This is a genomic window from Alloacidobacterium dinghuense (genome assembly GCF_014274465.1).
Classification (GTDB): domain Bacteria; phylum Acidobacteriota; class Terriglobia; order Terriglobales; family Acidobacteriaceae; genus Alloacidobacterium; species Alloacidobacterium dinghuense.
The window spans coordinates 5,358,442-5,416,112 of the sequence record NZ_CP060394.1 but is presented as its reverse complement, the minus strand read 5'-3'; the positions used below and the strand labels follow the sequence as shown (position 1 = coordinate 5,416,112).

Below are 57,671 nucleotides of genomic sequence, written 5' to 3'. Positions count from 1 at the left end.
CCGGCATGACTGAAGAAACGCTAAACGCCGCTGGAGGCCATCAGCGCCTGCAATTTGCATCAGAGAGAGATGGCGAGCCGTTCCGTCCCTTCGCCAATGGGCCCTTTAAAACACCCAGCGGCAAGATCGAATTCTTCTCTGAGGCCTTGGCCGCTCAGGGTGTCGATCCGATTCCCTCATTTGTACCTCCGACAGAGTCGCGTCACACAAAGAACACCGCCTACCCCCTCGAGTTCCTCCCACGCAAGGCCGACCACTATATGAACTCGACTTTTGCCAACCTTCACGGACACCAAATGATGGAAGCTGCCCACTCAAACCGCCTTGAAATGCGTTCCAGCGATGCAGCAGCGCGCGGTATCTGTGAAGGCGACACCGTTGAAATCTTCAATGACCGGGGATCACTTCGGATGAAAGCCCATGTTAACGGCCATCTTCCCGAGGGAGTAGTGGCGAGCCGTCTCAACTGGAACAAGCTCTCACCCGGCGGAAACAACGTAAACCTTCTCACCTCGCAACGACTAACGGACTTTGGCGGCGGACCCACCTTCTACTCTACTCTCGTCGAAGTGCGAAAAGTCACCGCCTGAGCAGCGAAAACTCCTTCATTCCGATAGACTAAGAGCGGACCAATCGATGCCGTTCGCTGCGGGTTTCCAATGCGCTGGCTGTGGAGAGTGGAATGAAATTGTTGTTGACGAGTCAGCCGGCGGAAAGCAGTCCTATGTCGAGGATTGTCAGGTTTGTTGCAAACCAAACCTTCTCAGAATCGTCTGGAATGGTGAAGGTTTCGATGTCCATGCAGAACTGGAAAGCTAGCGGGTGGACTGGCATCCCCCGATGACCGTAAAGAGACGCCAAGATCCTCCGGAGTTGGGAACTGCGCCTCCGGTCACTTATAATCGCCTTTTCCTCAAGTTTCATCTGATTTTTTGCAGTGAGGGTGTGCCTATTTTTCCCGTCATGCGAGAGGGCGTGAGCTCTCCAATCAAAACAAGTCAGAATGCGAGCCGCAAATTCCGCCGCACGCTCAAGCCGTTGGCCTTCGTACTTCTTTGCTTTACCGTTTTTTCGGCGTGGGCACAGCAGCAGACGATTACCCAGATTCGCGTCATCGGCAACCGCCGCATCCCAAAAGAGACGATTCTCGCCCGCATGTTCAGCCATGAGAACGAGGCCTTCGACCCAACAACCGTCGAGCGCGACTTCAATTCTTTATGGAACACCGGCTACTTCGAAGACGTCCGCATCGAGCGCGAGGAGAATCCCAAGGGGGGAATCATTCTTGACGTCTATGTCCGCGAAAAGGCCACGATCCGTGAAATCAACTACAAAGGCTTGAACTCGGTCACACAGTCTGACGTACTAGACCGCCTGAAAAAGGAAAAGGTCGGCTTCTCCGTTGAAAGTCAGTACGACCCAACCCGCATCGCCCGCGTCGAGACTGTCATCAAGGAGCTGCTTTCCGAGCATGGCCGGCAATTCGCCACCATCAAGGCCGACGTAAAGACGATTCCGCCCGCCTCGGTGCAGGTGAACTTTATCGTCAAGGAAGGCCCCAAGGTTAAAGTTGGGAACATCAGTTTCACTGGCAACCAGCACCTCAGTTCGCGCGAGCTGCGTCTGGCCATGAAGAACCTGCGCCCGATCGGAATCCCGCACTCCATCATCTTCGAGAACCTTTTCGCCAAGACTTACGACGCCAGCAAGCTTGAAGAAGACGGAGAGCGCGTGCGCCAAGCCTACCGCGACAAGGGCTACTTCCGCGCCTCCACAGGCGAGCCGCTCAAGCATCTTCGCAACGAAAGCGGCCTGTCATTCTTCACCTTCCGCCCCCGCAAGGGCAAGCGCATCGACATCCGCATTCCCGTCGACGAAGGCGCACGCTACCGCCTCGGCACCATCACCTTCAAAGGCAACAAGGCTGTTCCCGACGCGAACCTCAAGGCCCTGCGTGCCCAGTTCCCAATCAAAGACGGCGAGTGGTTCAACTTCACCGCCTTCGGCAAAGGTCTGCAGAACCTGCAAAAAGCCTACGGCCAGCTCGGCTACATCAACTTCTCGGCGTCGCCCGAGCCAGTCATCGATGACGACCACAAGACCGTTTCCTTCGTCGTCGATCTCGAAGAAGGCAAGCCCTTCTACGTTTCCCGGATCGAGTTCCAAGGCAACACCGTTACCCGCGACTTCGTCATCCGACGTGAATTGCTGCTCGAAGAAGGCCAGGTCTACAACAGCCACCTCTGGGAGCTGAGCCTGTTGCGCCTCAATCAGCTCGATTATTTCAACCCGTTGAAGGTCGATCAGGACTCCGAAACGCATCAGAATCCGGAAGCAGGCACGGTGGATTTGCTCTTGAAGGTTACGGAAAAGGGCAAGAACTCCATCGGCCTCAACGGCGGCGTCAGTGGCCTGTCCGGCACCTTCCTCGGCCTGAATTACCAGACCAATAACTTTCTTGGATTGGGCGAAACGCTGAGCGTACAGGCCAGCGCCGGCAACCTGTCGCGCAACCTGCTCTTCGGCTTCAATGAGCCGTACCTGCGGAACAAGCCTGTCAGCCTTGGCTTCCAGCTCTACTCCAGCAAGTACGACTACAACTCGGCCAAGGCCTATAACCTCTCGGGCGCGGATGCGAACACCACGGCAGCTGTGAACTCGCTCACCCAGAACTACAACCAGTCAGTGACTGGCTTTACCGTGTCTGGCGCATATCCCATCCGTCACACGTTCAAGCGCATCGGCGTCACCTATTCGCTTAATCGTTCGTCGGTTACAACTTTCAGCGCCGCATCGCAAAATCTCTTCCAGACGCTGGCGTTCCGCAGCGGAATCCAGAACGGAAACTCGCTTGAGGGCATCGTCAACAGCATGATCTCCCTCAGCTATTCCTGGAACAAGCTGGATTCCAGCTACATGCCGCGTACCGGATCCTCCTTCTCGAGTGCCTTTCAGCTCGCGGGACTCTGGGGCAACGTGCGCTATTTCCAGCCGGTAATTGAATACAAGCAGTTCCGACCGGTTAAATGGTTCCACTTCAATAACGAAGGCCGGAATATTGTCGGATATCGTGTCCAGGCAAACTACATTCACGGCATCAGCGGCGATGTGGCGCCTCCTTTCAATCGCTTCTACGCCGGCGGCGAAGCTGATCTCCGCGGATTTGATATTCGCACCGCAACGCCGTACGGATTCGTGCCCACACGCGTTCTCTTCAACCTCACCAATCCGGACGGCACCTGCGTACCACGTGATCCAACCAATCCGCAGACCAACCAGTGCGTTCAGGTTCCCATTCCGGTTTACGGTATCGGCCCCATCGGCGGCGATACGCAGATCACCGGCAACGTTGAGTACCGCATTCCGCTCGTTGGACGTACCGCAGCACTCGAGTTTTTCGATGACTTCGGTATGAATATGGCGACTAGTAGCGGTCAGCTCAAGCAGAGCCCGCAAGGCTTCGATACGCTGAATGCTCCGCTCTATGGCTGCCCGAATTACGTGAATGGCGCTTGCGTAGGAGGCCAGACGATTCAGTTTGACCGCTATATCCGTCCAATTCCCGGAACCAATTACGTTCCGCGCATGTCACTTGGCGCGCAGATTTCGGTGATGATGCCGATCATCAACGCGCCGTTCCGTATCTACTACGCCTATAACCCGCTGCGCTTGTACGACAACATCAACGGTCAGAACCTGATCACTCGTAGCATGTTCCCGGCTGGCGGCGCTGGCGACTATAGCTATGCTCAGGCAACGCAGCTCTACGGCTCACTGTACGAACTCCGCGAACCGAACAAAACCTTCCGCCTGACGGTCAGCACGACCTTCTAAGCCCAGCTCAGAAACCGCAAAAGGCCATCCTCAAAAGGATGGCCTTTTTCTTGGCGGTCCATTTTGACTTTCCATCTAGCCCGCGATCTTACCAAATATGGATAGGAGTTTGTCGTCTTTTGATTGTCACTTTCCGATCTCCTTGTTAGAGAAACAAGGAGACAAGTCCATTGAGTACGACACATATCCAAACAGCAATTGTAAATTTCAGACAGTTTGTGAAACGATTCCAGTATGCTGGCATCGCGTTCGCGCTCAGTCTATTCAGCGTTTATCCCTTGCATGTTCTGGCGCAGGATAGCCATTCGCACGCGACGACGCATCAACAGCCAACCCCAGCGGCCCAGAGCCAGGCGAGTGCCCTGATCAATATTGTCAGGCAATCGACCGAACGGTTTAAGGACGTCTCCGTAGCTGAGGCCGAGGGCTATTCTCTCCAATTCGGCTGCGTAAGCGGACCCGATTCAGGAGCAATGGGTCTCCACTTTGTGAACTCGCTTCTAGTAAACCGTGGCGAGCTCGATCCCACACGTCCCCAGATCGTGATCTACGAACCAACACCGAATGGAGGGCTGCAACTGATAGGCGCCGATTTTCTGGTCCTCGCCGATGCGTGGGATAAGAAGAATCCAGGTCCTCCAGAACTCATGGGCCAGCTCTTTCACTACTTCGAGAGTCCCAATCGTTTCGGCTTGCCGGCCTTCTATACACTGCATGTCTGGGCGTGGAAAGACAATCCCAATGGCGCGTTCGTGAACTGGCATCCCAACGTTTCTTGCGAGCAGTTCGGCGGTAAGAACCCTTAACTTAAATTGAGGCGTACCACGCGCGGTGAGAAGCCGGCCCTGCTCGCATAGCCTTGGCACGATCCCAAGGTGCGGTCGTTTGTCGGGGACGATTCGCTTCACAATCACATCGGTTGAGCAAGAAATTAAAAAGGCCCCAGTTCAACTGGGGCCTTGGATTGTTCGTATAGCATTTACTCGTCTGCGCTACAGGCTAAGGCTGGGGCAGAACTAAAACCTCAACACCTGATGCGGCGTTGCTATCGCGAAAGACAGTTTCTGTTGCCTTCTTGAAATCTTCTGGCTTGGCATGCGGGATGTCGGTGAAGGTTTGCGGGTTGCGATCGACCAGCGGAAACCACGAACTCTGCACCTGCACCATAATGCAATGCCCCTTGCGGAAAGTGTGATTGAGATCGGGCATGGAGAAGTCGACCTCGGCCATCTTCCCTGGGGTCATGGTCTCGGGCTTCTCCCAGCTATCACGAAACTTCGCCCGCATCGGCTCGCCGCGCAGGAGCTGTTGATAGCCGCCCATCCGTAACGGTGGTGTGTCGATCACACGCTTGCCTGTCGTGCCGCCCGTATCCGGATCGGGATAGTCGTTGGGGTACACATCGATCAGTTTTACAACGAAGTCGGAGTCCGTACCCGTGGTTGCTACTTTCAGCTTCGGAGAAATCGGTCCGGCAATTGTTACGTCCTCTGTTAGTGGATCGGTCTGGTAGACAAGCACGTCCGTGCGCGAGGATGCGAAGCGTTGATCGTCGACCATGTAGCGTTGGGGAATCGTATCTGTTGTGTAACCGACGAAGGGAACGGGATGAGATGGATCGCTGATGTAATCGTCTGAACCCTCCTTTTCGACAGGAGGATCAAGGGAGAGCTTGCCACCGGCATGGAAGTAGAGCATCTTTGGCTTTGCCTGTGCTGGCGGCCAAGCGTCATAGGTGCGCCACACGTTTGTTCCAGTTTCAAATACGTAGGCCTTCGGCATCGGCGAGCCTTTGCCCTTCAAGTAGTACTCGAAAAACGGGAACTGAATATTTCTGCGGAAGAACTCGGCAGTTTTCGCGTTGAACTGCGCGTCTCCCAAATGGTCTCCGTCATTGCGCGCCCACCCACCATGCACCCACGGCCCTTCAACCAGCGTCGTGGCGGTCTCTGGATTGAATTTGTTGATTGCGTAAAAGGTGTTGTATGGTCCGGATAAGTCCTCTGCGTCGAACCATCCGCCTACAACGAGCACGGCGCATTTCACATTTTTCATGTGCTGTGAGAGGTCGCGCTCCTTCCAGTACTCGTCGTAGGTTGTGTGGAAGAGCTGGTCGTTGAAGAGTGGGTTGGAGCCCTTCAGGTACTTCTTATCGAGGTTCTCCGTTGCGCCCGCCTGCAGATAGAACTCATAGCCATTCGGCGTTCCCATCTGGAAGGGCACTTCACGCTTCGGCAGGGAAGGTTCTTCGAACGGCTTGAAGGATGTATAGAAGCCGAAGTTTGCACCCAACATGAATGCCCCGCCATGATAGGCATCATCGCCTTTGAAGAGGTTCGTCATGGGCGCCTGCGGTGATGCTGCCTTCAGCGCAGGGTGCGAATCGATGATGCTGGCTGAGGTATAAAAGCCGGGGTAGGAGATCCCCCAAATGCCTGCCTTGCCATTGTTGTTTTGCACATGTTTCAGCAGATACTCCAGCGTGTCGTACATGTCAGAGCTGTCGTCGACGTCTTGCGGCGACTTCTTGTCGACAATGTGCGGGTGCATTTCGACGAACTTTCCCTCGGACAGGTAGCGCCCGCGCACATCCTGGTAAACGAAGATGTAGCCCGCCTTCTCGAATTCGTCGGACGGCCCGAGAGTCTTTTTGTATTGATCCTCGCCATACGGAGCAACACTGTAGGGAGTGCGATCAATCATGAATGGATAACTCTGCGAAGTGTCTTTGGGCACGTAGACAGAAGTGAATAGATGCACGCCATCGCGCATGGGAATGCGATATTCGTACTTGGTATAGTGCGCCTTTACGTAATCTTCTTCGGGAGTTGCCGGCTTTTCCTGAGCTCTGGCTTCTACTGGAAGCAGGCTGGCAAGAAGACACAACAGGATTAAGTAAATCGAACGGACCCTCTTCATGAAACCTCAGGCATAGTGGAGTGGAAAAGGACAGTCTAAACGCATCGCGGGCTTAGCGACTCATTTTTATGCTAGCCAGTCTGTGCAATGGAAGCTTTGCTGGAGATGGCAGGAACTGAAAAAGCCCCGCACGAGGCGGGGCTTTTCAGTTTAGCGTTGGGGCCAGTATTATTCGGCAGCCATTTCTTCGGCTTCGCCTTCCTGGCGCATCATTTCGAGTTCGCGCTCTGCTTCCTCGTAAGCAGTCTGCACTTCCTGTTGGACCTTGGCTGCCGCTTCTTCCAGTTCCGGTGAGAGCGAGATGTTGCGGTAGTATTCCATGCCGGTTCCAGCCGGGATGAGACGGCCGACGATGACGTTCTCCTTGAGGCCGCGCAGGTTGTCGACGGCACCGTTGATGGACGCCTCGGTCAGTACGCGCGTGGTCTCCTGGAAGCTGGCTGCCGAGATGAAGCTCTCGGTAGACAGCGACGCTTTGGTGATACCGAGCAGAAGCGGACGGCCAGTTGCCGGACGTCCACCATTCGAGATGGCGCGCTCGTTCTCGTTGCGGAAGCGGAACTTGTCAACCTGCTGTTCGAGCAGGAAGTTTGTGTCGCCGACTTCCTCGATCTTCACCCAGCGCAGCATCTGGCGGACGATGGTCTCGATGTGCTTGTCGGAGATGGCCACGCCCTGGAGACGGTAGACTTCCTGGATTTCGTTCACCAGGTAGGCCTGCAGCTCCTTCTCACCGAGCACGGCGAGAATGTCGTGCGGGTTGAGCGGTCCATCCATCAGCGGCTCGCCGGCGCGCAGGCGTTCACCCTCCTGCACGTTGACGTGGACGCCGCGAGGCACCGAGTACTCCTTCTCCTCGCCGTTGTCAGCGGTGACGTAGATCTTACGCTGACCCTTGCTGACTTCGCCGAACTTCACCACACCATCGATTTCGCTGATGATGGCGGTTTCGCGCGGCTTGCGGGCTTCGAAGAGTTCTACGACGCGAGGCAGACCGCCGGTGATGTCCTTGGTGCGCGTGGTTTCGCGCGGAATCTTGGCAAGGATATCGCCGGGGAAGACTTCGTCGCCGTCCTGGATCATTAGGTGAGCGCGCGAAGGCATCAGATAACGCTTGTTGCCCTTGCTGCCCTTGATGAGGATCGCTGGCTGGCGCTTCTCATCAGGTGCATCGCCGACGACGAGGCGCGAGAGGCCGGTAACCTCATCGACTTCCTCATGCAGGGTGATGCCTTCCTGCAGGTCCTTGAACTGGATGGTGCCGCCGATCTCAGTGAGGATCGCGAACGTGTAGGGATCCCACTCGACCATTGCCTGACCGAGCTCGACCTTCTGACCGTCTTCCACCTTCAGCTTTGCGCCGTACACAACCTGGTAGCGCTCCTTCTCACGGCCACGGTCGTCAACAACGGCGATCGAACCCGAACGGTTCATGGAAACCAGATCGCCACCCTTTGAACGAACGGTGACCATGTTGATGAAGCGGACGGTACCGTTGTTCTTCGCGTCGAGCTTCGACTGCTCCGAAACACGCGATGCCGTACCACCGATGTGGAAGGTACGCATCGTGAGCTGCGTTCCGGGCTCACCGATGGACTGCGCGGCGATGACGCCGACAGCTTCGCCGAGCTCAACCATCTTGCCGGAGCCGAGGTTGCGGCCATAGCAGAGGATGCAGACGCCACGCTTGGATTCGCAGGTGAGCACGGAGCGAATCTTGACGCGCTCAATGCCGGCTGCCTGAATCTGCGATGCGAGGTCTTCGGTGATCTCCTGGTTGATGTCGACGATGACGCTGCCTTCGTAGTCCTTGATCTTTTCGAGCGAGACGCGGCCGATGATGCGGTCACGCAGCGGCTCGATGATTTCGCCAGACTCGACGATAGGAGTTACGTAGATGCCTTCGACGGTTCCGCAGGTGTGCTCGCTGACGATGACATCCTGCGCCACATCAACCAATCGACGTGTCAGGTAGCCGGAGTCAGCAGTCTTCAGAGCGGTGTCAGCCAGACCCTTACGCGCGCCGTGCGTCGAAATGAAGTATTCGAGCACGGTGAGGCCTTCACGGAAGTTTGCCGTGATGGGGGTCTCGATGATTTCGCCCGACGGCTTCGCCATCAGTCCGCGCATGCCGGAGAGCTGACGAATCTGCTGCTTCGAACCACGAGCACCGGAATCGGCCATGATGTAGATCGGGTTCATGGCTCCTTCCTTGTCGGCGTTCTTCATGTTGTTGAACATCTCATCCGCAACCTTCTCGGTTACAGATGACCACAGCTGAATGACCTTGTTGTTGCGCTCACCGTTGGTGATCGCGCCGTCAAGGTACTGCTGCTGCACGGCAAAGCGCTGCTTTTCCGCTTCGCGCACGACACCGTACTTCGTCTCCGGGATGACCATGTCGTCCAGGCCGACGGAGAGGCCGGAGCGCGTCGCGTACTGGAAGCCCAGTTCCTTGATGCGGTCGAGCATCTTGACTGTAACTTCAAGGCCGAGGTTCAGGTAGCAGTAGTTGACCAGCTGGCCGATGCCCTTCTTCTTGAGCAGACCGTTGACGTACGGCATGCCATCCGCAAGAGCGTCGTTCAGGATGGCGCGGCCGACGGTCGTGGTGATGTACTGCTTGTCGTACTCGACCGGCTCGGTGTGCGTCAGATCCTGATCGTCGTATGCGGTGGTCATGTCGAGGACAGAACCGGTGTAGCGCAGACGAATCGGCGTGAGGGTTTCGATCTCCTTGGCTTCGAGGGCCATGAGTACTTCTTCGGTGTTCGCGAAGACGCGGCCTTCACCCTTGCCCCCCTTCTTGGCCTTGGTCAGATAGTAGAGACCGAGAACCATGTCCTGTGTAGGAACGGTGATCGGCTGACCGGACGCGGGCGACAGGATGTTGTGCGAAGCGAGCATCAGCACGCTGGCTTCCACCTGCGCTTCTGGCGACAGCGGAATGTGCACGGCCATCTGGTCACCGTCGAAGTCCGCGTTGAACGCGGTGCAAACGAGCGGGTGAATCTTAATGGCCTTGCCTTCAACAAGCACAGGCTCAAAGGCCTGGATGCCGAGGCGGTGCAGGGTTGGGGCACGGTTCAAGAGTACCGGATGGTCCTTGATGACTTCTTCAAGGATGTCCCACACGATCGGCTCCTGCAGCTCGACCATTTCCTTTGCCTGCTTGATGGTCGTGCAGTGGCCTGTCTGCTCAAGGCGGTGATAGATGAAGGGCTTGAAGAGTTCAAGCGCCATCTTCTTTGGCAGACCGCACTGATGCAGTTTCAGCTCAGGACCGACGACGATGACCGAACGGCCAGAGTAATCAACGCGCTTACCGAGCAGGTTCTGACGGAAGCGGCCCTGCTTGCCCTTGAGGGTGTCAGAGAGCGACTTCAGCGGACGGTTGTTCGCGCCGCGCAGAACGCGGCCACGACGGCCGTTGTCGAAGAGCGCATCGACAGCTTCCTGCAACATGCGCTTTTCGTTGCGCACGATCACCTCAGGCGCGTGGAGGTCCATGAGCTTCTTGAGGCGGTTGTTGCGGTTGATGACGCGGCGATACAGGTCGTTCAGATCAGACGTCGCGAAGCGGCCGCCGTCCAGAGGAACGAGGGGACGCAGCTCCGGCGGAATGACCGGGATTACGTCGAGAATCATCCACTGCGGCTTGTTGCCGGACTTGCGGAAGGCTTCGACAACCTTGAGGCGCTTCGAATACTTGAGGCGCTTCTGCAGCGAGGTCTCAGCCTTCATGCGCTCGCGCAGCTCGACGGCCAGCTCGTCAACATTGACGCGCTTCAGCAATTCCTTGATCGCCTCGGCACCCATCATGCCCTTGAAACCAGACGGGCGATACTGCTGGTCGAGTTCGCGGAAGCGGTTTTCATCCTTAATGATCTCGCGCTCGCGCGTCGGCGAGTCGCCTGGATCTACGACAACATAGCTTTCGAAGTAGAGCACGCTTTCGAGATCACGCAGAGAAATGTCGAGCAGGTGGCCGATGCGCGACGGCAGGCCCTTGAAGAACCAGACGTGCGAGCAGGGCGAGGCCAGCTCGATGTGGCCGAGGCGCTCACGGCGAACCTTTGACAGCGTAACTTCAACGCCGCACTTGTCGCAGATGACGCCGCGATGCTTCATGCGCTTGTACTTGCCGCAGAGACACTCCCAGTCGGTGACCGGGCCGAAGATGCGGGCGCAGAACAGTCCGTCGCGCTCCGGCTTGAAGGTGCGGTAGTTGATGGTTTCCGGCTTGGTGACTTCGCCATGCGACCAGCTGCGAATCTTCTCGGGCGAAGCGAGCGAGATGCGGATAGCGTCGAAATCCGTGATCGGGCTGGTTAATTCAAACGGGCTGGAACGGTACAAGGTGACCCTCCTTGAGTTCCGGGTACTTCTGTGTGGGGTGGCCTGTCGCTCCCGGCGGGACAGGTCCCATGATGCTTATCTCAGGGGGCTGAAGCCCCTTGCAAAACTTGTTCGGGCAGGCGAGGGCTAAAGCCCTCGCCTTCCGTTTCGCCGCTTAGTCGGCGGCTGCGAATGTTGGCAGCGGCTGCTTCTTTGCGTCGTCGCCTACCTGCTTGATGAGTTCCACATCAAGGCAGAGCGCCTGCAACTCGCGAATCAACACGTTGAACGATTCCGGCACGCCGGGCTCAATGGCTGCCTCGCCCTTGACGATGGCCTCGTAAATCTTGGTACGGCCATAGACGTCGTCGGACTTGGCGGTAAGCAGCTCCTGGAGAATGTAGGCAGCGCCATATGCTTCAAGCGCCCACACTTCCATTTCTCCGAAGCGCTGGCCTCCGAACTGCGCCTTACCACCCAGCGGCTGCTGCGTGATAAGCGAGTACGGCCCGATCGAGCGCGCGTGGATCTTGTCGTCAACCAGATGCGAGAGCTTGAGCATGTAGATGTAGCCCACGGTCGCCGGCTGTTCGAACTCTTCGCCGGTCATGCCGTCAAAGAGCGGCGTCTTGCCTGAGCTGGGAAGTCCAGCAGCGGCGAGAAGCGCCTTGATCTCGGTTTCGCGCGCACCGTCAAAGACTGCCGTGCCAAACCAGATGCCCTTCTGCATACCCAGACCCACCCGCCTGACCTGCTCGTCGTCGAGCTCAAGGAGCTGACGCAGAGCGGCAGTACCGGAGAAGCGCTCCCTGAAGACTTCGCGGATCGCATTGGCGTCCTGGTTCTGCTTCACGATTTCGGCAACCTGCTCGCCGAGTTCGTGCGCAGCCCAGCCAAGGTGCGTTTCGAGAATCTGACCAACGTTCATACGCGAAGGCACACCAAGCGGGTTGAGAACAATTTCTACCGGCTTGCCATCGGGCAGATATGGCATGTCCTCTTCGGGCAGGATGCGCGCGATGACGCCCTTGTTACCGTGGCGTCCGGCCATCTTGTCACCGACGGAGAGTTTGCGCTTCATGGCGATGTAAACCTTGACCAGCTTGATGACGCCGGGAGCAAGCTCGTCGCCCTTCTGCAGCTTGGAGATGCGCTCGTTCGTGATCTTGCGCAACACATCGATCTGACGCGAGGTCATTTCCTCGATCTCGTCGATCTGCTCATTCACGCGCGGGTCCTTGTCGTTGTAACGGATGCGCTTAAGGTTTTTGGTCGAGATCAGCTCGATGGTGTCGCGGTCGAGGATTGCTCCCTTCACGAGGAGGCGCTTATTGGTGCGCTCGTCGTGAAGGTCGGCAAGAACTTCCTTGCCTCCGAGGATCGCTTCGAGACGCTTCAGACGCTCGTCGGTGAGAATACGAATCTCATCGGCGAGGTTCTTTTCAAGCTTCGCAACCTGCTCGCCTTCGATCAGCTTGGCGCGCTCGTCCTTCTCCTGACCCTTGCGGGAGAATATGCGAACATCGACCACCGTGCCTTCGATACCTGGAGGGCAGGTGAGCGATGCGTCGCGCACGTCGCCGGCCTTTTCGCCGAAGATGGCGCGCAGCAGCTTCTCTTCCGGAGTGAGCTGCGTCTCGCCCTTGGGGGTGACCTTACCGACGAGAATATCGTTGTGCTTGATCTTCGCGCCGATACGGATGACACCGCTCTCGTCCAGATCGCGCAGTGCGCTCTCTGAAACATTAGGAATGTCACGCGTGATTTCTTCCGGTCCAAGCTTCGTGTCGCGCGCTTCGATCTCGAACTCTTCGATGTGGACTGAGGTGTAGTAGTCCTCACGAACGAGCTTTTCCGAGATGAGGATCGCGTCCTCGAAGTTGTAACCGCGCCACGGCATGAAAGCCACGAGCACGTTGCGTCCGAGGCCAAGCTCGCCCTGCTCTGTGCAAGGACCGTCAGCGATCACCTGTCCCTTCACCACGCGATCGCCATGACGAACGATCGGCTTCTGGTTGATGCAGGTGTTCTGGTTCGAGCGCTTGAACTTCGTCAGCTGGTAGATATCCGAACCAACTTCACGCGACAGCTGCGTCGGGTGATGCTCACCTTCCACGCGGATGATGATGCGCTCGGAGTCGACCGAATCGACCACGCCGTTACGGCGTGCCAGAATCACGGCTCCCGAATCGCGCGCAGTGACGCCTTCCATGCCGGTTCCGACAAGCGGAGCTTCCGACACGAGCAACGGCACCGACTGGCGTTGCATGTTGGCGCCCATCAGCGCGCGGTTTGCGTCGTCGTGCTCAAGGAACGGCACGAGCGATGCGGCAACCGAGACCAGCTGCTTCGGGCTCACGTCAACGTAGTCGACTTCCTTGCGGTCCACGAGGACGAAGTTGCCCTGACGGCGAGCATTCACCAGCTCTTCGGTGATGTTTCCATGCTCGTCGAGCTCGATGTTTGCCTGCGCGATGGTGTGACGGTCTTCCTCCCACGCAGAAAGGTAGAAGGAGAAGGGTTCGAAGTCGATGTGGCGCTTCTTGTCCTTCTTGAGCTGGTTGTTGAGCTTCAGCGCCTCGGACTTTTCGAGGTGATCGCCGACACGCAAACCGCTCTCACCGGCATTCGTAACCTGAACATAATCAAGGACACGGTGATCTTTCACGCGGCGGTATGGCGATTCAATAAAGCCGTACTCATTGATGCGCGCGAAGCACGAGAGCGAGCTGATCAGACCGATATTCGGACCTTCCGGCGTCTCAATCGGGCAGATACGGCCATAGTGCGTCGGGTGAACGTCGCGGACTTCGAATCCGGCGCGCTCACGCGAGAGACCGCCCGGTCCAAGCGCGGAGAGACGGCGCTTGTGCGTGATCTCCGAGAGCGGATTGGTCTGGTCCATGAACTGCGAGAGCTGCGAGGAACCGAAGAACTCACGGATGGCGGCCATCACCGGCTTTGCGTTGATGAGGTCGTGCGGCATGGCCGTCGACATCTCCTGATAGACGCTCATCTTTTCCTTGATGGCGCGTTCCATACGCACGAGGCCGATGCGGAACTGGTTCTCCATCAGTTCACCGACAGCACGCACGCGGCGGTTACCAAGGTGATCGATGTCGTCCACGATGCCGATGTTCTTGCGCAGCTTGAGCAGGTACCGGATGGTTCCGTAGAAGTCTTCCGGAGTCAGCGTGCGCTTGTCGAGCTGCGTCGCATCCTGGCTCTCATAGAGCTTGATGTTGAACTTCAGACGGCCCACGCGCGAGAAGTCGTACTTGCGCGCATCAAAGAACATGCCTTCGAAGAGCGCAGTCGCGGTATCGAGCGTCGGCGGATCGCCCGGGCGCAGCTTGCGGTAGATCTCGATCAGAGCCTCTTCCGGCTTGCGTACGGAGTCGCGGCGCAGCGTGTTGGTGATGATGTTGCCCACATCGTCGCGCTCAGGAAAGAAGACTTCGACCGTAGATACGCCGCTCTGCATGATCTTGTGCAGCTTGTCGGCAGTGAGTTCCTGATTCGCTTCAAGAAAGATTTCTCCCGTGGTCGTGTCGATCACGTCGGCTGCGGTTACGGCACCGTCGAGTTCGGCGGTTTCGATTTCGACTTCGGAAACCTTGTGCGAACGCAGCGCCTTCAGGATCGACGGAGTGATCTTGCGGCCAGAGTGGGCGATTTCTTCGTTCTTGACTACAACAGCGTGCGCAGGCTTCGCGCCCAGCAGATGTGTCGGCTTCTCGGCGTTCTCATCGAGCGTCCAAAAGAGCTTGTTGTCACGCACCGAGATCTTGTCGACGGTGTAGAAGGTCTTGAGAATCTCTTCGTCGGACTTGAGACCGAGCGCCCGCAGGAAAATCGTGCCGAGGAACTTACGCTTGCGGTCGATGCGGACGTAGAGCGTGTTCTTCTGGTCGTACTCAAACTCAACCCAGGAGCCGCGATAGGGAATGATCTTACCGAGGAAGTAGGTGCGGTTGTTCGCCGTCTCAAAGAAGACGCCGGGCGAACGGTGCAACTGCGAAACAATAACACGCTCGGTTCCGTTGACGATGAACGTGCCATTCTGCGTCATCAGCGGAATGTCGCCGAAGAAGACTTCCTGCTCCTTGATGTCGCGGATGGTCTTGGCGCCGGTCTCTGCATCCTTGTCGTAAATCGTGAGGCGCACGGTGACCTTGAGCGGAGCAGAGTAAGTCATGCCACGCTCCTCGCACTCCGCCTGATCGTACTTGAGCTGCAAGCCTACAGGGTCGCCGCACTTGTTGCAGAAATCAGGCGTGTTCTTGTTGTAGGTGCCGCACTTGTGGCAGAGCACATCGCCGGGATGGAATGGGTCGGTGATAACCATGGCGCCGCAATTGACGCAGGCGGTACGCAGGTGATGCAGGCCCTTCAGGTGTCCGCACTTGCACTCCCAGTTACCAATCGAGAAGTCGACGAAATCAAGCTGCGAGATATTACGAAAATCAGTAATCGGGAAAACCGAGGTGAAAACCGATTGCAATCCGTTGTCTTCGCGCTCGGTGGGCAGCTTGTCCATCTGCAGGAAACGCTCGTAGGAACGCCGCTGCACTTCGATCAGGTTAGGGATTTGAATGGATGTAGGAATTTTTGAAAAATCGAGACGGCTGCGTAGTGCGCGGTTCTCGCTTGACATGCTTCACTCCTGGGCTCGTAAAACGCGAGGTGGATGACATGCTGTCCGAGTCACGCAACATGCCGAGGGATTTCTATCCTGCCGTCTCCGTCCTCGCCCAGAGGCAGCATGGTGTTTCTTTGAAGAAATGACCTGCGGGCCAAAACGGAACGCGCAGGATGAACACTTCCGGAGAGCTTTCCACATCTCCGGTCTTGCCAAACCAGACAACCTCGCGGTACAAAACAAACGTCAGAGCGAAGTGCTGGACAAAACCGCTGCTAGTGCAGCATCATGCGGGTTGTCAGGGTAGAGCGTGGGAGGCTAAAGCGCGGAGAAGTAAAAGACGATACAAATGCCAATCGCTCGTAGAGACAAGATGTCTTACGAGCGCCACAACCGGATTGTGCACTTGTTATAAACAGAATGTTCGTTTCCCGCCGCTTCGCAACTGCGTGTATGCCGCCCTACAGCCGATCCCAAGTTTTCACATCTGCGAGTCCGCCGCATGCCCACAGATATGCCGACAATCTTAATGTGCCGGTAAGCTTTCCTTGCGTTCACCCCATCATCAAACGGGTATAACCATTTGACTTGCCACGGCTTATAGCAAAGCCGCAAAAGGAACTACGCAAAAGTCGCGCCCCAAAGTCAGGCTCGTTGCACAAAAGAAAGCCAAACGGAACGCGCAACAGTTATCATAGCGCGTTCCGCTTTGGCATGCAACTTGCCTTATTGACAAGTTGGCTTACTTGACTTCGATGGTCGCGACGCCTTCGAACTTCTTCTTGATGGCCTCGGCATCTTCCTTGCTGATGTTCTCCTTCAGAGGCTTCGGAGCTCCGTCGACCAAGTCCTTGGCTTCCTTCAGACCCAGCGAGGTGACTTCGCGTACAGCCTTGATAGTGTTGATCTTGTTCGCTCCGGCATCCTTGAGGATAACGGTGAACTCAGTCTGCTCAACTGCCGCAGGAGCTGCCGCACCTGCCGCCGCACCGGCCACGACGACCGGAGCCGCCGCTGCCGCCGAAACGCCAAGACGCTCTTCGAGCTTCTTTACCAGGGCCGCTGCGTCCAGCAGGCTAAGCCCGACAATCTGATCTTCCAACTGCTGCAAATCCGCCATCATGTTCTCCACGTAAAACTAAATTTTGTTTTGCCATCCGAAACGTCGCCGCTCCGGTCGCCGCTTGCCCGCCTTGAGGTTTCCGTTGTGCCCAGACCAGCACCCCTCAAGCCTGCTTGCGGCTGTAACTTCTCAACCCTTGGCGAATAGCGTTCCGCTACTCGCTGGCGGCTGCTTCTCCGCCTGAAACTTCCGGCGCAGCCGGTTCGGCCGCTGGAGCCGACTCCACTGGCGCAGTGGATTCTACCGCTGGCTGTTCTGCCTGAGCCTGCTCCACTGCCGGGGCTTGCTCAACCGCTGCAGCCAGCTCCACCGCCGGGGATGGCTGCGCTGCCGAAGCCTGCGCGCCTGAAAACTTGTTTTGCTCGACCGCCTGATTGATCACTACAGCCAGGTCGCGGCCCGTCGCGTTGATGACAGTGGCCAGACGTTGTGCCGGAGCGTTGATGAGGAAGAGCAGCTTCGAGAAGATCTCTTCCTTGCCCGGCATGGTCGCCAGCTGCTTGACCTCTTCGACGGTAATCACTTTGCCGTCGATGATGCCGAGCTTAAAGGTGAACTCCGCGTTGTCAGTTACCCAGGTCGAAAGTGCCTTGGCCAGCGCGACCGGGTCGCCGCTGGTGTATGCGACGGACGATACACCCTTCAGGCCCTGCAGAGCCGCTTCAATCTGTGTACCTTTCGAAGCGCGCGCAGCGAGCTTGTTCTTAAGCACGCGGTAGCGGCCGCCTGAGGCGCGAACGGTCTTGCGCAGCTCAAAATCCTGCGCGACGGTCAACTTGGCAAAGGTGCCGATAATCGCGCTGGTCGAGCCCTCAAGCTCGTGCGCCAGCTGCGAAACCTTCTCTGCCTTCTTTGCTCTCGTAAATGGCATTGTTCTAAATCCTTACTGGCCACCGCCTGCGGCGCATTGCGCTCATGCAAGCTGGCCGGAAATCCTTGAAAATCTGCTTAAGCCTTTGCTGCCTGATCCGCAATCGAGTGGTCGAGCGAGATACCAGGGCCCATCGTCGAGCTAAGCGTGATGCCCTTGATATACTTGCCTTTCGCTGCCGAAGGCTTGGCACGCATAACGCTGCTGATGACTGTCATTGCGTTGTCCACCAACTTCTCCGGCGTGAACGAAAGCTTGCCTACCGGAACGTGCACCAGAGCCGTTTTGTCGGTACGGAACTCAACCTTACCGGCCTTGATCTCCTTTACGGCCGCAGCGACATCGCTGGTTACCGTACCCGTCTTCGGATTCGGCATCAGTCCGCGAGGACCGAGCACCTTACCAAGGCGACCGACCGACTTCATCATGTCGGGCGTCGCGATCAGGGCGTCGAAATCCGTCCAGCTTTCCTTCTGAATCTTCTCAACCAGCTCTTCGCCGCCGACAATGTCCGCACCCGCCGCTTCCGCATCGCGCTGGCGGTCGCCGGTAGTAATGACGGCAACCTTTTTTGTCTTGCCCAGGCCGTGCGGCAGAACAACCGTGCCGCGCACCATCTGGTCGGCATGCTTGGGATCGACACCGAGACGCATGGTCAGATCGACCGTCTCATCAAACTTTGCAAACTTGACTTTCTGCAGGAGCGGAACCGCATCCTGGAGCGAATAGGGGCGGTTCTCGACAGCCGCGCGCGCCTTCGCAATATTCTTGCTGACCTTCTTTGCCATGTATCCTCGTCTCCCACCGCACAGTCGATGCCGCCTGCTGGCCGTGGTGCTGTTGACTGCGTTTCAAGCTGGCGCTTGAGACGCATCTTTGATTATGCCACACATTTCCCCGTTTTTCCTACAGGAAATGTGCCTAACCGGCCTTACGCCGTGACTTCAATCCCCATCGAGCGCGCCGTGCCCTTGATGCTCTTCACAGCGGCTTCGACTGAAGCGGCGTTCAGGTCGGGCATCTTCTGCTTGGCGATGTCGAGGACCTGCGCCTCGGTCACCTTGCCGACCTTGTTCTTGTTCGGCGTCCCCGAACCCTTGGCCAGGTTCGCTGCCTTCTTGAGCAGCACTGCTGCAGGAGGCGTCTTGGTAACAAAGGTGAAGCTGCGGTCCACATAGACGGTGATGACGACCGGGATGATCAGGCCAGCCATCTCCTTGTTCTGCGTACGGGCGTTGAACTGCTTGCAGAATTCCATGATGTTGACCTGCGCCTGACCGAGCGCGGGGCCGACCGGAGGCGCTGGTGTGGCCTTACCGGCTTCAATCTGGAGCTTGACCTGAGTTTGTACTTTCTTTGTTGGAGCTGCCATTGCCTTTAAAACCTTTCCTTACGGCGAGCTTTTCGCTCAACCAGATTCTCGTACTGCAAATTCGCTAAACGATCTTTTCTACCTTGCCGAATTCAAGCTCGACCGGGGTCGAGCGGCCAAAAATCGTCACCATCACCTTGAGCGTCTCACGGTCTTCGTTGACTTCGTCCACAACACCGTTGAAGTTCGCAAACGGTCCTTCGGTGATCCGCACGGACTCGTTCTTCTCGAACTTGATCTTAAGGCGCGGCTTGTCCTTCGAAATATCCGTGCGGAAGAGGATCGAACTGACTTCCTGCTCGCTCAAAGCTACTGGCTTATCACCGGTCCCGAGAAATCCCGTGACGCGCGGCGTGTTCTTGATCACGTGCCACAGGTCATTGTCGAGATCCATCTCAACCAGCACATAGCCGGGCAAAAAGACCCGTTCGACGGTACGCTTCTTGCCGTTGACGATCTCCGTCACGGGTTCGGTCGGTATCATCACACGACCGATTTTGTTCTGCAGACCGAAGGCCTGCACGCGGCTTTCGAGCGACTCGCGAACTTTACGCTCAAATCCCGAATAAGCGTGGATGATGTACCACTTGAAGCGCTCGCTGGCTGGTGGGCCAAGCTGTTCCGGATTATCGTTGCCGGTGTTTTCGTCGTGGGTTTCTTCCGCCATGATTCCTTCTTCTGACATGCTTACTGACCACCGAGCCAATGCAGCAGAGCCTTCAACGCGCTACCAAAAATCGAGTCAACTACATAGAAGAACGCCGCGAAGACGAAAACCGTAACGATCACCACCGTGGTTGTCGCCTGCACCTCAGAACGCGAGGGCGTGACGACTTTGCGCATCTCACCGCGCACATCCTTCAGGAAATCGGCCGTGCGCGTCCAGTACGCGGTCACCTGGCTGGTTGTAGTGCTCTTCTGCGGGGAGTCGCCGGTTGCCAATGCTGCCTTCGCCATAACGCTGTTTCCTTCTTGTACGCCTACAGCTTACCCGCTGTTCCGCGGCAACCATTTCCCGGCAGCGGTTGCGGCTGCATTCAAATCTGGCAGGGGCGGAGGGATTCGAACCCCCAAGTTCGGTTTTGGAGACCGACAGTTTAACCGTTGAGCTTACGCCCCTGGGACTGGCCGTCCAGGCAATCGCGCCCTCTCGGGCGCCCTGAACAACCAAAATACTTACTTGGTTTCTTTGTGGTCCGTGTGCTTGCGGCAACGCTTGCAGAACTTCGAGAACTCGAGACGGCCTGTGGTCGTCTTTTTGTTCTTCGTCGTCGAATAATTCCGTTCCTTGCACACCGGACACTGTAATGTCACAATTTCGCGCATCTCTTTATCCTAACCGATTGCCGGGAAGCACGTCCCTGGAATCGCTAATTCAATCTTTCCGTAGTCAGCGGAAACTCAACTCCGCTGACTCACTGAACTTCGTTTACGGCCAGTCCTACTGCAGGATCTCGGTAATAGTGCCGGCGCCTACCGTGCGTCCGCCTTCGCGGATCGCAAACCGCAGGCCCTTCTCCATCGCCACCGGGGTATGCAGCTCGATCTCGAGCGAAATGTTGTCGCCCGGCATCACCATCTCCGTACCCGCCGGCAGATGCGCCGATCCGGTCACGTCCGTCGTGCGGAAGTAGAACTGCGGACGGTAGCCGTTGAAAAACGGCGTATGACGGCCACCTTCTTCCTTCGACAGCACGTAGATCTCACCCTTGAACTTCGTGTGCGGCGTGATCGACGCCGTCTTGGCCAGCACCATGCCGCGCTCGACGTCTTCCTTAGGAATACCGCGCAGCAGAAGCCCAGCGTTGTCGCCAGCCAGACCTTCATCCAGCTGCTTCTTGAACATTTCCACGCCCGTCACAACCGTCTTTCTGGTCTCGCGGAAACCGACGATTTCTACTTCCTCGCCCACCTTCACCTTGCCGCGCTCAATACGGCCCGTCACCACCGTGCCACGGCCCGAGATCGAGAAGATGTCTTCGATCGGCATCAGGAAGGGCTGGTCAATCGCACGCGCCGGCAGAGGAACGTTCTTGTCCACCGCCTCCATCAGCTCGTCGATCTTCGCTTCCCACTGCGCTTCGCCGTTCAGGGCTCCCAGAGCCGAGCCGCGAACCACCGGCACATCGTCGCCGGGGAAGTTGTACTTCGACAGCAACTCGCGCACTTCCATCTCGACCAGGTCGATCAGTTCCGGATCCTCAACCGCATCGCACTTGTTCAGGAACACCACGATGTACGGCACGCCTACCTGGCGGGCCAGCAGCACGTGCTCCTTGGTCTGCGGCATCGGGCCATCGGTCGCTGCAACGACCAGAATCGCGCCGTCCATCTGCGCCGCGCCCGTGATCATGTTCTTGATGTAGTCGGCGTGGCCGGGGCAATCGACGTGCGCGTAGTGACGGTTCCCCGTCTCGTACTCGACGTGCGCCGTTGCGATCGTGATGCCGCGCTCCCGCTCTTCCGGAGCGTTGTCAATCGTGTCAAACGAGCGGAACTTGTTGTTCGGGTTGTGCTTCGACAACACCTTCGTGATCGCCGCCGTCAACGTCGTCTTCCCGTGATCGATATGCCCAATCGTCCCCACGTTTACGTGCGGCTTCGACCGGTCAAATTTCTCCTTCGCCATTGCGAGTCTCCTAATCTACTCGGAAGGAAATGCGCCGATCCGACGCTCCCACTCCGTTAATCCTGCCAGCTTCACGTCCAGCGTCTCGTAGCTTTCGCAATATTCCTGCCGAAAGCCTTCAAACGCTGCGCGCGACGTCCATGCATCCAGAGTGAAAAACCGTAAGGGATGCTTGACGCTCCGCACTAATTCCACGCCCAGAAACTCCGGAGACTTCCGAAACAACCGAGCCCAAACACCTGTCGGGGAGTAAGCTTCAACAAAAGCTTCCTCACAACCCGAGCGCACCTCGAACTCCCACATCACCACGTAAACACTGGGTTCGGAAGCGTGCGCAAACACAAACTCTTCAGTAATACGCGTACACCTTCAAATACTTCGCTCGCACCTCGGGCGCGACGTGCTCAACCAGTCCGAGGTACATTTCGCGAACCTGCCCTCGGTCAGAGTCACCCAGCGAGCCATACAGCGCTGGCGTCTTTGCGCCGAGAAATCCGTGCGCCAAGATGGCCTCAAACTGACGGGCCCGCAGTTTCGCCTTTTCCACCTGACGAAGAAACTTCGCCGCATTCGCCGGAGCAAAGGCGTCGTGCAATGCCTTTTCCACTTCGGCAAAAGTCTTCTCGTCCTGAACCGGAAGAACCGCCTGCTCGAACATTGCTTGCTACGAACTCCGCTTACTTAAAATCTGGAGCGGGAGACGGGAATCGGACCCGCGACCAACAGCTTGGAAGGCTGTGACTCTACCACTGAGTTACTCCCGCTACTTACCGCTCGCCCCTTGTTATCGCCTGGTCCTTCGCGCAATGCGCTCAGGATCTCGGCGGCGGGCTCCCACTCCGTTCACGCCCGCCAATCGCCTTGACTTACACGCTACAGGGCCGACAGCATTTTTCCACTGTCGGCCTCGGGCGCTTTTCCCAATCCTGGAGCTGATGACCGGGATTGAACCGGTGACCTCTCCCTTACCAAGGGAGTGCTCTACCAACTGAGCTACATCAGCCTGCTTACCAACACCTACTGCGGATTCTCTTCCTCATCGTACTGCCGACCCGCTGTCAGCAGAATTCGAAGAGCAAACCCGCCGAGCAGCACGAAGACCAGCATGCGAACCTTGCCGGAATTCATGGTGCCCCACGCCAAGGCAGCGAGCACGCTCAGAACGAGGAGCGCAACCGCTTTGCGCCTCCAACCTCGAACCTGCATAGATGAAACCCGCTTCCCGACTACAATCTAAGCTTCTCAGCTTGAAATCTTACTGGTGCTGCTACATCTCATGGTGCACAGGGGAGGATTCGAACCTCCGTAGCTCCTAGGAGCGGCAGATTTACAGTCTGCTGCCATTAACCACTCGGCCACCTGTGCAAACACCCTGCTGGTGCAAGCTTTCCACTTCCGTCAGACACCAACTGTCCTTCGGAGACCTAAAAACACTCCGGCTTCTCAAGGACGCTGTCAGGTGGAATGACTGCGGATGGCTCGCGCCAATCGAACTCACGCTTCTCTTGCGAGGCTTTAGGATTCTGGAGCTGGCGAAGGGACTTGAACCCCCGACCGTCTGATTACAAATCAGATGCTCTACCAGCTGAGCTACGCCAGCCCGAACAGCCTCATACTCCTGTTTCCAAAGACACCAAGGCGTCAGCTGGAAGAGGCGTACAGAATGAAAGGTTATCACACGCGGAGACGCTTCGCAACGAGCGGCTATGGCATCTGGAAACGGCCATTTTGCAATGTTTTCCCGATCCAGTCAGCGTGCGGAAGCCCACAGCCAACAAGCGCCTGAATTTCCCGGTTCACGTCGTATTCGACACGCCGGATTTCCGGGTTGAAGTCATTGAGCAAGAGGTAGGCGGCGCGCGGATCGCCATCGTAAGAAAGGCTCACGCTACCGGTATTGACGATGGTTACTCTGGCGAGTTTTCGGATGTAAGACCGGTGAATGTGAGCGTAGACGGCAACGGGTTGACCGAGCACCCCATAGACCGACTCCAATTCCTCGTCTCCAGCTTCCAGCGCGGGCGCGCGCCAGAGGCTCTCGGGACAGGCGTGTACAAGCGCCATGGGAGTAAGAATCTGGCTCCGCGGCAAAGCACCCAGCCATGCAAGCCGCTCCTCTCCCAGGGCTTCACGAGTCACGTCCGCCATCTCGCGAATGACGGAAAAAAGGCGCTGCAGGTGTGGCATCTCACTCGCAAATTCCTCCAACGACTCTGGCATCACGAGCATTTCATCCGTATTGCCGACCACCCCCTGCCGGCCAAGATCGCGAATGCAGTCCACAATTTCTGCCGGGGCCGATCCACCATGAGCCAGGTCACCCCCGTGCAAAATCAGGTCGGGTGAGACCTCGCGCAGGTCTGCAAGAACCGCTTCAAATGCGGTCCGATTGCCGTGAATGTCAGATAGGACCGCAATGCGCATGATCGCTCCGTTGCCGGGCTAAAGCCGCTTAACAATCAGCTTAACTTTGAAGAAACGCATTCATATACAGGAGATGGTACCTTCGTTTCTCCGCGCGACGAAAATATGTCCCCACGCAGTTCCTCTGTGCTGTAATGCGCACAAGGGATCTCACTGAATGAAACTACTCGCGAAGTTCAATCTTCTTCTGATCGTTGTTTTTGGCCTTGGCTTGGCTCTGATTGCTGTCAACGCACGAAGTTTTCTCATGGACGACGCGAAGAAGGTTGTCCTGAACCAGGCTGAGTTGATGTCCGCCGGCGCAAACGCAACGCGCAGCTACACCGAAGAAGAGATCAGCCCTATTCTTGAATCCACGCCGGAGCATGCGAATACCTTTCTGCCGCAGACCATCCCTTTCTATGCCGCGACGGTTACATTCAATCGCCTGCGCAAGAATTTTCCCGACTACACGTATAAGGAAGCCACGCTAAATCCGACGAATCTTGTCGATCGCGCCGAGGACTGGCAAGCGGACATCATCAACTATTTCCGTAATAATCCGAGCGCGAAAGAGTTTTACGGCGAACGTGAGAGCCCGGTCGGACCCACGCTTTATCTGGCGCACCCGATTGTCGCCGAACAGGGGTGTCTAACGTGTCACAGCACTCCCGGCATTGCTCCCAAAGCGCTCATCAAGCGCTATGGCTCTCAGAATGGTTTTGGTTGGAAGCTGAATGAGATTGTGGGATCGCAGATCATCACCGTTCCCATGTCAGTCCCGATTAAGATCGCCGATGAAGGCTTCCGCAACCTGCTGATTACTCTTGGATCTATCTTCCTCGCCACAATTGTGCTCATCGATCTGGGCATGTATTTCATCGTGATTCGGCCCCTGCGCAAGGTAAGCGCATCGGCAGATCTCATCAGCACCGGCGATATCGATCAGCCACCGCTGCCGGTAAAGGGCAAGGATGAAATCGCTGAAGTCACAACGTCGTTCAATCGCATGCACACCAGCCTGAAGAAGGCGATGGAGATGTTGAACGAGTAGAGAAGCTGCTCATGGTTTGTGAAAAAATCGAACCATGGGCAGTGAACTCAAAAGCGGCTTTGCGTGCCGGGTCTGCGGAGAGCGGCATGATGTTCTGCCGTTGAGTTACAGTGTCAAGGCTCCGGTTGCCGTGACCGCGATTCCACCCGACGAATTAGAAAAACGGGTAGTCATCACACCCGATCAGTGTGTCATTGACAGCCGGGATTTTTATTTGCGTGGACGCATTGTTGTGCCTGTGATCGGGACCAACGAATTATTTGTTTGGGGAGTATGGGCTGAGATCAGCCCTAAGAACTTTATCCGAGCAAACGGTTTGTGGAACACGCAGGGGCGCGAGATGGAGCCTGCTTTCCCTGGCTGGCTAAACACCGAGTTGTTCCCATTCGGCAACACGATCAATCTTGAAGTGAACGTACACACGCAGCCGATAGGATGGCGGCCGCATTTCACCGTCTCCGATCCAGACCACCCACTCGGGATCGAGCAGCGCAGCGGCATCACGCTCGAACGAGTCGAGGAGATCGCAGAGATGATCCTGCACCCCCGATCAGCAGCAGCCAGCACTCCCTAGTTGTGCTTCGATTGTAGGAATTTCTGCCTGTCTTTTTCTGAGGGGATGTGCGATGCCGCCTCCTGATAAAGCTGGTTCAGGTTTGTGCACTTCGGAGCCAGCTTGCGCACCACAACGGTTGCAATCGGGCCGATGTAAACCGCCAGTTTCCTACTGATGTCATCGAGCGGAAATGCGGCAATCTGGCTTGCACTCTTTTGTTGCTGCGATGAAGTGCCGCTCGCGCGTTGCTCCACAGGTTGCACGGCCCCAACCGGTGCTCCGCTGGGAATATGCAGCGCCGTGGTCTCAACCGAGAAGGCTTCCCGCATTGCGGCAGCAGGAATAAGATCAAGCGCTGCGAGAAAGCTCAGAGCACTGGCGAATCTCCCTTCCGGCGTCTTCTCCAAAGCCTTCAGAAGAACATTCGAAAGTTCTACCGGAAGGCGGGGATTCAAATGTATGGGCGCGGTGGGGCGGTCGTTCAGATGCGAACGCATGATCTCAAGATTGTTGCTGCCCTTGACGGGAAGCCATCCAGTCAGAATCTCGTAGAGCGTTACCCCCACAGAATAGATATCCGACCGCAGCGTAGCCTTGTCGCCGGCGATCTGCTCGGGCGACATATAGTTTACCGATCCGAGCATGAAGCCCGGCGCAGTCAGTTCGGCTGAGTGCGCGCCGATTGCAATCCCGAAATCGACAAGCTTTATCTCGTTTTCACTCGTGATCATGATGTTCGAAGGCTTGATGTCCCGATGAACTACGCCCCGGCCATGCGCATAATCGAGCGCCGAAAGTATTTGCCGCGCATACCGTATGACTTCAGGCACGGGCATGCGCATCCGCATGCTTCTGGCTCGCAGGGTTTCCCCATTGACCAGTTCCATGATCATGATGAGTTGACCGTCAGAATAAAACGCATTGTGCAGCGCAGCGATGTGTGGATGGTTCAGCGCTCCCAGCAGCTGAATCTCACGTCGAAAACGCTCCGCTAGTTCCGGAGTTGCAATCTGGCCAGGAAGTAGAATCTTCATGGCTTCGCAGCGCTGTGAGATGGTGTGGCGTACTTCGTAAACCTCGCCAAGACCGCCAGACCCCAGCGCGCTGACCACTTCGTAGTCCCCTACCCGTTGTCCAATTTCAAATGCCATAGGCCCTGCAATCATTCTGCTTGAAGCAGCCAACCGCCAGCAATTACTAAGAACAACTCCCTGATGCTTTGCCAGCGCACCGAATGAGATGATGGAATGGTCACCAAGGAGAGATCTTGAGAATTCGCAGGCGCACGAGGATCACGATCGGTGTGGTTGTGGTCATTCTCCTGCTATTGCTAGTTGCCTTCTACCTGCGCATGAAAGCCCCGCCGGAGGCCGCGCGACTGCTGCCGGAGTCTGACGGCATCGTATATCTGAACCTCCGCCCGATACGAACCGTCACACACTTTGATCAACATCCGGTGACGCATGATCCTGATTACCAGAGCTTCATCGATGCCACAGGCATTCAGTTCGAGCGCGATCTGGATGAAGCCGCCTTCGCGCTGCATCGCATGCCTGATCCAGCGGGGCCCAATGGCCTTGTCGCCTTCTCGGAGGTCTTCGTTGGCCACTTTGACGGGCGAAGGCTCACCCATTACCTCGAAGGTCTGTCGACTTCACGAGAAAACTACGCTGGACACATCATTTACAGCATCCCCAGCGATGGACGCACCGTGCGTGTCACGCTGCCTGGCTATGACATGGTTGCAGTGAGCAACACGCCAACTTCGGAGCAAATCCACTCCATACTCGATCGATACCGCACTGCGGCGCTGCCGTTTGCCGGTTCCAGCCTCCTAACCGATCACTATGAAGAGGTGCCGCTGCTCTCACTCGCCTGGGGTATCGGACAGATCGGTCTTCCCTTTGGAGATAGCGGGAATGTGAGCATTTTCGGCCTCAAACTGCCAATCACCTTCGATTCCACGTTCATTGCCTCGCTTCGGTGGACTGGATCTTTGCGATTGCGCATCGAGGAAATCGCTCCAACCGAGGAGGCGGCCGCTTCGTCAGCCGATTCGCTCAGGATGCTGCTGAATTTTGCACGCAATGCGGAGGCGGCCGCTCCCGGCATAACCGATGCAGAACTGAGACCGTTGCTCGATAGCATTCAGATTGAGCATCATAGGGATCGCGCGGTACTGCACGCCACCGTAACCCCGCAATTGCTGGAACGACTTGTCACGCCGCCGGGAAAAATGCAGGCTCCGCTGGCGCCTGCCGGTGGCAGCAAATAATTGGCGACTACGATATAGTCAAAACTAGAGTGGTTAGACCACTCAAGCTCGCTCCCGCACGCCTGCTGAACCCCTAACCGACCCTGGAGGATCTGGAAGTATGAGGAGACAATCCCTGAGCGTTGCTGCGGTTGCGGCGACGTATGTTGCTATTGCATTGTCGGTTCCCGCTCTGTATGCCGACGGCCCGCCGCCGCCTTCTGTCATCACGGGAAAGACAGCGTTCACTGATTACACACAGGAGAAACCGGGCGTCCGCCGCAAGATAACGGTAGCTGATCTTCCTCAACCCTACGCCACGAAAGGGGTTGATAATGGCGCGGATATGGTCAAGCGTCCCGATGGCGCATGGCCGCAGGCTCCGGCAGGATTCAAAGTATCGCTCTACGCAGATGGTTTGAACCAGCCGAGGCTGATTCGCACTGCTCCCAACGGCGATCTTTTTGTGGCCATGAGTTCCAGCAATGAGATTATGGTTTTCCGGGGAGTAGGCGCGAGCGGCAAACCGAAGCAGATGGAGAAATTTGCCGACGGCCTCAGTCAACCCTTCGGCATTGCCTTTTATCCATCCGGACCAGACCCAAAATGGGTTTATATCGGGAACACCGACTCAGTCGTACGTTTCCCCTACAAGAACGGCGACCTGAAAGCACGCGGGTCCGCAGAAAAACTCGCCGATCTCCCCGGCGGCGGGCGCCTGCGCGGAGGCGGTCACTGGACACGCGACATCGTCTTCTCGAAGGACGGCACAAAGATGTTCGTCTCCGTTGGATCGCACTCGAACGTCGATGACCCGGATACGCATCCGGAAGAATTTCACAGAGCTGATGTACTGGAGTTCACGCCCGAAGGAAAATTCATCAAGATCTACGCGTATGGCATTCGCAATTGTGTAGGTGAGGCCATTAACCCGACCACAGGGCAGCTATGGTGCTCGACCAATGAGCGCGACATGCTGGGCGACAATCTTGTCCCTGACTATGTCACCCACATCGAAGAAGATGGCTTTTATGGCTGGCCGTGGTGGTACATGGGACAGAACCAGGATCCGCGACTTCAAGGCACACATCCGGAGTTGAAGACAAAGGTCATCACGCCGGACGTTCTGCTGCAACCTCACTTTGCCTCCCTTGAAATGAACTTCTATGAAGGCTCGCAGTTTCCTGCCGAGTACAAGGGCGACGCGTTCGCCGCAGAGCATGGCTCCTGGAATAAGGCCAACAGAGCCGGCTACGAAGTCATCCGCGTACCGATGCACGATGGCAAAGCAACGGGCGAATATGAAGACTTTCTGACAGGCTTCACAACTGCGGATGGTCATGTGTGGGGGCGTCCGGTAGGAGTAACTGTCGCCCATGATGGATCGCTCTTCGTGACCGATGATGGCTCGGGATCGATCTGGCACGTCACTTACGGTTCCAGGTAATCTCAACTCTCTCCCGTGCTCTTCCCTTCCATCCTGCGTCGCAGCAGAATAGTGAAGGGAGGAGCACATCGTGTCTACGGCTGAAGACTTTCCTTATGAAACCCGGCTCAACATTCTTCATGAGCCTCTCGAACTGATCGACGAAAAAGCGCTCTCAACAACCTGCACGCACAAATGGTTCAATCAAACCCTTTGCCAGGTGAACGGGTCCGTTGTCCGTCTCGGCGTAGTGGAAGGCGAATATCACTGGCACAAGCATGACGACGATGATGAATTCTTCTATGTCGTAGAAGGCGAATTGTTCATCGACCTGGAATATCGCACGATTAGTCTTCAGCCAAGACAGGCCTTCGTAGTGCCAAAGGGAATCCTGCATCGGACACGCGCACCGAAGCGAACTGTCATGCTGATGGTGGAAAACGCCGGCATCGTTCCAACCGGCAATTAAGCCTGTCTCGGACGCAATTGAAAGGCCGCCAACATTGGCGGCCTTGTCATCTCCGATTGTCTGTTCCTAGTTTGCGCCGCCGCCCGCAGACATTGAGCTGCCGGTGCTGGCAAGCTGTTGCATGGTATCTCGCAGATATTTGTGCGGATTCACCGGCGTATTGCGAACACGAACTTCATAATGAAGGTGCGGACCTGTGCTGCGGCCGCTGGTGCCAACATATCCAATCACCTGCCCGCGCGTCACCTGCTGGCCCTCGGTCACGGCAAAGCCGGAAAGATGTCCATAGACAGTCTTGATCCCGAAACCGTGGTCGATGACGATCTCCCGCCCATAACCGGAAGCCCGGTCCGCCATCTCCACGGTGCCGTCTGCAGTTGCGCGAACCGCCTCACCAAAAGTAGAAGAGATGTCGACCCCGGCGTGGAAAGCGCCTTCTCCGTTGAATGGATCTTCCCGCTCTCCAAACGAGCTGGTCACCGGCCCTACCACAGGCCACAGTGAAGGCGCATTCGCGAGATTCAGGGCGTCGTCCAGGCTACCGAAAGGATGACGTGTACCGAGACCAAACGACTGATAAACCTGCCCTGAAAGCGCTGTCCGGCGCAAAGCATTCAATTGATCGAAGGATTGTGAATAGGCCTGCTGGCTGAAGTTGTCGGGGCCGTCAGAAAGTACGGGAGCCGTAGCCGTGATCCTTGACTTTGCGGCGGTCAGCTTGTTCTGGCGCAGACCGTACAGAGCACTCACTTCGTTTGCCAGCGATCCTAGCGAAGCAGCCTGCACTTCTTTCTCATGGGCCACCTGCTCAAGCTGCGCATAGTCTTTGCGGAGGGCTTCATGCTGCGAGCGGACCTGATTGAAACTGGCGGTCTTCAGCAGCATGCGCGAATAGGAACCCGCCATTCCGGTAATCGTAAAGGCCCCTACAATTGCAGCCGCTACAAAGATATAGGCGTAATGGAGAGGAACCGGAATCTTCCTGAGCCGACCATCTTCTTCGCGAGCAACAAAAATAATGTAGTAACGTTTACGCAAAATTCTCGCCCAATAAGTCTTACCCGTCTGGAACTCACAACTTAGGCCAATTACGCGTAACGAATCTCGGAACGTAGCCGGGAGCAGGTTTTCGGGTATTCTTTGATGACCCTATCAGCTTGACGGATAAGGGTCAATCAAGTTCGATGCATTTCAAGAACCCCGGGATATCGCTGGTAACATTCCAACGGGCCAGTTAAGCTGCACAAGTCATAGTGCCGGGTGTGCCGAATCGTAACAGCAAGGGGTATTCTGTACAGCGTGTCTGCAAGGCGAACGCCCAGAGAACCAGCTGGAGAAAAGGCGCTGATCGCGGCGATCAGGCGGCGCACAGCAGGGCGCACACGGTCGGTACGCCTCGGTATCGGCGACGATTGTGCCATTCTACGGCCGGCGCCGGGAAGCGAAGTTGTTGTTACTACAGACTTTTCCCTCGAGCAGGTCCACTTCCGGCGCGACTGGCATCCAGCCGAATCCGCTGGCCATCGATGCTTGGCGCGCGGCCTGAGCGATCTGGCCGCCATGGGAGCAGACCCGATGGCAGCATTCCTCTCTATCGCCGTCCCGGCAGAGCTAACAGTTGCGGAGCGGGGATCAAGCTGGCTAGACCGTTTCTTGAACGGGATCTTGGCCCTCGCCAGCCGGCACAAGGTGCCGCTCGCTGGTGGCGACACAGCGCAGTCCCCGCTTTTCGATGAAGTGGGCTCCAGGCAAACCGGCATGGTGTCAGCAGACATTGTCCTTGTAGGATCAGTGGCCCAGGGCCGCGCCCTTTTACGCTCCAGCGCGAAGGCCGGTGACATCCTCTACGTGACCGGCGCTCTCGGCGGGGCCGAGGCTGAGCTTCTGGCCCTGGGACGGAATCCTGAAGCCTTCAGCAAACTTAAAAAGTCTGCACCGGAACACCCGCATCTCTACCCAGAACCACGTCTTGCCGTCGGGCGAAGGCTTCTTGCTCAGCGCACCGCGACCGCCGCAATTGACATAAGCGATGGCCTCTCCACCGATCTTGCCCATCTGTGCGAGGAGTCCGGAATAGCGGTACAAGTTGATGCAGCCGCGATCCCCGTCCACCCGCTGGCACAAAAAGCGGAGAAAGATGGCTGGATTCCGTCAGCCTTGCACTTTGCCCTCCACGGTGGCGAGGACTATGAGCTCCTCTTTACTGCCTCCTCCAGAACGAAGGTGCCAGCAAGAATCGCTGGCGTGCCAGTTCGCTCCATCGGGCGCATGAAGGCACGTCGCAAAGGAAAACCGCTCATGGAAATGATCAGGCCAAATGGCAAAGCAGTGCCGCTCCATGCTGGCGGTTGGGAGCACTTTGGATAAATTACCGACGTCGTCCCGCAAATAGTCAGTCCGGTGCCTCGCGCATTTATTGATAGCATTTTGAATAGCTATGCATATGAACAAGACGCGCGTTCGCTTCGCGCCTTCGCCGACAGGGCTGCTGCATGTAGGGAATGCCCGCACGGCGTTGTACAACTGGCTGGTTGCCCGACACGCGGGCGGAAAATACATCCTTCGCATCGAAGACACGGACGTTGAACGCAGCAAAGAGGAGCACGAGACCCAGCTAATCGAAGACCTCCACTGGCTTGGCCTCGAATGGGACGAGGGCCCAAGGATCGGCGGCCCGCACGCGCCCTATCGCCAATCGGAGCGACTCGATATTTATCGCGAACACACCGATCAATTGCTCAACGAGGGCAAAGCCTATCGCTGCTTCTGCACTTCTGATGAGCTTGAGGCCGAGCGCTTGCGCGCCGTCGCCGAGCATCGCCCGCAGGTTTACTCCGGCAAATGCCGCGCGGTCCCCCCAGCCGATTCGGACGCACGCGTCGCAGCAGGAGAGCAGTTCGCCGTGCGCCTCCGTATTCCAGACAAGCCTCTGCGTTTCCATGACATGGTTCGCGGCGATGTCGAGTTCGCAAGCGATACCGTCAGCGATCCGATCCTCGTGCGGTCAAGCGGCGTGCCTGTCTACAACTACGTCGTCGCAGTCGATGACGCGCTCATGGAGATCACGCACGTCATCCGCGGCGATGACCACATCTCAAACACGCCCAAGCAGGTTGCGATTTACGAGGCTTTCGGCTGGCCAGTGCCGCAGTTCGCGCACTTGTCGACAATCCTCGGCAGCGACCGCGAGCGCCTGTCAAAACGCCATGGCGCCACGTCGATTGCCAGCTTCCGCGAGATGGGCATTCTGCCCGAGGCACTGGTAAATTACCTCGCACTGCTGGGCTGGGGCGCTAAAGACGGCACCACCGAGACCTTCACACCGGAGCAACTGATTAAAGAATTTGAACTGGAGCGCGTGACTGCATCGCCGGCAATCTTCGATTTCGACAAGCTGCACTGGCTCAATCGGCATTACATAAAGCTGGCCGATCCGGCACGGATTCTCGAATTGGCATGGCCCTACTTTGAAAAGGCCGGGCTATTGCCGCCTCAGAGAACTGCCGATGCACAGACTGTGAAGTGGTTTGGCAAACTCGTCGCGCTCCTTCTGCCCTCGGTCGATCGCCTGAAGCAATTGCCGGAAAAGGCGCAGTTTGTCTTCCGCTTCGATGCATCGCCTGCGCGTGCGGATGCCGAGAACGCGACGATTCTGCAAACTGAAATAGCGCAGAAAGTCCTCGCGGCCTTTGCGGCACGCGTTTCTCAGCATGAGGGAGCGCTCACACCAGAACAATTCAAGAACTGGATGAACGAGATTAAGACTGAAACCGGAGCCAAGGGCAAAGACCTGTTCCACCCAGTGCGCATTGTGCTCACGGGTGCACATTCCGGTCCGGAATTTGACAAGCTGATTCCGATCTTTGAAGAAGGCAGCAGCTTGGCACTTGCTACACATATCCCCAGCGTCCGCGAGCGGGTCCAGCAGTTTGTGGCATAGCCATGAGAAATATTTATTGGATTCAGCACGACGAGAGCCCACGCCTCGCCATCGTCGCCCGTCCACGCGGCGAAGACTGGCTCCCGGATGAGATGTTGGCGGTGAAATCGTCTGGTATCGACATCCTCGTTTCATTGCTCGAACCCGACGAAGCTGTCTACCTCGGACTGGAGCAAGAGGCCGAATTTGCACACAACGCTGGTTTGGAATTCGTCTCGTTCCCCATTCCCGATCGCGCTACTCCGCAAAACATGGCGAAGTTCTGCAAGCTGATTTCCGATCTCACTGACGCGATCCGCGCTGGAAAGCATGTCGGAGCGCACTGCCAAGGTTGCATCGGACGATCAACAGTCATCACAGCCTCGGTCATGATCGAACTAGGCTGGAACGCGGTTGATGCGTTACGCGTGATCGAAAAGGCGCGCGGTTGCACTGTCCCTGACACAGAAGCTCAAAAGCGCTGGATCCTCCAATTCACTGCGTGCTCACAGAGCTGATATGCCAACCCAGACTCTCAAGCCGATCCTCGACCTCGCCTTTCCACACAACTGGACGATCGAGATTCTCGAAAAGCGCCCGCTGATTGCCCCCGCGCGGCAATTCGTCTATCCGCAGCAGGTGGAAGAAGTCGAGCGCGGAGCATTGGAACTTCTGATCAAGCCATCCGAAGGAGATGCGTTCCTAGCAACCTGCGCTCTCGGCTTCGCCAATCCGACAGCGCCGACTGGCGTTTGGAGTTGTCCCGACCCTGACTGGGTCTGCGCAGCCTCAGGCGGGTACGCGTACATGATCGACACGCTTCAGCCGCAACAATGGAGCATGATTCCATATCGACCGGTCCTCTACGTGCGGCCGCTTCCCGATCAGCAATTGCTGCTCTTCGTCGGTCACCATTCCATCCTCGCGTGGGGTCGAGACGGAATGGCCTGGCAATCAGAGCGCTTATCCTGGGAAGGCATCGAAATCACCGACATCGTTGGTGACACTCTTTGCGGTCTTGGATGGGATTTGCTGACAGATAGAGATGTAGCCTTCGCCATCGACTTGAAAACCGGAGAACACACCGGCGGCGTGCCTAATTCCTAACAGAATAAAAACTCAACGCCGCATCTCCCTGTTCCAACAGTCGATAATGCTGCAGGTTTCCATACTTGTCCACAAGCGCCTGTTTGCGATGGTGTTCTGCGATCACAATAGCGCCATCTGCGATGATTGAGGCACACTCGCCACCCAACAAGCCGAAGACCAAAGCATATTCGTCAGAAGCCTTGTACGGAGGATCAAGAAACACAATATCGAAATGTTGACCTTCCTCCCTGAGACGCTTCACTGAAGTCAGGGCACTGCGCGTTTCCAGCTGCCAGCTTTCGCGAATTCCTAAAGCCTGCAGATTCGAGCGAATCGCAGCAACCGCAGTCACAGCCTTCTCGACAAACACAACGCTCTTTGCGCCGCGACTCAGCGCCTCAATTCCGTTTGCACCCGATCCGGCATAGAGATCAAGAAACGTGGCGCCCTCAATACGCGGAGCCAGCACATTGAAGAGCGTCTCGCGCAATCGGTCGCTCGTCGGCCGGGTATCGAGCCCGCGCGGGGCTGTGAGCGCACGCGAGCGAAACTTTCCAGCAATCACGCGCATTCCTTCGATACTAGCGCAGCCCTGAGCCCACGACTTGCAGCCCTGAGCACACGAATTCCAGTGCAAATCCATACACAGTGCGCCAGCATACAATGACTGAAGTAGGCTTTTTAAGGAACGAGGACGAACGTCAATGCGCGGCTGGTCATTTCCCCTGGGTCGCTGGATGGGCGTGGATCTACGCATCCACACTTTCTTTCTGCTGCTGCTGGGCCTCTGCTTGCTCTCGACGAACCTCGTCAATGTCCAGTCATGGCGGGCGATCATGCTGTGGCTTATTCTGTTGCTCGCTGTTGTCGTTCGCGAAATTGCGCGCGTCATCGTCGCCGCATACCACGGCGTACAGTTGCGCAGCATCTTGCTCCTGCCTATCGGCGGCCTCTTTTCCTATGCAAACCCAGACAGCGCAGAGCGTGCCGGTGAAGGCAGCGTGCAGGCATCGATGGCCATCGTAGGCCCCCTGGCGAATTTCAGCTTTGCCATTGCCGTAGGCACGTTAATCGCTGGGGCCGCGCCGCAGGTCGCTATCTTTGCCAAACCGTGGGTCACTCCAACACATCTCATGCGCTCCGCCGTCTGGCTCAACGTGATTCTCGGCATTCTGAATTTCATCCCCGCCTATCCGCTCGATGCCGGACGCATGCTGCGCGGCGGCTTTACTCGCACGCGAGGTGCGGCACAGGCCACCCGTGCTGCATCCGGACTTGGCCAGATCCTCGGCCTCATCGCCGTACTCGGCGGCATTGCATTGCTGTTCATACCCAATTCTGGATTAGGGACCAGCCTCAGCCCATGGCTCATCATGGGTGGCTTCTTCATCTTCGTTGGCGGGCAACTGGAAGATCAGGGCCTGATGTTCCAGTCTGTGGTCGACACCGTAACGATGCGCGATGTGATGCTGACCGACTTCTCCACCCTCGCGCCGCATGACACACTCGAAGATGCGCTCTACAAGGCCATCCATAGCCTGCAAGATGAGTTCCCGGTTGTGCGCGGCGCGAATTTAGTCGGCATCGTCTCGCGTCAGGGGATCCTCGAAGCACTGCGTAGCGATGGCAACGGCTATGTCCAATCCGTCATGTCACGCACCTTCCAGGTCGCGCAGCCGAATGACTCGCTCGGTTCCATGATTCGCCGCATGGCTGGTGGACGCATGTCCCTCGTTCCCGTAACAGAAGGCGACAAGATCATCGGCATTGTGACATTGCAGAACCTGATGCACAGCATGGGTATGCTGGCGGAGCATCGGCGGCTCAAACGCGTGAACGAATGATGCCGGAAGACGACAGCGACGCAAGCGTCGAGGAACAATCCAACCGGCCTCTCGCACCCGGCCTTTATCTGGTCGGAACACCGATTGGCAATCTTGGGGACATCACACTGCGCGCCATCCGCGTGCTGCGCTCGGTGGATCGTATTGCCTGCGAAGACACTCGCCAGACACAAAAGCTTCTGAATCACTTCGGCGTCACCACGCCCACGGTCAGCTGCCACGAGCACAACGAAGCCGAGCGGATTCCGGAATTTCTGGCTGCCATGCATAAGGGCGCGCGCATCGCGATTGTTTCCGACGCGGGCATGCCGGGAATCTCCGATCCTGGCATGCATCTAGCTGTTGCGGCCATTGAAGCAGGCATTGCCGTGCATCCTATTCCAGGCGCAAATGCTGCGCTCAGCGCGCTGGTCGCGTCCGGACTCAACACCGATCGTTTCCTGTACGCCGGCTTTCTGCCGGCAAAGGCGGGAGCGCGCCGCTCTGCTCTGGAAGACATCGCGTCAAGCACAACGGATCGCACCACCATCGTCTTCTACGAAGCACCTCATCGCATTCTGGAAACGCTCAGCGACGTGCAGGCCGTGTGGGGAGCTCAGTGTCGCGTAGTCGTCTCCCGCGAGCTAACCAAACTGCACGAGGAGTTCCTGCGCGGCAGCGTCACAGAAGTCACAACCAATTTACGCCAACGTGACCGCATTCGCGGAGAAATTACGCTTCTGGTGGAAGCTCGTGCGATCTCGAAAGAGAGTGCACTGAGTGATGGCATCGCTGAGCGTATCGCGGAGCTGCAGCAAGCGGAGAATCTCGATGAGAAAGATGCTTTGAAACGTATCGCCCGTGAGCGTGGACTCTCAAAGAGCGATGTCTATCGCGAACTGCAGCGAGAACGGGCCAAGCGCTAGAAAGGCTTCGCTCCAGAGGCGATCGCAGCCTGTCCCGACCGCCGTACCCAATGTCCGTCGTGCTTTTCCAGGTAGACCCACTCGCCCTGGCTGCAGAAGTTGCCGCACCACGCCAATTGGTAAACAAGAGCCGCATTTCGGTGCGGATTGAAATACACATCGCTGAAGTAGTTGATGCCGGGGTAGCCGCTGTATTTCTGTTGGCTGGCACTGTCCGGAGCTGCGGCTGTGCGCGCTGCGCGAAATTCCTGAATATCCTCAGGCGTGAGGAGTGCATAAGACCGGTCGAGATGAAACGCGTGGAGAACCGTCTGGCGCTGGCCGCGTCGCTGTTCGTAGTCTAAAACGGCATCGTGGAAGCGCTGCGGGTGGTCATTCGGCGCCTTAAGAGCGGCCTCTGGCGCGAGCGCGGGGTTAAGATCCTGATCGTTGACGGTAGTATCTGCGATGGCCCAACGCTGATTCTGACTTGATCCCAGATTCGTCAAAACCGCACCCGGCATCAGCATGGAGTAGATCGCGTACACATCCTGCTGGCGCGCAGTCAAATGGACCGCAGAGTCTCCTTGTGGCCGAGCTGACAGGGATCCAGCAAGAATTGCAACTGCAGCCACAGTCAGAGCTCGCTGAATCATTGCCAAGTCCTAGTGGGAGCCTGCCCTATCCCATGGAGTAGGTGAACGCGGGATAGGATTCTTATCCCGTCCCTTGAGGCGGTCGTAAAAGTAATCATCGCTGGTCGTCCCAATCGACTCGTTATAGAGGCTGGGTGACCCGACGACTTCCTTCAACTCTGCACTGAATCGATGGATAGCTCTTAAGTGATCTGCGGTTGCTGTAATCTCTAAACGCCTTGTTTTCAAGAATTTCTGGAACCCACGATCGAGCAGGTGGGCAATCTCTCCGCCCAGCACAAATCCTGGGCGCGTAACAAAAGCCACGCCATTTCCGTCACTTGCGCGCGCAATTACTGCCGCACAGCCGTGCTTCTGTACGCGATATTGGCCTGCGACTCCGGCGACCTGTTGCACATCAAATTGTGAGCTGCGGAGGCTGCTTACCATTTCGTCTAGCGTAAGTTGCTTAGTTTTTTTGGGCATAGCGGTAAAGGCACGGCAGAGGCTACACTTAGACTTAAGCTGCCGTTTGCTTTCACTGTCGCACATTTGCGTGGCTGGCTGCAACGGATTTACGTATGGCAACACATTCACCCCAGGTCCAGTCATTGGGCTCGACGCTTCTGGAGCGCATCGGGAATACGCCCTTGCTGCGTCTGGAGCAACTAGCGACCAATTTGCCTGGAGTGCAGCTTTTGGCCAAGGCCGAGTGGGCGAATCCCGGCGGGTCAGTAAAGGATCGCGCCGCCTGTTCCATCGTGACTGCCGCTATGAAACAGGGCAAGCTGGGCAGAGGCCAGCATCTGCTTGATGCCACCAGCGGCAACACTGGCATCGCTTACGCCATGCTGGGAGCGGCCATGGGCTTTCCGGTCACACTTTGCGTACCGGCAAATGTCTCTCCCGAGCGCAAGCGCATTCTCAGCGCCTACGGCGCAAATGTGGTCTGGACTGACCCAAACGACGGCTCAGATGGAGCAATTCGTAAAGCTCGCGCGTTGGCGGCGGCTGATCCCGAAAAGTATTACTACGCCGACCAGTATGGCAACAATGCCAACTGGCAGGCACATTACAACGGCACCGCCAATGAAATCTGGAAGCAGACTTCAGGCCAGTTGACCCACTTCATCGCCGGACTTGGCACCAGCGGCACATTTGTAGGAACCACGCGCCGTCTGAAAGAATTGAACCCTGAAATCCAGTGCATCTCCATGCAGCCGGACTCGCCTTTCAACGGCCTCGAAGGTCTGAAACATATGGCGACCGCCATCGTACCGCCGATCTACGATCCGTCCCTTGCTGACCGCGATGTAGAGATTGAGACCGAAGCCGCGTATCGTATGGCTAAGCGCCTTGCGCGGACGGAGGGGCTGCTCGTCGGCGTTTCCTCTGGAGCAGCAGTTGCAGCATCACTGCGCGTGGCTGAGGAAGAAGCCGCGGCAGGACGTGAAGCCGTGATCGTGACCATTTTGCCCGATTCGGCGGACAAGTATTTAAGCGAACGCTTCTGGGAGGAAGAACAGGCCGATGCTTAAGCTCAGCGAATCCATCTACAACGCAATGCGGAAACATGGGGAAGAGACCTATCCGCATGAGTGTTGCGGTGTGCTGCTGGGCCGCTCCCATGACGGCATGAATGTCGTTGAAGATGCATTGCGCGCGAGCAACACCCGGACCGATTCGGCTCACAACCGCTATCACATCGCGCCGCAGGAACTCATTCGCATCCAGCGGCAGGGACGCGAGCGGGGGCTGGACATTGTCGGCTTTTACCACTCGCACCCGGACCATCCGGCGCAGTGGTCGATGACCGATTTCGCCGAAGCGCACTGGCTCGGCTGCTCCTATGTCATCACCGCGGTCGAAAAAGGCGCAGCGCAACAGACAAACTCGTTCCGGTTGACGGGAACGAGTGAAGACGACAAATCCTTTGAGGACGAAACGATCCAGGTTGAGGAACTGGTAGCCGGGCGATGTTGATCGCCGGCTTGCCGCCTCTTGCCCGGTGGGCGTAGACCCGTCGGTGCCTGAACCTATCGCAACCTCACTACAAAAAGGATTTCTGCTATGAAAATTTTCATTCCCACTCCGCTGCGCGTATACGCCGACAAGCAGGATGCAGTGCAGGTCGATGCTCAAACCGTAGGCGAAGCTCTAAGCGCCCTTACCTCGCAGCATCCTGACTTAAGGAAACACCTTTATTCGGACGAAGGAAAACTGCGCGCTTTCGTGAATGTTTATCTGAACGACGAGGACGTGCGCTACCTACCGGAAAAAGAAGGGACAACGGTGTCCGAGGCTGATTCGTTGTCTATTATCCCGTCGATTGCTGGTGGAAGATAGCTAAGCGCGGACGCGCGCTTTGTGATAGGCGAGGGCTTCAGCCCTCGCAATAAGGAGCAGCAAACAAATGGGGCTTTAGCCCCTGAGGAATTTACTTCCTTAAAGGAACTGACTTGCGAATGCTGAAGGTGATTTCGCTGCTTCTTAGCACTGCGCTTGCATCGCAAGCGCAGCAGGTCACCCTCGCAACACCGTCGTCAATGCAATTCTCTGACCCGGACTATCGAGTTAGTTTTCGCTATCCGGCGAAGTGGTATTACAACGAGAGCATTGAGTTTTACACACCCACTAGCATCACATCGCCGGACAACCCGCCGCGTGGCTTTGTCTACTTCAGTAGTAATAATTGCGGCTACAATCCATATCCACGAACGAACCTGGTAGGCGCCGAATTCGTATACGCGAACAGGCAGGCGACTTCCACGGATGAATGCCTGAAGTCCGTGCTGCAGCGTGACGCAAATGCGAAAATGCTTGAGACAGAAGAAATCAACGGCATGAGCTTTGCCCACGCGCAGACTGCCAGCGCAGGGATGTGTCATTCGTATTCAGAAGATATTTACGCTACCCACAAAAACGGAACCTGCTACTTGTTCGACCTCGCAGTGGTGACCCTTTGTCCCGGCCTGGTCGACAACACGCGCCCAATAACGAACAGCGAGCTTGCACAAGTTCACACCAGCCTGGAGAAAATTCTCTCCAGTGTAGAAATCAGTGAAGTAAAGAAAAATTAAGGAAACAAGATGCCAACTGTCACCGAAGAAAAAGTGGCGCTGCCACAACTCGATAACGCCGAAATCGCCCGCTATTCGCGACACCTCATCCTGCCCGAAGTCGGACTCGAAGGCCAGCAAAAGCTCAAAGCTGCAAAGGTCCTCTGCGTCGGCACCGGTGGCTTGGGCGCCCCGCTCAGCTACTATCTCGCCGCCGCCGGAGTGGGCACGCTTGGCCTCGTCGACTTCGACGTAGTCGACGAAAGCAATCTACAGCGCCAGATCATTCACAGCACCAACGACGTGGGCCGCCCCAAGATTGACTCGGCAGCCGAAAAGCTGAAGGCGCTCAATCCGTATCTGAACATCGTGAAGCACGAAACGATGCTCACCAGCGCCAACGCGCTTGAGATCATTAAGGATTACGACATCGTCGCCGACGGCACCGACAACTTCCCGACACGCTACCTCGTCAATGACGCCTGCGTGCTCAGTGGCCACAAGCCAAACGCCTACGCTTCGATCTTCCGCTTTGAAGGGCAGGCCAGCGTTTTCGCGACCAAAGACGGCCCTTGCTACCGGTGCCTTTATCCCGAGCCGCCACCGCCGGGACTTGTTCCCTCATGCGCAGAAGGCGGCGTGCTCGGCATCCTGCCCGGCCTGCTCGGCGTGATTCAGGCAACGGAGGTCATCAAGCTGATCCTCGGCAAAGGGGATCCGCTCATCGGACGCCTCCTGCTCGTCGATTCGCTCGGCATGAAGTTCCGCGAACTGAAGCTGCGCAAGAACCCCGAGTGCCCAGTCTGCGGCGAGTACCCGACAGTGAAGAGGCTCATCGACTACCAACAGTTCTGTGGTATCGTCCCCGAGGAGAAACCAGCAGCCATGCAAAACGGAATCCCCCAAATTACCCCCATTGAATTGAAGCGTCGCCTCGATGCTGGCGAAGATGTCTTCGTTCTCGACGTGCGCGAGCCCCACGAATACCAGATCGTGAACATCGGCGCGCCCCTCATTCCGCTCGGCGACCTTCCGAATCGCCTCAACGAACTCGATCCCAATCGCGAGATCGTCATCCACTGCAAGACTGGAGGTCGCAGTCAGCGTGCGGCTGAGTTCCTGCAGAAAAGCGGCTTCAAGAATGTCGTGAATTTGGCAGGTGGCATCACTGGCTGGGCTACGGACGTCGATCCCAAGCTGCCGAAGTACTAAACCGTCTCAAGTAACTACCTTCGGCGCGCTTTCGGGCGCGCCGTTTTGCTTTAGAGTCATCCAGCCTCTGCAAACTTAAATCCATAAACTCTGTCTTTGCCCGACTAGCACTGCGATGCGTATACTCCCGTCGTGCCAGACGGTGAGCTCATTTCCGCGCCCAAAACACCGGCTGGCAGATCGCCCTTTCTATTCGGGAGCTCGGGTTCTTTATGGACCTCGTATTGATACGGATTCTTTTTGTCCTCATCCTAGCTGCAGCGTGTTATTTCTTTCGCATCCTTGATCTTCCCGGGTGGCTCTCTGCGATCACGGGCGCTGGATGCGCAGCGCTCGTGATCGTCTTCGAGTCGCGTGTCCGCGCTCTCAGCCTCCGGCGACTCATTGGCGCGGTTATCGGCAGCATCCTTGGCATCTTCGGCGCGTTTCTCTTCAGCCTGGTGCTCGCCAACAGCTTGCCCGCGGGCAATAGCCGCAGCCTGGTGCAGATTTTCGTGCTGTTGCTCATGTCCTATGTCGGACTGGTCGTTGGAACAAGCAAAGGCGACATGCTCAATCTCTCAGCCCTGGGAGACCTCTTCAGCGGTGAGCGCCAGACAAAGCGCAACGTGAAGCTACTCGACACCAGCGCCGTCATCGACGGCCGCATCGCCGATATGAGCGACACAGGCTTTCTCGACGGCGTTCTCGTTATCCCGGAATTTGTTCTCCGCGAGTTACAAATGGTGGCCGACTCCTCCGACGGCTCCAAACGCCAGCGCGGGCGACGTGGCCTTGACGTCCTGCAGCGCATGCAGTCCAACTCACTCATTAACGTTCAGATCGTCGAAGACGACTTCCCGCATATCCGCGAAGTCGACTTGAAGCTCATTGAACTCGCCAAGGAACTCGACGCGAAAATCATTACCAACGATTTCAACCTGAACAAAGTCGCTCATCTGCATCACGTCTCCGTCCTCAACATCAACGATCTCGCCAACTCCCTCAAGCCAGTCGTACTGCCGGGCGAAAAGATGAACATTGCCATTCTGAAAGAAGGCAAGGAATACAACCAGGGAGTCGGCTATCTCGATGACGGCACCATGGTCGTCGTCGATCACGCGCGCCGCATGATCGGACGATCCGTCGAAATTAGCGTGACCTCCGTGTTGCAGACTGCCTCGGGAAAGATGATCTTCGGAAAAATGGACGAGCCCCCGCAGCAGAAAACAGATACGGTGCGTGTCGCCGCTGAAATCCGGGAAGTCTCCAGCTAGAGAATCTCGTTCACCAAGAAATTACGGAAGTCTTACACGACATATCTCTTGCCGACCCTATCGTTTAGATAGAGGTCCATTAAGAGACATGCCCGTACTCACTGAAGAAGTGTCCACCGCTCCCGCAAGCCGTTTGACTGCCCCCAGTCCGGCGTCCGACGCAGAAATGTTCCTGCAAAAGCCCTCGGGCAAGTTCAACTGGGTCTTCGGCATCTGGATCGCAATCTTCCACATCGGAGCGATCGCGGCATTCTTTTATTTCCGCTGGTCGGCGATGATCGTTCTCGCCATCACCTGGGTGCTGGGGCAAAACGTGGGCATCGCCATGAGCTACCACCGTCAGCTCACGCATCGCGGCTTTACCACGCCCAAGTGGGTTGAGTATTTCATGGCCATCTGCGGCACACTTTCGCTGCAAGGCGGACCGCTCTACTGGGTAGCTGTGCATCGCCTGCATCACCAACTTACCGACAAGCCCGGCGACCCGCATTCGCCGCACGATGGCGGCTGGTGGTCGCACATCGGCTGGATTCTCTACGGCTCTGTTCACAACACCGATCAGGAACTGCTCACGCGTTATGCCCCTGACCTCGCCAGGCAGCCTTTCTACCGCTGGCTGAGCAAGTATCACTGGGTTCCCGTCACCATTCTCGGAATCGTGCTCGCCGCCTTCGGCGGATTGTCGTGGGTGCTCTGGGGAGTCTTCTTCCGCGTAGCTGTCGGACTGCACGTCACTTGGCTCGTCAACTCCGCAACGCACATGTGGGGCTCCAAGCGCTTCGCCACGCGCGATGACTCGCGCAACCTCTGGTGGGTCGCGCTGCTCTCCGGCGGAGAAGGCTGGCACAACAACCACCACGCGCATCCGGTGTCCGCCAGCCACGGCATGGCCTGGTATGAATTCGACTTCAACTACTGGTGCATCCGCCTGCTTGGCGCGTTGGGACTTGCAAAGAAGATCAAGGTGCAAGGCCCCGAAGGCGGTACAGCCCGCATCCTGCACGGCTAGCCCCGCGCAGCGAAAAGTTGTCATCCTGAGCGAAGTGAAGGATCTCTTTTTCCCAAACCGGCCAAGGTATCTTGCGCCGGTTTCACTTACGATAGCCTGCTAACGTGACGCAGCCATTCGACGCCATCATCCTGGGCGCAGGCGCAGCCGGACTCATGTGCGCCATCGAAGCCGGCAAGCGAGGCCGTCGCGTTGCCGTTCTCGAACTGGCCGACCGTCCAGGCAAGAAGATCCTGATCTCCGGCGGCGGCCGCTGCAATTTCACCAACATCCACTGCCGCCCCGAAAATTTTCTGTCTGCAAATCCGCATTTCGCCAAATCGGCACTCGCGCGCTACACACCCGAGCATTTCCTCGCGCTCATCAAAAAGCACAACATTGCGTATCACGAAAAGACGTTGGGTCAGCTCTTCTGCGATCACTCGTCGCGACAAATCCTCGACATGCTCCTAGCCGAATGTGCCGACGCCGGGGTGGAAATCATCGTCGGCACGCGCACCGAACAGGTCGAGCACGCAGGCAGATTCACGCTGTGCACGAGCAAAGGCATATTCAACTCGCCTGCACTTGCCGTAGCGACTGGCGGCCTGTCCATTCCAAAGATGGGAGCAACCAGCTTCGGCTACGATATCGCCCGCCAGTTCGGAATCAACATCGTCCCCACACGACCAGCATTGGTCCCGCTTACTCTCTCGTCAGAAGACTGCACAAAACTACGTGATCTTACCGGCGTTTCGACTGAAGTGATTGCCTCCATCGGACGTCAGCGCTTCCGCGAAAAGCTGCTCATCACCCATCGAGGCCTCAGCGGTCCGGCCATCCTGCAAATCTCGTCCTACTGGACTCGATCCAAATCCCTAGAGTTAGATCTCGCCCCGGAAAAACAGCTCTTCACCCCAATGCTGTCCACCTCCGCAGGCCGCGATGCGACAAGAGCCGCGTCTCTACTGCGCGATACCATGCCACAGCGCTTGGCCGATCGCTTGATCACGCTCGCAGCACCGGCATCTTGGACCAATCACGCAATCCAGCAACTCGAAACCAAATTTCATCGCTGGCCCGTCACGCCTTCCGGGACAGAAGGCTACGACAAAGCAGAAGTCACCGCGGGCGGAATCGACACCAACGAGCTTTCTTCCACCACCATGGAGTGCAAGCGCATTCCCGGGCTCTATTTCATCGGCGAAGTTGTCGATGTAACCGGCCACCTGGGTGGCTTCAACTTCCAGTGGGCCTGGGCTTCGGGAGCGGCGGCAGGTCGCTCGTTGTAAATGAGTGCCGCTAGAGAAGAACTCCCTTTATCCTGAGACGGGGTAGCGAAAGACAAATGAATCTGCTGGCCTATCTTACAGAGTTATTTATTGACACCTTCGGTATTACCCGCCCAAAACCCGAGCAGCAACGCACAGCCAATCTCGTAATCGGCGGCTTTTTGCTTCTGTTTGGAATCATTGTCGTCGGAGTGATGGCCTTCCTTATCCTTCAGATATCTACCGGAAGCCACGGAAACTAACTCCGTGGTTATGTCCAGAATCGCGTCACATATGGTTTTCCGTTGCAGAATCGTTTGAGCATGTGCTAAGTCATGTAAACTTGCTGAAAATCAGCAATAAGTTATAAGAACTTTTTTTGATATCTTGAGGCCTGTGTCAATTTTTCTGCAGGATGTTCGGTTCGCGCTCCGGCAGTTGTGGAAACATCCAGGGTTCGCTCTAACCGCCATTCTCTCTCTGGCTCTTGGAATCGCTGCCACCGTTTCGGTATTCAGCGTTGTTTATAGCGTCCTCATTCATCCGTCTCCCTACGCGCATGCCAACCGCATCGTTCAGTTTCGTGTCCGCGACAAATCCGGCTCTGAAGATGAGATCTATGTTTCCCGCGACCACATAGCCGATCTGCGCAATGCGCACGCCTTCGAAGATCTGGTCCAGATGGACGAGGAATATCTGGCAGATACGACCGTCGATATCCCGCAGGATGTGGATGTCGTCTATCTCTCCGGCAATGCCTTCCCGTTTTTTGGTGTTCCGGCCTATCTCGGGCGCACCTTTCTTCCGTCCGACGCGCCGCCCAACCAGGCGCCGCAGCCGGTTGTCGTTCTCACCTATCAATACTGGCAGCGCCGCTTCAATGGAAATCAATCTGTAATCGGCCAGCCTCTGCGGCTCGATAATCGCAACTACACCATCCTCGGCATCATGCCTGCGCGATTTACCTGGTGGGATGCCGATGTATATGTGCCCCTGGATACCACGGCCAGCACCGATTCGTCGATTTACATCACAGTCATGAGGCTCAGGCCGGGCGTCACGCGAGCACAGGCCTTGAGTGAAGTTCGCCCCATCTTCCAGCAAATGATTCGCGAACATCCGAATCTCTGGATCGAGGGACTGGAAATCAATATTCAAGGAGTTGGAGACCGCATCAGCCGCTCGCTCGGCAGCACGCTCTACTTGCTCTTCGCCGCGGTGCTGCTGCTGCTTGTGATCGGCTGCGTGAATGTGTCGATCCTGTTGCTCGCCCGCGGAACTGGACGACGACATGAGTTCGCCGTTCGCGCGGCAGTAGGTGGCAGCGGCTGGCGCATCGTGCGGCAGCTTCTCACCGAATCTCTGATTCTCGGCCTCGCAGGGGCTGCTCTGGGAGTTATCGCCACCTACCGCAGCACACCTTTCGTTGTCAGCCTGCTTCCGTTTCAGCTTTTCCCGCGCGGCCTTGAGATTCCGGTGCACGTGCCGGTGCTGGCGTTTAGCGTTGCGCTCGCCATCCTCACGAGCATCCTCTTCGGCCTCTTTCCTGCGCTGCAACTTGCGAACCCTGAGATTCGCGAAGTCATGCAGGCCACCACACAGAAAGCTGCAGGCAGCGTCTCCAGCAGGCGATTGCATGCCTTCCTGATTGCCGGGCAAATCGCCTTGGCTATGGTGCTGCTCACCGCCTCAGCTTCGGCGATCGAGAGCTTTCGCACGGTGATCCACACCGACCTCGGCTTCGATCCGCACAATGTCGCCGACTTCAGTATTCCCGTCCACAAGCACGCCTATCCAACATGGGAAGCGCGTGCGAATTACTTCACGCAGCTGCGCGATCAGGTCGCCAGAACACAGGGAGTGACATCGGCATCCCTCGCCATCGTGGCTCCGCCGCGTAGCACCTGGGATTTCCCCATCGAGATTCTTGGCAGAAACACCTTTGGCACACGCCTCGTCGACATCAATCTCGTCGATCCTCAGTTCTTTACCATCCTGCATATTCCGCTGTTGCGCGGGCGCCTGTGGGACGAGTCTGAAACGCAACGCGGGGCGCGCCTTGCCGTGGTAAACCAGGAATTTGTCCGCCGATATTTTCCCAATGGCGATATCCTCGGCCACTCCGTGCGTATACCAAGGCTGCAGGGTCATCCGCCGGGCATCCTCGCCGTCGAGGGCAGTGACAGCTGGCTACCTGTCATTGGAGTTGTCGGCGATGCACGCAATGGCGGACTCGATCAGCCGGTAAAGCCTGAGATCTACGTTCCCTATTCGCTCTACATGGTTGCGTGGATTCAGGTGCTGGCACAGACCCAGGGTGATCCCCTGGCAATGGAGTCAGCCATTCGCCGCCAGATCGCCGGCATCAATCCAGAGCAGCAGGTGTCCTACCCCGTTCAGTCCATTACTGAACGCATCAAACAAGAGCCAGTTTGGGCGCGTGAGCACCTCATTGCCGTCCTCGCCAGCGTCTTTTCGGCGCTGGCGCTCGTGTTGGCCACGGTGGGCCTCTACAGCGTTGTCTCCTACTCCGTCGCGCAACGCACCCATGAATTCGGCATCCGTATGGCTCTCGGCGCGCTACGCCGTCATATTTTGTTGAACGTGCTCTCCACCGCTGGAATCAGCGTGGGCACAGGCCTCCTGGTTGGCCTCATCCTGAGCTTCGGCCTGAGCGGATTGCTATCCCGCTGGATCGGCAATACCACCAGCAACCCATTCCTGGTATTAACTGTTGGCCTCCTTCTGGTCGTTGTAGCGCTGCTGGCATGCATCGTACCCGCGTTCCGAGCATCGCTTGTGCAGCCGATGAAGGCCCTGCGGACCGAATAAGTCTGGCGAAATTCCGCTCGTCGTAGCATTGTCCGCTTGCGAACGGTCACGTCCGCAAGTGAACAGAGGCGCGCTGGCGGAATCGAACGCGCAACTTCAATTACCCGCATAGATTCAATCGATTAGAGCAAATTGCCAGTTGGGTACGAAATTGCTCGTAGATGCATCATCCACGGTCTGTACTCGGAGGCGATGTGCATACCCTGCTGCAGGATATCCGCTACTCCTTTCGTCAACTACGCAACCACCCCGGCTTCGCCCTGACGGCTGTTTTGTCACTTGCCCTCGGTATCGGGGCTACGGTTTCGGTCTTCAGCGTGATTTATGGGGTGATCATGCATCCGTACTCATATGCGGACCTTAACCGCTTGGTTACGCTCAGTTACAGCGACCCATACGGAAACTTCTGGAATGCCTGGATCACCGGCCCTCAATTGCGCGAACTGCAACAGGCCCACGCCGTCGAAAGCATCGCAGCCTGGAATGAATGGAACCTGACGGTCACCGGGCATGATGTTCCCGAAGACGTAGCCGCTTATACGAATACAAGCGACACTTTTCCTACGCTGGGAGTGTCTCCGCTGCTCGGGCGCAATCTCGGCCCATCCGATTCACCGGAAGGCCAGGAGCCGCAGCCGGTTGTCATGCTCAACTATCGATTCTGGCAACGGCATTTCAGCAGCGATTCCACTGTCATCGGCAAGACGCTGGAACTGGTTCACAAGAAATACACCATCGTCGGCGTCACACGTCCACACTTTACCTGGGGATGGGACGCAGATGTTTACCTGCCACAGAAACTCACGAATGATCAGGCTCTCCAGTTTGGAGTAGTCATCAAGCTGCGGCCAGGAATTACACAGGCTGCTGCCAATGCTGAATTACAGCCGCTGATGGAGCGCTTCGCTAAAGAAACACCGACGCATTTTCCACCCAAATTCAAAGTTGACGTTCGTGAGCTGAGCTACTGGACGGTCCACCAGCTGGGCGGCACGCTTTATCTGCTGTTTGCGGCGGTTGCTATGCTGCTGGCGATCGGCTGCGGCAATGTTTCTATCCTACTGATGGCGCGAGGTACGGCACGACAGCATGAGTTTGCAGTGCGCTCTGCGGTGGGCGCCAGCGGCTCGCGCATCGTGCGCCAGTTGCTGACTGAATCGCTGATGCTTTCGCTTACAGGGGCAGGGCTCGGCATCCTGCTTGCCTATCGCATTCTGGCGCTGATTGTGGCCTGGTTGCCACGTAACTTCTTCCCCTCCGATACGGATTTCAGCGTAAACCCGCCGGTCCTGCTTTTCTGCGTGGGATTGGCGATGCTGACCGGCGTACTCTTCGGCTTATTTCCTGCTCTGCAGATGGCCCGGCCTGAGATCGGCCAGGTCATGCAATCAAGCACGAAAAAAGCCGCTGGCAGCGTGCGCGGGAAGCGTGTCCACAGCACGCTGATTGCTGGGCAGATTGCACTGACGTTGCTGCTGATGACGGCTGCCGGTGCGGCGGTCAATGGCTTCCTCAGCATGATGCGCGTGAACCTGGGCTATGACCCGCACAATGTAATCTCCATCGGTATCCCGATTCACGAAAACACGTATACCAACTGGACAGCGCGCATGAACTATTATGAGCAACTCCGCGCGAAGATTGCCGAGTTACCCGACATTGTTTCGACGGGAATTTCGACGAACGCCACTCCTCCCAGCAGTGGTGACGAACAGCGATTCGAGTTGCTGGGGAAGGCGCCGAATCCTTCGATTGAAGGACAGACCGCGCGCCTGAACTACATTGATCCCGGCTACTTCCGCACTCTTAACATACCGCTCTTACAAGGACGCATGTGGACCCATACAGAAACAGCGCACAGCGCATTGCTTGCCATCGTCAATGAGACCTTCGCCAAACGCTTCTATCCGGCGGGCGACATGCTTGGCCACTCGGTGGAAGTGCCCACCCAAAAGAACGAGCCGCCCTACACTCTGACGGTACCCGGAGCCGACAGCTGGATGCAGATCATCGGTGTCGTTAGGGATTCGCTCAACGACGGACTGGACAAGCCGGTGAAACCGGCAATTTACATGCCCTACGGCACGGTTATGTGGATGCACACGCAGATCCTTATCCGCAGCCGGACAGATCCGCAATCGATCCTGCACAGCATTCGCCAGCAGGTCACTCGCGTTGATCCCGACCAGCAAGTCAACGGCGAAGTAGACAGTCTGGAGACCTGGATCAGGAATGAGCCGGAATGGGCGCGGGGCCGTCTTATATCTGTGCTCTTCGCGGCATTCTCAATTCTTGCGCTAGTTCTAGCGGCCGTGGGGCTTTACAGCGTCGTTTCGTATTCTGTCGCGCAGCGGACAAATGAATTCGGTATTCGCATGGCCTTGGGCGCAAGTAAGACCGATGTCCTGAAAATTGTTCTTGCTTCAGCCGGCGCAAGCATCGGGCTTGGGATTGCCTTGGGCTTTGCGGTCAGCTTTGGCCTCAATCGCCTCATCGCGCGCTGGGTAGAAAGCAGCAACCATAACCCGCTGCTGATTCTGGGGGCAGCAGCCGTGTTATTAGCGGTAGCAATCTTGGCCTGCGTTGCTCCCGCACGCAGGGCCTCATCCGTCGATCCTATGACAGCATTGCGTTGTGAATGAATTCCGTTTTCCATTCAAGGAGACTGATTTGGTCACCCTGCTGCAGGACATCCGCTACGCCTTCCGCCAGTTACACAACCATCTTGGCTTTGCACTGACTGCGATTCTCTCGCTTGCCTTGGGCATAGGCGCTACCGTCTCAGTCTTCAGCGTGATTTACGGCGTGCTGCTCCATCCCTTCCCCTACGCCGACGTGGACCGTCTCGCCAACCTCAGCATCCGCGATCAAAAGGGAAACATCTCCGACGCATGGTTCTCAGGACAGCAGCTGCGTGAACTGCGAAATGTACACGCTTTCGAAAACATCGCTTCGTGGAGGCTGGGATTCCTCGAGATCACCGGAGGCGAAATCCCGGAAAACGTCAGAGCCTACTTTGGCATCGGTGAAACCTTCCCCACACTCCGCGTTCCGCCGCTGCTCGGGCGCAACCTCGGCCCCTCCGATTCCCCTGATGGGCAGGAGCCGCAGCCTGTCGCGGTGCTCCATTACCGCTTCTGGCAGCGCCACTTCAACGGCGATCCTGCCATCATCGGCAAAACCCTGGAGCTGGATCACAAACGATACACCATTGTCGGCGTCACCCGGCCCAACTTCACTGAGGGCTGGGGCACGGACGTATATCTCCCGCAGGAAATTGGCAATCCACTGGGAGGCGGCGTCATGGTCAAGTTGCGTCCCGGAGTCAGCCTCGCCGCGGCAGACGCGGAAATGCAGCCGCTTCTCGACCGTTACATGCACGAGCGCCCCCTCGATTTTCCCAAGAACGCCAAGGTGGACATCCGCCTGCTGACCTGGGAAATCACGCACAACATGGGCAGCACGCTTTACCTGCTCTTTGGAGCGGTCGCGATGCTCCTGGCCATTGGGTGCAGCAATGTCTCCATCCTGCTTCTGGCACGCGGAACAGCGCGGCAGCATGAATTTGCCGTGCGCGCCGCAGTAGGCGCAGGAAGCATCCGCATTGTCCGCCAGTTGCTGACTGAGTCCCTTATGCTGGCCCTTACCGGAGCCGTGCTCGGTGTCATGCTCGCCTCGCGCCTGCTTGTCGTTATCATTGCCTGGCTCCCGCCTCGCTTATTCCCTCCCGACGTTGCCATTCACATAAACCTGCCCGTACTGCTTTTCAGCGTCGTGGTCGCTCTGCTCACTACTGTGTTCTTCGGCCTCATCCCGGCACTGCAAATGGCGAAACCGGAAATCAGCCGTGTGATGCAGTCGGCCACAACGAGGGCTGCCGGCAGCGTGCGCGGCAAGCGTCTGCATGCCATGCTGGTAGCCGCGCAGATCGCACTCACAATGATGCTCCTCACCGTTGCCGGAGCAGCCATCGAAAGCTTCATCCACATTCTGCGCGTCCCTCTCGGGTACAATCCGCATAACGTCGTCTCGGTGGGCATCCCCCTGCGCGAAAACACGTACACGAATTGGCAAGCCCGGGTGAATTATTTTGAACAATTACGCGCCAGCATTGCCGCGTTGCCCGATGTCATCTCCGCCTCGATAACAACAGGCGGCACTCCGCCAGGTGGCGGTTGGTGGCAGCGCTTTGATCTGCTGGGCAAACCCTCGCTCTCACCGGAATCACAGTACGCTAAGTTCAACCTCATCGATTCCGATTACTTCCGCACTCTGCAGACACCACTTCTCGAAGGCCGCGCCTGGACGCCTGCTGAAATCGCGCACGGCACGCCATTGGCCATCGTCAATCAGACCTTCGCACGCCAGTATTTTCCTGAAGGCAGCATCCTTGGACATTCCCTCAAAGTCCTCGATCTCCGCAATGACCCCGGAGTTTGGAATGCGCCCGAGGCCAGTGGCTGGATGCAGATCATAGGCGTTGTAGCCGACTCCATCAACGACGGCGTCGATCAGCCCACCCGTCCGGCAATGTTCGTTCCCTATAGCACCCAGCTGTGGATGGGAACGCAATTCCTGGTCCGCACCCGCATCGCGCCCGATTCACTCCAGAACAGCATTCGCCGGCAGATCGCGCTGGTCAATCCCAATCAACCCGCCTTCGGCGCCATCGCCAGCCTGGAAAAGTGGATTCGGGACGAACCTGTATGGGCACGCGGACGCCTCATCTCCGCCCTCTTTGCCGGATTCTCCATTCTCGCGCTCATTCTCTCCGCTGTCGGCCTCTACAGCGTCGTGTCTTACTCTGTAGCTCAACGGACCAACGAATTCGGCATCCGCATCGCGCTGGGCGCGCAGAAATCCGACGTCTCGAAAATTGTCCTCGCCTCTGCGGGAATAAGCGTTGGCCTCGGCGTTTTGACAGGGCTTGCATTGAGTCTGGGCCTGCATCGCTTTATCTCCGGTTGGGTAGGAAACACAACAAATCATCCGCTCACTCATCCACTCATTGTGTTGAGCGTTTCGCTTCTGCTCGTCGTCGTTGCTGTCATGGCGTGTCTGATGCCGGCGCGCAGGGCCTCATCCGTCGATCCCATGACCGCGTTACGGTGCGACTGAACCGTTCAATCTAGGTTGTCGGCCAAGGAGCCTCTATGACCACTCTGCTGCAAGACATCCGCTACGCCGTTCGACAGCTATGGAATCATCCTGGCTTCTCCCTTACTGCGATCCTTTCGCTCGCCCTCGGCATCGGCGCCACTGTCTCTGTCTTCAGCATCATCTACGCCGTGCTCATGAATCCTTGGCCTTACACCAATCCGGAACGGATCGCCAGCATTGCTTTGCTGGACAAATCCGACAAAGACCAGGGATACGGACTCAATGGACCACAATCGCGTGAGTTGGCGAAGGCGCATTCCCTTGAATACGTCGTCGCCTTTAATGGCTGGAATCTGACCATCACTGGCAGCGATGTCCCCGAAGATGTTCAGGCCATGTATTTCACCGGCAATCTGTTTCAGATGCTTGGAGTGCCCGCGTTATACGGTCGTTATTTTGTGCCTGCAGACGCCCCAGACGGGCAGGATCCGCAGCCCGTCATCGTCCTGAGCAACAAGTTCTGGAGACGGCACTACAACGGCGATCCGTCCGTCGTAGGCAAGACCATCCAGCTTGTGCACAAAACCTACACTGTGATTGGCATCATGCCGCCTCGTTTTGGATTTTTCGGCCCCGATGTTTATCTGCCTCTGAAGCTCTCCAACTCGGTTACGGAGCAATACGGCACCATGGTCAAGCTTCGGCCTGACGTCACCCAAACAGCCGCCGCTGCCGAACTGCAGTCTTACTTCCAGGCATTCTCAAAACAAACGCCAGACCACTTTCCCAAGCAGCAATACAAAATCGAAATTCAAAACCTGAACCACTGGTTCTCGCAGCAGATCGGGAAAACCCTCTATCTGCTCTTCGGCGCCGTCGGACTGCTCTTGGCCATCGGCTGCGGGAATGTTTCGATCCTGCTCCTGGCACGCGGAACAGCGCGCCAACATGAATTTGCTGTGCGCTCGGCCGTAGGAGCAAGCAGCTCTCGTATCATTCGCCAGTTGCTCACCGAATCATTGCTGATCGCCTTAACCGGCGCCGGTCTGGGCGTAATCCTCGCATATCAGAGCCTCGGGCTCATCGTCGCTCGCTTACCGCGAAATGCGTTTCCGAATGAGGCCGATTTCCACGTTCATTTGCCGGTGCTCCTCTTCAGCGTTGGCCTTGCAATGGTCACCGGGATCCTCTTCGGCTTGTTCCCAGCACTTCAGCTCGCACGACCTGAAATCAATCAGGTCATGCAATCAAACACTCGAAAAGTTGCTGGGACCGTGCGTGGAAAGCAGCTGCATTCCTACCTCATCGCTGGCCAGATTGCCCTGACGCTGCTTCTGCTCACCGCTGCTGGTGCGGCGATTGAAGGCTTTGTGCACATGATGCGGGTCAATCTAGGTTATAACCCGCACAACACCATGTCCGTTGGCATTCCTGTCCACGAAAACACCTTCTCTACCTGGACAGAGCGGGTCAACTACTTCGAGCAGTTGCGCCAGAAAATCGGAACTCTGCCGGACGTGATCTCGACCGGTATCTCAACCAACGCCACTCCGCCAGACAGTGGCTGGGAGCAGCCCTTCGAATTGCTCGGAAAAACAGCGGCGGAAGACCAGAAAGCAAGCATCAACCTGGTCGACTCGAATTACTTCAGCACTCTGCAGATCCCGCTCAGGCAAGGCCGGCTATGGGACGCGACGGAGACTGCGCATGGAGCTTTGCTGGTCGTCGTGAATGAAACATTCGCCAAGCACTACTACCCAACTGGCAGCATTCTGAGCAGCTCAGTAAAGATTCCATCCCTGAAGAACGAGCCGCCCAACCGGTTGGTTGCGCCGGGCAGTGACGGCTGGCTTCAGATCATTGGTGTCACCGCCGACGTGCTCGACGATGGCCTGGATAAGCCCGTCAAACCGGCGATCTACCTACCTTATTCGGTGAACATGTGGATGTGGACGCAGGTTCTTGTGCGCAGCCGCGTCGATCCGCGCAACATACTGCACAGCGTCAAGCAGCAGATCGTTTCAGTCAATCCCGATCAGCAGGCCACACTTTGGGACGATGGCGTTCTGGAAACATGGATTCACAATCAGACAGTATGGGCCAGAGGCAGGTTGATCTCCATCCTCTTTGCTGCTTTCTCGATTCTGGCGCTGGCGCTGGCGGCCGTTGGCCTGTACAGTGTCGTTTCCTATTCGGTCGTCCAACGCACTAATGAATTCGGCATCCGAATGGCGCTCGGAGCCCAACGCTGGCACGTGCTCAAAATCGTCTTTGCCTCAGCTGGCGTAAGCATCGGTCTGGGAATTGGGGTAGGTCTCGCCTTAAGTCTGGGTCTGAACCGCATGATCACCCGCTGGATTGAGACTACCTCTGCCAGCCCGCTCATCCTGTTGGCCGTATCGTTTCTTTTGCTTGTCGTGGCAGCCTTGGCATGCCTGCTGCCTGCCAGGCGTGCCTCAGCGGTTGACCCGATGACAGCCCTGCGGTGCGAGTAACGGCTTCACGGTATCGGAATCGTCAGAATATCGGATATCGCTAATTTCGTGCGCTTGACGTCTGAATAAACGCGGAAGTCGCCTCCGGCGTGGTTGAGGAGTCGCCACTCGCGGAAATCGCTGTTGTAGTAGTCGGTGTCTCTGTAGCCCCACCACCCGAGGAATTGATCGCCCTCAAAATCGAAGGAATCCTTGACGTAAACGCCTACTTCGTCGATCGAAATCATAACTGCGGGCAAAGCAGGTACGCCCGGGAGGTTAGGCCCGATCCGGGAGATCGTCCCCGAAATAGCAATGTTGAAGACAAACCGCCCTAGGGCTGCGGTCAGGGCATCTATCGAGAAGCCATTCTGGACCGGGCGAGCATTGACCCACTGTTCATCCACGACCGTGACCGGTGCGGAAAGATTCCCAAAAGGCAAGGACTGACCTGGAGATGGAAGCGCTTTCCCCTTCAAAATTTCTCTGATGCGCTTTCTAGAAGGGTCATTGGTCCACACTCGATCCTTAAAAATCGCGTCGTATACAGACTTGGCTCTCCCAAATCGCAGCACCCAACTCATCTTGATCAGATCCGTGACCGGAGCCGTGTAGTTGGGAGTCACCGTCGGCGGCCTCTCAAACCATGTTTCCATCAGCTGAGCGCCCTCGTTCCAGCCCTCGAATCGCATTTCCTCAGGGATCGCGGTCAAACCGTCCAAATCAAGCTCATGGCGCAGCTCTTGCGCGTCGCGATCAGTAATGACCTCGTCGCGAATGCGCAGCCAGGTGCGGCGCAATTCGAGATCTTTCCCATTCGTGGGGTCCAGGCGCCGTGTAACGCCCGTCTTTTCGCGAAAACGGCGATTCGTTTCCTGATCAACTTCAATTTTCTGCGGTTTTGGAAGCTGGTAGTACTCTTTCGACTGCACACCGGCGACGTAAGGAAGGCTCATGGTTTCTCCAGCTTTTTTCGACTAGCGTGAATGGCCCAAGCTTTAGTGAAGTCCTTGGCTCAATCGTTTCAGCCTTGTGAAGGCTCAATCGTTTCAGCCTTGTGAATCGCAGAGAAGCATGTCGATCAATCATCCCAGCCAGATTTTCCGTTTATTTTCTGCCATTTACGCCAATAATGGACTGACCGCTTCCCCACTGCGAATGCGCCAGAGGCAGGAGACGACCGACGGAGCCGCCAGTGTGCAAGGACAGTTGCAGAGA

At 56.9% G+C, this 57,671-nt stretch carries 49 protein-coding genes and 5 tRNA genes (1 of these 54 running past the window's edge); 28 read left to right on the top strand and 26 right to left on the bottom strand.

All coding sequences use genetic code 11. The annotated features are described in order from the left end of the window. From H7849_RS22655 to H7849_RS22640, 4 genes are all read left to right on the top strand, one after another. A protein-coding gene (locus H7849_RS22655) for a molybdopterin-containing oxidoreductase family protein (protein ID WP_186742741.1) crosses the window boundary here: on the top strand, positions 1 to 590 show its final stretch. The gene continues 1,546 nt to the left of window position 1, outside the view; 590 of the gene's 2,136 nt are visible here — the last part of the coding sequence; its start codon lies off the left edge, out of view; it ends in the stop codon at positions 588 to 590. Between the two features lie 46 nt (positions 591 to 636). Further along, complete coding sequence (locus H7849_RS22650) at positions 637 to 819, top strand: CPXCG motif-containing cysteine-rich protein (RefSeq protein WP_186742739.1); 183 nt, start codon at positions 637 to 639, stop codon at positions 817 to 819. Between the two features lie 156 nt (positions 820 to 975). After that, positions 976 to 3,834: an outer membrane protein assembly factor BamA gene (gene bamA, locus H7849_RS22645; RefSeq protein ID WP_251106420.1), complete on the top strand. Its 2,859-nt coding sequence runs from the start codon at positions 976 to 978 to the stop codon at positions 3,832 to 3,834. A gap of 170 nt (positions 3,835 to 4,004) precedes the next feature. Continuing rightward, the gene (locus tag H7849_RS22640; RefSeq protein ID WP_186742737.1) at positions 4,005 to 4,640 is read left to right on the top strand and encodes a hypothetical protein; all 636 of its coding nucleotides are present in this window, start codon (positions 4,005 to 4,007) and stop codon (positions 4,638 to 4,640) included. A 193-nt stretch (positions 4,641 to 4,833) separates the two neighbouring features. Here H7849_RS22640 and H7849_RS22635 read toward each other — a convergent pair whose 3' ends face one another. From H7849_RS22635 to H7849_RS22540, 20 genes are all read right to left on the bottom strand, one after another. Beyond that, positions 4,834 to 6,753: a CocE/NonD family hydrolase gene (locus H7849_RS22635; protein WP_186742736.1), complete on the bottom strand. Its 1,920-nt coding sequence runs from the start codon at positions 6,751 to 6,753 to the stop codon at positions 4,834 to 4,836. Positions 6,754 to 6,921: 168 nt separating this feature from the next. Next, entirely contained in the window at positions 6,922 to 11,112 is a 4,191-nt protein-coding gene (rpoC, locus tag H7849_RS22630; protein WP_186742735.1) for a DNA-directed RNA polymerase subunit beta', read from the bottom strand. A 154-nt stretch (positions 11,113 to 11,266) separates the two neighbouring features. Further along, on the bottom strand, positions 11,267 to 15,748 hold the full coding sequence (rpoB, locus tag H7849_RS22625; protein WP_186742734.1) for a DNA-directed RNA polymerase subunit beta: 4,482 nt from the start codon (positions 15,746 to 15,748) through the stop codon (positions 11,267 to 11,269). 727 nt (positions 15,749 to 16,475) lie between these two features. Next, entirely contained in the window at positions 16,476 to 16,853 is a 378-nt protein-coding gene (gene rplL / locus H7849_RS22620) for a 50S ribosomal protein L7/L12 (RefSeq protein WP_186747765.1), read from the bottom strand. A gap of 157 nt (positions 16,854 to 17,010) precedes the next feature. After that, positions 17,011 to 17,727, bottom strand: coding sequence for a 50S ribosomal protein L10 (rplJ, locus tag H7849_RS22615; RefSeq protein WP_186742733.1), 717 nt, complete (start codon positions 17,725 to 17,727; stop codon positions 17,011 to 17,013). Positions 17,728 to 17,804: 77 nt separating this feature from the next. Next, positions 17,805 to 18,515 (bottom strand): 50S ribosomal protein L1, encoded by a 711-nt coding sequence (gene rplA / locus H7849_RS22610; protein WP_186742732.1) that lies wholly within the window; start codon positions 18,513 to 18,515, stop codon positions 17,805 to 17,807. 143 nt (positions 18,516 to 18,658) lie between these two features. After that, the gene (gene rplK, locus H7849_RS22605) at positions 18,659 to 19,099 is read right to left on the bottom strand and encodes a 50S ribosomal protein L11 (protein ID WP_186742731.1); all 441 of its coding nucleotides are present in this window, start codon (positions 19,097 to 19,099) and stop codon (positions 18,659 to 18,661) included. A gap of 64 nt (positions 19,100 to 19,163) precedes the next feature. Beyond that, positions 19,164 to 19,766, bottom strand: a complete 603-nt coding sequence (nusG, locus tag H7849_RS22600; RefSeq protein ID WP_186742730.1) for a transcription termination/antitermination protein NusG — start codon at positions 19,764 to 19,766, stop codon at positions 19,164 to 19,166. A gap of 20 nt (positions 19,767 to 19,786) precedes the next feature. Continuing rightward, the gene (secE, locus tag H7849_RS22595; RefSeq protein WP_186742729.1) at positions 19,787 to 20,056 is read right to left on the bottom strand and encodes a preprotein translocase subunit SecE; all 270 of its coding nucleotides are present in this window, start codon (positions 20,054 to 20,056) and stop codon (positions 19,787 to 19,789) included. An 87-nt stretch (positions 20,057 to 20,143) separates the two neighbouring features. Beyond that, positions 20,144 to 20,219, bottom strand: a tRNA-Trp gene (locus tag H7849_RS22590). Positions 20,220 to 20,275: 56 nt separating this feature from the next. Further along, the gene (gene rpmG / locus H7849_RS22585; protein ID WP_186742728.1) at positions 20,276 to 20,425 is read right to left on the bottom strand and encodes a 50S ribosomal protein L33; all 150 of its coding nucleotides are present in this window, start codon (positions 20,423 to 20,425) and stop codon (positions 20,276 to 20,278) included. Between the two features lie 115 nt (positions 20,426 to 20,540). Then, entirely contained in the window at positions 20,541 to 21,728 is a 1,188-nt protein-coding gene (gene tuf / locus H7849_RS22580) for an elongation factor Tu (RefSeq protein WP_186742727.1), read from the bottom strand. A 15-nt stretch (positions 21,729 to 21,743) separates the two neighbouring features. Then, positions 21,744 to 22,070 carry an antibiotic biosynthesis monooxygenase family protein gene (locus H7849_RS22575; protein WP_186742726.1) on the bottom strand — a complete coding sequence of 109 codons (327 nt, stop codon included), beginning with the start codon at positions 22,068 to 22,070 and terminating at the stop codon, positions 21,744 to 21,746. Positions 22,071 to 22,077: 7 nt separating this feature from the next. Continuing rightward, the gene (locus H7849_RS22570) at positions 22,078 to 22,386 is read right to left on the bottom strand and encodes a hypothetical protein (protein WP_186742725.1); all 309 of its coding nucleotides are present in this window, start codon (positions 22,384 to 22,386) and stop codon (positions 22,078 to 22,080) included. Positions 22,387 to 22,417: 31 nt separating this feature from the next. Then, a tRNA-Gly gene (locus H7849_RS22565) sits at positions 22,418 to 22,492 on the bottom strand. 163 nt (positions 22,493 to 22,655) lie between these two features. Next, positions 22,656 to 22,731: transfer RNA gene (locus tag H7849_RS22560), tRNA-Thr, on the bottom strand. Between the two features lie 14 nt (positions 22,732 to 22,745). After that, positions 22,746 to 22,934: a hypothetical protein gene (locus tag H7849_RS22555; protein ID WP_186742724.1), complete on the bottom strand. Its 189-nt coding sequence runs from the start codon at positions 22,932 to 22,934 to the stop codon at positions 22,746 to 22,748. Between the two features lie 71 nt (positions 22,935 to 23,005). After that, positions 23,006 to 23,093 (bottom strand) — tRNA-Tyr (locus tag H7849_RS22550). 159 nt (positions 23,094 to 23,252) lie between these two features. Then, positions 23,253 to 23,328, bottom strand: a tRNA-Thr gene (locus tag H7849_RS22545). Between the two features lie 104 nt (positions 23,329 to 23,432). Next, positions 23,433 to 24,152, bottom strand: a complete 720-nt coding sequence (locus H7849_RS22540; protein ID WP_186742723.1) for a metallophosphoesterase family protein — start codon at positions 24,150 to 24,152, stop codon at positions 23,433 to 23,435. Positions 24,153 to 24,309: 157 nt separating this feature from the next. Between H7849_RS22540 and H7849_RS22535 the strand changes: the two genes are divergently transcribed. Next, entirely contained in the window at positions 24,310 to 25,185 is an 876-nt protein-coding gene (locus H7849_RS22535; RefSeq protein WP_186742722.1) for a c-type heme family protein, read from the top strand. 34 nt (positions 25,186 to 25,219) lie between these two features. Then, entirely contained in the window at positions 25,220 to 25,759 is a 540-nt protein-coding gene (locus tag H7849_RS22530) for a DUF2199 domain-containing protein (protein ID WP_186742721.1), read from the top strand. Here H7849_RS22530 and H7849_RS22525 read toward each other — a convergent pair. After that, positions 25,756 to 26,892, bottom strand: a complete 1,137-nt coding sequence (locus H7849_RS22525) for a serine/threonine protein kinase (RefSeq protein ID WP_186742720.1) — start codon at positions 26,890 to 26,892, stop codon at positions 25,756 to 25,758. The two genes, H7849_RS22530 and H7849_RS22525, sit on opposite strands and share 4 nt — an antisense overlap. Positions 26,893 to 27,008: 116 nt before the next feature. On the opposite strand from H7849_RS22525, the gene H7849_RS22520 reads away from it, so the two are divergent. The 3 genes from H7849_RS22520 to H7849_RS22510 all read left to right on the top strand — a co-directional run bounded on the left by H7849_RS22520 (position 27,009) and on the right by H7849_RS22510 (position 29,890). Then, positions 27,009 to 28,016 (top strand): hypothetical protein, encoded by a 1,008-nt coding sequence (locus H7849_RS22520; RefSeq protein WP_349627436.1) that lies wholly within the window; start codon positions 27,009 to 27,011, stop codon positions 28,014 to 28,016. Between the two features lie 100 nt (positions 28,017 to 28,116). After that, complete coding sequence (locus H7849_RS22515) at positions 28,117 to 29,442, top strand: PQQ-dependent sugar dehydrogenase (RefSeq protein WP_186742719.1); 1,326 nt, start codon at positions 28,117 to 28,119, stop codon at positions 29,440 to 29,442. Between the two features lie 70 nt (positions 29,443 to 29,512). Beyond that, positions 29,513 to 29,890, top strand: coding sequence for a cupin domain-containing protein (locus H7849_RS22510; RefSeq protein WP_251106419.1), 378 nt, complete (start codon positions 29,513 to 29,515; stop codon positions 29,888 to 29,890). Between the two features lie 66 nt (positions 29,891 to 29,956). Here H7849_RS22510 and H7849_RS22505 read toward each other — a convergent pair whose 3' ends face one another. Beyond that, positions 29,957 to 30,928, bottom strand: coding sequence for a M23 family metallopeptidase (locus tag H7849_RS22505; protein ID WP_186742718.1), 972 nt, complete (start codon positions 30,926 to 30,928; stop codon positions 29,957 to 29,959). 261 nt (positions 30,929 to 31,189) lie between these two features. On the opposite strand from H7849_RS22505, the gene thiL reads away from it, so the two are divergent. The 4 genes from thiL to H7849_RS22485 all read left to right on the top strand — a co-directional run bounded on the left by thiL (position 31,190) and on the right by H7849_RS22485 (position 34,916). Further along, complete coding sequence (gene thiL / locus H7849_RS22500) at positions 31,190 to 32,257, top strand: thiamine-phosphate kinase (RefSeq protein ID WP_186742716.1); 1,068 nt, start codon at positions 31,190 to 31,192, stop codon at positions 32,255 to 32,257. Between the two features lie 76 nt (positions 32,258 to 32,333). Further along, complete coding sequence (gene gltX / locus H7849_RS22495) at positions 32,334 to 33,830, top strand: glutamate--tRNA ligase (protein ID WP_251106418.1); 1,497 nt, start codon at positions 32,334 to 32,336, stop codon at positions 33,828 to 33,830. Between the two features lie 2 nt (positions 33,831 to 33,832). Next, positions 33,833 to 34,327 (top strand): phosphatase domain-containing putative toxin, encoded by a 495-nt coding sequence (locus H7849_RS22490; RefSeq protein ID WP_186742712.1) that lies wholly within the window; start codon positions 33,833 to 33,835, stop codon positions 34,325 to 34,327. Position 34,328: 1 nt separating this feature from the next. Continuing rightward, a complete protein-coding gene (locus tag H7849_RS22485) occupies positions 34,329 to 34,916 on the top strand; it encodes a hypothetical protein (RefSeq protein WP_186742710.1) in 588 nt (195 codons plus the stop codon). Here the strand turns inward: H7849_RS22485 and rsmD are convergent. After that, positions 34,906 to 35,469: a 16S rRNA (guanine(966)-N(2))-methyltransferase RsmD gene (gene rsmD, locus H7849_RS22480; protein WP_186742708.1), complete on the bottom strand. Its 564-nt coding sequence runs from the start codon at positions 35,467 to 35,469 to the stop codon at positions 34,906 to 34,908. The two genes, H7849_RS22485 and rsmD, sit on opposite strands and share 11 nt — an antisense overlap. Positions 35,470 to 35,602: 133 nt before the next feature. On the opposite strand from rsmD, the gene H7849_RS22475 reads away from it, so the two are divergent. Continuing rightward, positions 35,603 to 36,742 carry a CBS domain-containing protein gene (locus tag H7849_RS22475; RefSeq protein ID WP_186742706.1) on the top strand — a complete coding sequence of 380 codons (1,140 nt, stop codon included), beginning with the start codon at positions 35,603 to 35,605 and terminating at the stop codon, positions 36,740 to 36,742. Next, on the top strand, positions 36,739 to 37,647 hold the full coding sequence (gene rsmI / locus H7849_RS22470) for a 16S rRNA (cytidine(1402)-2'-O)-methyltransferase (RefSeq protein WP_251106417.1): 909 nt from the start codon (positions 36,739 to 36,741) through the stop codon (positions 37,645 to 37,647). Before H7849_RS22475 ends, rsmI begins: the two co-directional genes overlap by 4 nt. Here the strand turns inward: rsmI and H7849_RS22465 are convergent. Together H7849_RS22465 and H7849_RS22460 are read right to left on the bottom strand one after the other, a co-directional pair. After that, a complete protein-coding gene (locus tag H7849_RS22465) occupies positions 37,644 to 38,282 on the bottom strand; it encodes a hypothetical protein (RefSeq protein ID WP_186742704.1) in 639 nt (212 codons plus the stop codon). The genes rsmI and H7849_RS22465 overlap by 4 nt on opposite strands. A gap of 9 nt (positions 38,283 to 38,291) precedes the next feature. Further along, the gene (locus H7849_RS22460) at positions 38,292 to 38,747 is read right to left on the bottom strand and encodes a hypothetical protein (protein WP_186742702.1); all 456 of its coding nucleotides are present in this window, start codon (positions 38,745 to 38,747) and stop codon (positions 38,292 to 38,294) included. A gap of 95 nt (positions 38,748 to 38,842) precedes the next feature. Here H7849_RS22460 and H7849_RS22455 point away from each other — a divergent pair, with 95 nt between their 5' ends. The 13 genes from H7849_RS22455 (at position 38,843) to H7849_RS22395 (ending at position 56,474) form a co-directional block, all read left to right on the top strand. Further along, a complete protein-coding gene (locus H7849_RS22455; protein ID WP_186742700.1) occupies positions 38,843 to 39,799 on the top strand; it encodes a PLP-dependent cysteine synthase family protein in 957 nt (318 codons plus the stop codon). Next, positions 39,792 to 40,244, top strand: a complete 453-nt coding sequence (locus tag H7849_RS22450) for a M67 family metallopeptidase (RefSeq protein ID WP_186742698.1) — start codon at positions 39,792 to 39,794, stop codon at positions 40,242 to 40,244. The genes H7849_RS22455 and H7849_RS22450 overlap by 8 nt, the downstream gene beginning before the upstream one ends. 87 nt (positions 40,245 to 40,331) lie before the next feature. Beyond that, complete coding sequence (locus tag H7849_RS22445; protein WP_186742696.1) at positions 40,332 to 40,607, top strand: ubiquitin-like small modifier protein 1; 276 nt, start codon at positions 40,332 to 40,334, stop codon at positions 40,605 to 40,607. A 119-nt stretch (positions 40,608 to 40,726) separates the two neighbouring features. After that, entirely contained in the window at positions 40,727 to 41,341 is a 615-nt protein-coding gene (locus H7849_RS22440) for a hypothetical protein (protein WP_186742694.1), read from the top strand. Positions 41,342 to 41,350: 9 nt separating this feature from the next. Beyond that, on the top strand, positions 41,351 to 42,532 hold the full coding sequence (gene moeB, locus H7849_RS22435; RefSeq protein WP_186742693.1) for a molybdopterin-synthase adenylyltransferase MoeB: 1,182 nt from the start codon (positions 41,351 to 41,353) through the stop codon (positions 42,530 to 42,532). Positions 42,533 to 42,744: 212 nt separating this feature from the next. Further along, entirely contained in the window at positions 42,745 to 43,788 is a 1,044-nt protein-coding gene (locus tag H7849_RS22430; protein WP_186742691.1) for a PIN/TRAM domain-containing protein, read from the top strand. Between the two features lie 88 nt (positions 43,789 to 43,876). Further along, complete coding sequence (locus H7849_RS22425) at positions 43,877 to 44,797, top strand: acyl-CoA desaturase (protein WP_251106416.1); 921 nt, start codon at positions 43,877 to 43,879, stop codon at positions 44,795 to 44,797. 104 nt (positions 44,798 to 44,901) lie between these two features. Beyond that, on the top strand, positions 44,902 to 46,068 hold the full coding sequence (locus H7849_RS22420) for a BaiN/RdsA family NAD(P)/FAD-dependent oxidoreductase (protein WP_186742689.1): 1,167 nt from the start codon (positions 44,902 to 44,904) through the stop codon (positions 46,066 to 46,068). 56 nt (positions 46,069 to 46,124) lie between these two features. Further along, positions 46,125 to 46,310 (top strand): hypothetical protein, encoded by a 186-nt coding sequence (locus H7849_RS22415; protein WP_186742687.1) that lies wholly within the window; start codon positions 46,125 to 46,127, stop codon positions 46,308 to 46,310. A 133-nt stretch (positions 46,311 to 46,443) separates the two neighbouring features. Next, positions 46,444 to 48,879 (top strand): ABC transporter permease, encoded by a 2,436-nt coding sequence (locus tag H7849_RS22410; RefSeq protein WP_186742685.1) that lies wholly within the window; start codon positions 46,444 to 46,446, stop codon positions 48,877 to 48,879. A 161-nt stretch (positions 48,880 to 49,040) separates the two neighbouring features. Continuing rightward, positions 49,041 to 51,521: an ABC transporter permease gene (locus tag H7849_RS22405; protein WP_251106415.1), complete on the top strand. Its 2,481-nt coding sequence runs from the start codon at positions 49,041 to 49,043 to the stop codon at positions 51,519 to 51,521. Positions 51,522 to 51,549: 28 nt separating this feature from the next. Next, positions 51,550 to 53,997, top strand: coding sequence for an ABC transporter permease (locus tag H7849_RS22400; protein ID WP_251106414.1), 2,448 nt, complete (start codon positions 51,550 to 51,552; stop codon positions 53,995 to 53,997). A gap of 35 nt (positions 53,998 to 54,032) precedes the next feature. After that, on the top strand, positions 54,033 to 56,474 hold the full coding sequence (locus tag H7849_RS22395) for an ABC transporter permease (protein ID WP_186742681.1): 2,442 nt from the start codon (positions 54,033 to 54,035) through the stop codon (positions 56,472 to 56,474). Between the two features lie 5 nt (positions 56,475 to 56,479). Here the strand turns inward: H7849_RS22395 and H7849_RS22390 are convergent, their stop codons facing one another. Continuing rightward, the gene (locus H7849_RS22390; protein WP_186742679.1) at positions 56,480 to 57,409 is read right to left on the bottom strand and encodes a DUF6402 family protein; all 930 of its coding nucleotides are present in this window, start codon (positions 57,407 to 57,409) and stop codon (positions 56,480 to 56,482) included. Between the last annotated feature and the right edge of the window lie 262 nt (positions 57,410 to 57,671).

What these genes read in the sequence shown, in the direction of transcription:
- H7849_RS22650 (WP_186742739.1), top strand. Translation starts at nt 637, where the DNA reads ATGCCGTTCGCTGCGGGTTTCCAATGCGCTGGCTGTGGAGAGTGGAAT.
- H7849_RS22635 (WP_186742736.1), bottom strand. Translation starts at nt 6,753, where the DNA reads ATGAAGAGGGTCCGTTCGATTTACTTAATCCTGTTGTGTCTTCTTGCC.
- rpoB (WP_186742734.1), bottom strand. Translation starts at nt 15,748, where the DNA reads ATGTCAAGCGAGAACCGCGCACTACGCAGCCGTCTCGATTTTTCAAAA.
- rplL (WP_186747765.1), bottom strand. Translation starts at nt 16,853, where the DNA reads ATGGCGGATTTGCAGCAGTTGGAAGATCAGATTGTCGGGCTTAGCCTG.
- rplJ (WP_186742733.1), bottom strand. Translation starts at nt 17,727, where the DNA reads ATGCCATTTACGAGAGCAAAGAAGGCAGAGAAGGTTTCGCAGCTGGCG.
- rplA (WP_186742732.1), bottom strand. Translation starts at nt 18,515, where the DNA reads ATGGCAAAGAAGGTCAGCAAGAATATTGCGAAGGCGCGCGCGGCTGTC.
- rplK (WP_186742731.1), bottom strand. Translation starts at nt 19,099, where the DNA reads ATGGCAGCTCCAACAAAGAAAGTACAAACTCAGGTCAAGCTCCAGATT.
- nusG (WP_186742730.1), bottom strand. Translation starts at nt 19,766, where the DNA reads ATGGCGGAAGAAACCCACGACGAAAACACCGGCAACGATAATCCGGAA.
- secE (WP_186742729.1), bottom strand. Translation starts at nt 20,056, where the DNA reads ATGGCGAAGGCAGCATTGGCAACCGGCGACTCCCCGCAGAAGAGCACT.
- rpmG (WP_186742728.1), bottom strand. Translation starts at nt 20,425, where the DNA reads ATGCGCGAAATTGTGACATTACAGTGTCCGGTGTGCAAGGAACGGAAT.
- tuf (WP_186742727.1), bottom strand. Translation starts at nt 21,728, where the DNA reads ATGGCGAAGGAGAAATTTGACCGGTCGAAGCCGCACGTAAACGTGGGG.
- H7849_RS22570 (WP_186742725.1), bottom strand. Translation starts at nt 22,386, where the DNA reads ATGTTCGAGCAGGCGGTTCTTCCGGTTCAGGACGAGAAGACTTTTGCC.
- H7849_RS22555 (WP_186742724.1), bottom strand. Translation starts at nt 22,934, where the DNA reads ATGCAGGTTCGAGGTTGGAGGCGCAAAGCGGTTGCGCTCCTCGTTCTG.
- H7849_RS22540 (WP_186742723.1), bottom strand. Translation starts at nt 24,152, where the DNA reads ATGCGCATTGCGGTCCTATCTGACATTCACGGCAATCGGACCGCATTT.
- H7849_RS22535 (WP_186742722.1), top strand. Translation starts at nt 24,310, where the DNA reads ATGAAACTACTCGCGAAGTTCAATCTTCTTCTGATCGTTGTTTTTGGC.
- H7849_RS22530 (WP_186742721.1), top strand. Translation starts at nt 25,220, where the DNA reads ATGGGCAGTGAACTCAAAAGCGGCTTTGCGTGCCGGGTCTGCGGAGAG.
- H7849_RS22525 (WP_186742720.1), bottom strand. Translation starts at nt 26,892, where the DNA reads ATGGCATTTGAAATTGGACAACGGGTAGGGGACTACGAAGTGGTCAGC.
- H7849_RS22515 (WP_186742719.1), top strand. Translation starts at nt 28,117, where the DNA reads ATGAGGAGACAATCCCTGAGCGTTGCTGCGGTTGCGGCGACGTATGTT.
- gltX (WP_251106418.1), top strand. Translation starts at nt 32,334, where the DNA reads ATGAACAAGACGCGCGTTCGCTTCGCGCCTTCGCCGACAGGGCTGCTG.
- H7849_RS22490 (WP_186742712.1), top strand. Translation starts at nt 33,833, where the DNA reads ATGAGAAATATTTATTGGATTCAGCACGACGAGAGCCCACGCCTCGCC.
- H7849_RS22485 (WP_186742710.1), top strand. Translation starts at nt 34,329, where the DNA reads ATGCCAACCCAGACTCTCAAGCCGATCCTCGACCTCGCCTTTCCACAC.
- rsmD (WP_186742708.1), bottom strand. Translation starts at nt 35,469, where the DNA reads ATGCGCGTGATTGCTGGAAAGTTTCGCTCGCGTGCGCTCACAGCCCCG.
- H7849_RS22475 (WP_186742706.1), top strand. Translation starts at nt 35,603, where the DNA reads ATGCGCGGCTGGTCATTTCCCCTGGGTCGCTGGATGGGCGTGGATCTA.
- rsmI (WP_251106417.1), top strand. Translation starts at nt 36,739, where the DNA reads ATGATGCCGGAAGACGACAGCGACGCAAGCGTCGAGGAACAATCCAAC.
- H7849_RS22465 (WP_186742704.1), bottom strand. Translation starts at nt 38,282, where the DNA reads ATGATTCAGCGAGCTCTGACTGTGGCTGCAGTTGCAATTCTTGCTGGA.
- H7849_RS22460 (WP_186742702.1), bottom strand. Translation starts at nt 38,747, where the DNA reads ATGCCCAAAAAAACTAAGCAACTTACGCTAGACGAAATGGTAAGCAGC.
- H7849_RS22455 (WP_186742700.1), top strand. Translation starts at nt 38,843, where the DNA reads ATGGCAACACATTCACCCCAGGTCCAGTCATTGGGCTCGACGCTTCTG.
- H7849_RS22450 (WP_186742698.1), top strand. Translation starts at nt 39,792, where the DNA reads ATGCTTAAGCTCAGCGAATCCATCTACAACGCAATGCGGAAACATGGG.
- H7849_RS22445 (WP_186742696.1), top strand. Translation starts at nt 40,332, where the DNA reads ATGAAAATTTTCATTCCCACTCCGCTGCGCGTATACGCCGACAAGCAG.
- H7849_RS22440 (WP_186742694.1), top strand. Translation starts at nt 40,727, where the DNA reads ATGCTGAAGGTGATTTCGCTGCTTCTTAGCACTGCGCTTGCATCGCAA.
- moeB (WP_186742693.1), top strand. Translation starts at nt 41,351, where the DNA reads ATGCCAACTGTCACCGAAGAAAAAGTGGCGCTGCCACAACTCGATAAC.
- H7849_RS22430 (WP_186742691.1), top strand. Translation starts at nt 42,745, where the DNA reads ATGGACCTCGTATTGATACGGATTCTTTTTGTCCTCATCCTAGCTGCA.
- H7849_RS22425 (WP_251106416.1), top strand. Translation starts at nt 43,877, where the DNA reads ATGCCCGTACTCACTGAAGAAGTGTCCACCGCTCCCGCAAGCCGTTTG.
- H7849_RS22415 (WP_186742687.1), top strand. Translation starts at nt 46,125, where the DNA reads ATGAATCTGCTGGCCTATCTTACAGAGTTATTTATTGACACCTTCGGT.
- H7849_RS22405 (WP_251106415.1), top strand. Translation starts at nt 49,041, where the DNA reads ATGCATCATCCACGGTCTGTACTCGGAGGCGATGTGCATACCCTGCTG.
- H7849_RS22395 (WP_186742681.1), top strand. Translation starts at nt 54,033, where the DNA reads ATGACCACTCTGCTGCAAGACATCCGCTACGCCGTTCGACAGCTATGG.
- H7849_RS22390 (WP_186742679.1), bottom strand. Translation starts at nt 57,409, where the DNA reads ATGAGCCTTCCTTACGTCGCCGGTGTGCAGTCGAAAGAGTACTACCAG.